50 protein-coding genes, 4 tRNA genes, 2 other RNA genes and 1 pseudogene (1 of these 57 cut by a window edge) are annotated in these 57,671 nt (G+C 58.6%); 44 read left to right on the top strand and 13 right to left on the bottom strand.

Going from position 1 to position 57,671, the window contains the following annotated elements; all coding sequences use genetic code 11:
• On the top strand, nt 1-1,066 hold the 3' portion of the coding sequence (gene rep, locus J1C59_RS18290; RefSeq protein WP_128085501.1) for a DNA helicase Rep. It extends 956 nt beyond the left edge of the window; 1,066 of the gene's 2,022 nt are visible here — the last part of the coding sequence; its start codon lies off the left edge, out of view; its stop codon occupies nt 1,064-1,066.
• A 47-nt stretch (nt 1,067-1,113) separates the two neighbouring features.
• On the opposite strand, the gene ppx is transcribed toward rep, so the two are convergent.
• Nucleotides 1,114-2,598, bottom strand: coding sequence for an exopolyphosphatase (gene ppx / locus J1C59_RS18285; RefSeq protein WP_128085500.1), 1,485 nt, complete (start codon nt 2,596-2,598; stop codon nt 1,114-1,116).
• A 6-nt stretch (nt 2,599-2,604) separates the two neighbouring features.
• Entirely contained in the window at nt 2,605-3,897 is a 1,293-nt protein-coding gene (gene rhlB, locus J1C59_RS18280; RefSeq protein WP_128085499.1) for an ATP-dependent RNA helicase RhlB, read from the bottom strand.
• Nucleotides 3,898-4,014: 117 nt separating this feature from the next.
• On the opposite strand from rhlB, the gene trxA reads away from it, so the two are divergent.
• The 19 genes and pseudogenes from trxA to J1C59_RS18190 all read left to right on the top strand — a co-directional run bounded on the left by trxA (nt 4,015) and on the right by J1C59_RS18190 (nt 18,140).
• On the top strand, nt 4,015-4,347 hold the full coding sequence (trxA, locus tag J1C59_RS18275) for a thioredoxin TrxA (RefSeq protein ID WP_003851963.1): 333 nt from the start codon (nt 4,015-4,017) through the stop codon (nt 4,345-4,347).
• Between the two features lie 352 nt (nt 4,348-4,699).
• Nucleotides 4,700-5,959 (top strand): transcription termination factor Rho, encoded by a 1,260-nt coding sequence (gene rho, locus J1C59_RS18270; protein ID WP_003851960.1) that lies wholly within the window; start codon nt 4,700-4,702, stop codon nt 5,957-5,959.
• A gap of 280 nt (nt 5,960-6,239) precedes the next feature.
• Nucleotides 6,240-7,319, top strand: coding sequence for a UDP-N-acetylglucosamine--undecaprenyl-phosphate N-acetylglucosaminephosphotransferase (gene wecA, locus J1C59_RS18265; protein ID WP_128085498.1), 1,080 nt, complete (start codon nt 6,240-6,242; stop codon nt 7,317-7,319).
• Nucleotides 7,320-7,348: 29 nt separating this feature from the next.
• Complete coding sequence (gene wzzE, locus J1C59_RS18260; RefSeq protein ID WP_128085497.1) at nt 7,349-8,398, top strand: ECA polysaccharide chain length modulation protein; 1,050 nt, start codon at nt 7,349-7,351, stop codon at nt 8,396-8,398.
• A 10-nt stretch (nt 8,399-8,408) separates the two neighbouring features.
• Complete coding sequence (gene wecB / locus J1C59_RS18255; protein ID WP_128085496.1) at nt 8,409-9,539, top strand: non-hydrolyzing UDP-N-acetylglucosamine 2-epimerase; 1,131 nt, start codon at nt 8,409-8,411, stop codon at nt 9,537-9,539.
• Nucleotides 9,536-10,795 carry a UDP-N-acetyl-D-mannosamine dehydrogenase gene (gene wecC / locus J1C59_RS18250; protein WP_128085495.1) on the top strand — a complete coding sequence of 420 codons (1,260 nt, stop codon included), beginning with the start codon at nt 9,536-9,538 and terminating at the stop codon, nt 10,793-10,795. The genes wecB and wecC overlap by 4 nt, the downstream gene beginning before the upstream one ends.
• Nucleotides 10,796-10,867: 72 nt before the next feature.
• Nucleotides 10,868-10,993, top strand: a pseudogene (locus J1C59_RS21905) (glucose-1-phosphate thymidylyltransferase); the annotation flags it as partial.
• On the top strand, nt 10,962-11,669 hold the full coding sequence (gene rffC / locus J1C59_RS18245) for a dTDP-4-amino-4,6-dideoxy-D-galactose acyltransferase (protein WP_128085493.1): 708 nt from the start codon (nt 10,962-10,964) through the stop codon (nt 11,667-11,669). The pseudogene J1C59_RS21905 and the gene rffC, both read left to right, overlap by 32 nt.
• Nucleotides 11,656-12,786 (top strand): dTDP-4-amino-4,6-dideoxygalactose transaminase, encoded by a 1,131-nt coding sequence (rffA, locus tag J1C59_RS18240; RefSeq protein WP_128085492.1) that lies wholly within the window; start codon nt 11,656-11,658, stop codon nt 12,784-12,786. Before rffC ends, rffA begins: the two co-directional genes overlap by 14 nt.
• On the top strand, nt 12,786-14,036 hold the full coding sequence (gene wzxE, locus J1C59_RS18235) for a lipid III flippase WzxE (RefSeq protein ID WP_128085491.1): 1,251 nt from the start codon (nt 12,786-12,788) through the stop codon (nt 14,034-14,036). Before rffA ends, wzxE begins: the two co-directional genes overlap by 1 nt.
• A complete protein-coding gene (gene wecF, locus J1C59_RS18230) occupies nt 14,033-15,100 on the top strand; it encodes a TDP-N-acetylfucosamine:lipid II N-acetylfucosaminyltransferase (RefSeq protein WP_128085490.1) in 1,068 nt (355 codons plus the stop codon). The genes wzxE and wecF overlap by 4 nt, the downstream gene beginning before the upstream one ends.
• Nucleotides 15,097-16,440 (top strand): ECA oligosaccharide polymerase, encoded by a 1,344-nt coding sequence (gene wzyE / locus J1C59_RS18225; RefSeq protein WP_128085489.1) that lies wholly within the window; start codon nt 15,097-15,099, stop codon nt 16,438-16,440. Before wecF ends, wzyE begins: the two co-directional genes overlap by 4 nt.
• Nucleotides 16,441-16,465: 25 nt before the next feature.
• Nucleotides 16,466-17,206: a lipopolysaccharide N-acetylmannosaminouronosyltransferase gene (gene wecG / locus J1C59_RS18220; protein WP_140917360.1), complete on the top strand. Its 741-nt coding sequence runs from the start codon at nt 16,466-16,468 to the stop codon at nt 17,204-17,206.
• 158 nt (nt 17,207-17,364) lie between these two features.
• Nucleotides 17,365-17,441, top strand: a tRNA-Arg gene (locus J1C59_RS18215).
• A gap of 98 nt (nt 17,442-17,539) precedes the next feature.
• A tRNA-His gene (locus J1C59_RS18210) sits at nt 17,540-17,615 on the top strand.
• A gap of 16 nt (nt 17,616-17,631) precedes the next feature.
• Nucleotides 17,632-17,718: transfer RNA gene (locus J1C59_RS18205), tRNA-Leu, on the top strand.
• Between the two features lie 21 nt (nt 17,719-17,739).
• Nucleotides 17,740-17,816 (top strand) — tRNA-Pro (locus J1C59_RS18200).
• A 32-nt stretch (nt 17,817-17,848) separates the two neighbouring features.
• Nucleotides 17,849-17,978, top strand: a non-coding RNA gene (locus J1C59_RS18195) — RtT sRNA.
• A 32-nt stretch (nt 17,979-18,010) separates the two neighbouring features.
• Nucleotides 18,011-18,140, top strand: a non-coding RNA gene (locus tag J1C59_RS18190) — RtT sRNA.
• A 690-nt stretch (nt 18,141-18,830) separates the two neighbouring features.
• Here J1C59_RS18190 and hemY read toward each other — a convergent pair.
• From hemY to hemC, 4 genes are read right to left on the bottom strand one after another with little or no spacing between them, the layout of a single operon-like run.
• Nucleotides 18,831-20,027, bottom strand: a complete 1,197-nt coding sequence (gene hemY / locus J1C59_RS18185; RefSeq protein ID WP_128085488.1) for a protoheme IX biogenesis protein HemY — start codon at nt 20,025-20,027, stop codon at nt 18,831-18,833.
• 2 nt (nt 20,028-20,029) lie between these two features.
• Nucleotides 20,030-21,163 (bottom strand): uroporphyrinogen-III C-methyltransferase, encoded by a 1,134-nt coding sequence (hemX, locus tag J1C59_RS18180; protein WP_140917361.1) that lies wholly within the window; start codon nt 21,161-21,163, stop codon nt 20,030-20,032.
• A gap of 25 nt (nt 21,164-21,188) precedes the next feature.
• Nucleotides 21,189-21,917 carry a uroporphyrinogen-III synthase gene (hemD, locus tag J1C59_RS18175; protein WP_128085487.1) on the bottom strand — a complete coding sequence of 243 codons (729 nt, stop codon included), beginning with the start codon at nt 21,915-21,917 and terminating at the stop codon, nt 21,189-21,191.
• Complete coding sequence (hemC, locus tag J1C59_RS18170) at nt 21,914-22,855, bottom strand: hydroxymethylbilane synthase (protein ID WP_111142005.1); 942 nt, start codon at nt 22,853-22,855, stop codon at nt 21,914-21,916. The genes hemD and hemC overlap by 4 nt, the downstream gene beginning before the upstream one ends.
• Nucleotides 22,856-23,171: 316 nt before the next feature.
• On the opposite strand from hemC, the gene J1C59_RS18165 reads away from it, so the two are divergent.
• From J1C59_RS18165 to J1C59_RS18125, 10 genes are all read left to right on the top strand, one after another.
• Nucleotides 23,172-25,730: a class I adenylate cyclase gene (locus J1C59_RS18165; protein WP_128085486.1), complete on the top strand. Its 2,559-nt coding sequence runs from the start codon at nt 23,172-23,174 to the stop codon at nt 25,728-25,730.
• A gap of 147 nt (nt 25,731-25,877) precedes the next feature.
• Entirely contained in the window at nt 25,878-26,078 is a 201-nt protein-coding gene (gene lptM / locus J1C59_RS18160) for an LPS translocon maturation chaperone LptM (RefSeq protein ID WP_128085485.1), read from the top strand.
• A 28-nt stretch (nt 26,079-26,106) separates the two neighbouring features.
• Complete coding sequence (dapF, locus tag J1C59_RS18155; RefSeq protein WP_128085484.1) at nt 26,107-26,931, top strand: diaminopimelate epimerase; 825 nt, start codon at nt 26,107-26,109, stop codon at nt 26,929-26,931.
• Nucleotides 26,928-27,632 (top strand): DUF484 domain-containing protein, encoded by a 705-nt coding sequence (locus J1C59_RS18150; protein WP_128085483.1) that lies wholly within the window; start codon nt 26,928-26,930, stop codon nt 27,630-27,632. The genes dapF and J1C59_RS18150 overlap by 4 nt, the downstream gene beginning before the upstream one ends.
• Nucleotides 27,629-28,534: a tyrosine recombinase XerC gene (xerC, locus tag J1C59_RS18145; RefSeq protein WP_140917362.1), complete on the top strand. Its 906-nt coding sequence runs from the start codon at nt 27,629-27,631 to the stop codon at nt 28,532-28,534. Before J1C59_RS18150 ends, xerC begins: the two co-directional genes overlap by 4 nt.
• The gene (gene yigB, locus J1C59_RS18140) at nt 28,531-29,247 is read left to right on the top strand and encodes a 5-amino-6-(5-phospho-D-ribitylamino)uracil phosphatase YigB (RefSeq protein ID WP_128085407.1); all 717 of its coding nucleotides are present in this window, start codon (nt 28,531-28,533) and stop codon (nt 29,245-29,247) included. Before xerC ends, yigB begins: the two co-directional genes overlap by 4 nt.
• A 152-nt stretch (nt 29,248-29,399) precedes the next feature.
• Entirely contained in the window at nt 29,400-31,562 is a 2,163-nt protein-coding gene (gene uvrD, locus J1C59_RS18135; protein ID WP_128085406.1) for a DNA helicase II, read from the top strand.
• Nucleotides 31,563-31,629: 67 nt separating this feature from the next.
• Nucleotides 31,630-31,686 carry a YsgD/CorL family protein gene (gene ysgD / locus J1C59_RS21900; protein WP_353887304.1) on the top strand — a complete coding sequence of 19 codons (57 nt, stop codon included), beginning with the start codon at nt 31,630-31,632 and terminating at the stop codon, nt 31,684-31,686.
• Between the two features lie 176 nt (nt 31,687-31,862).
• On the top strand, nt 31,863-32,816 hold the full coding sequence (gene corA, locus J1C59_RS18130; protein ID WP_128085405.1) for a magnesium/cobalt transporter CorA: 954 nt from the start codon (nt 31,863-31,865) through the stop codon (nt 32,814-32,816).
• A 97-nt stretch (nt 32,817-32,913) separates the two neighbouring features.
• Nucleotides 32,914-33,966, top strand: a complete 1,053-nt coding sequence (locus J1C59_RS18125; RefSeq protein ID WP_140917363.1) for an AbrB family transcriptional regulator — start codon at nt 32,914-32,916, stop codon at nt 33,964-33,966.
• On the opposite strand, the gene rarD is transcribed toward J1C59_RS18125, so the two are convergent.
• Complete coding sequence (gene rarD, locus J1C59_RS18120) at nt 33,937-34,836, bottom strand: EamA family transporter RarD (RefSeq protein WP_128085404.1); 900 nt, start codon at nt 34,834-34,836, stop codon at nt 33,937-33,939. The two genes, J1C59_RS18125 and rarD, sit on opposite strands and share 30 nt — an antisense overlap.
• A gap of 17 nt (nt 34,837-34,853) precedes the next feature.
• On the bottom strand, nt 34,854-35,324 hold the full coding sequence (locus J1C59_RS18115; protein ID WP_128085403.1) for a thioesterase family protein: 471 nt from the start codon (nt 35,322-35,324) through the stop codon (nt 34,854-34,856).
• Between the two features lie 193 nt (nt 35,325-35,517).
• Here J1C59_RS18115 and pldA point away from each other — a divergent pair, with 193 nt between their 5' ends.
• The 4 genes from pldA (at nt 35,518) to J1C59_RS18095 (ending at nt 39,892) form a co-directional block, all read left to right on the top strand.
• Complete coding sequence (gene pldA, locus J1C59_RS18110) at nt 35,518-36,396, top strand: phospholipase A (protein ID WP_128085402.1); 879 nt, start codon at nt 35,518-35,520, stop codon at nt 36,394-36,396.
• 24 nt (nt 36,397-36,420) lie between these two features.
• Entirely contained in the window at nt 36,421-38,247 is a 1,827-nt protein-coding gene (recQ, locus tag J1C59_RS18105) for an ATP-dependent DNA helicase RecQ (protein ID WP_128085401.1), read from the top strand.
• A 12-nt stretch (nt 38,248-38,259) separates the two neighbouring features.
• Nucleotides 38,260-38,883 carry a threonine export protein RhtC gene (gene rhtC / locus J1C59_RS18100; protein ID WP_140917364.1) on the top strand — a complete coding sequence of 208 codons (624 nt, stop codon included), beginning with the start codon at nt 38,260-38,262 and terminating at the stop codon, nt 38,881-38,883.
• A 202-nt stretch (nt 38,884-39,085) separates the two neighbouring features.
• Entirely contained in the window at nt 39,086-39,892 is an 807-nt protein-coding gene (locus tag J1C59_RS18095; RefSeq protein WP_140917369.1) for an N-acetylmuramoyl-L-alanine amidase-like domain-containing protein, read from the top strand.
• A 58-nt stretch (nt 39,893-39,950) separates the two neighbouring features.
• Here J1C59_RS18095 and rhtB read toward each other — a convergent pair whose 3' ends face one another.
• Nucleotides 39,951-40,574 (bottom strand): homoserine/homoserine lactone efflux protein, encoded by a 624-nt coding sequence (rhtB, locus tag J1C59_RS18090; RefSeq protein WP_128085400.1) that lies wholly within the window; start codon nt 40,572-40,574, stop codon nt 39,951-39,953.
• A gap of 112 nt (nt 40,575-40,686) precedes the next feature.
• Between rhtB and pldB the strand changes: the two genes are divergently transcribed.
• Both pldB and yigL read left to right on the top strand, forming a co-directional pair.
• On the top strand, nt 40,687-41,679 hold the full coding sequence (gene pldB, locus J1C59_RS18085) for a lysophospholipase L2 (RefSeq protein WP_128085399.1): 993 nt from the start codon (nt 40,687-40,689) through the stop codon (nt 41,677-41,679).
• Between the two features lie 52 nt (nt 41,680-41,731).
• The gene (yigL, locus tag J1C59_RS18080) at nt 41,732-42,532 is read left to right on the top strand and encodes a sugar/pyridoxal phosphate phosphatase YigL (protein WP_128085398.1); all 801 of its coding nucleotides are present in this window, start codon (nt 41,732-41,734) and stop codon (nt 42,530-42,532) included.
• A 49-nt stretch (nt 42,533-42,581) separates the two neighbouring features.
• On the opposite strand, the gene glpT is transcribed toward yigL, so the two are convergent.
• Complete coding sequence (gene glpT, locus J1C59_RS18075) at nt 42,582-43,922, bottom strand: glycerol-3-phosphate transporter (RefSeq protein ID WP_128085397.1); 1,341 nt, start codon at nt 43,920-43,922, stop codon at nt 42,582-42,584.
• A gap of 374 nt (nt 43,923-44,296) precedes the next feature.
• Between glpT and J1C59_RS18070 the strand changes: the two genes are divergently transcribed.
• Nucleotides 44,297-45,157 (top strand): carboxylate/amino acid/amine transporter, encoded by an 861-nt coding sequence (locus J1C59_RS18070; protein ID WP_128085396.1) that lies wholly within the window; start codon nt 44,297-44,299, stop codon nt 45,155-45,157.
• A 624-nt stretch (nt 45,158-45,781) separates the two neighbouring features.
• Here J1C59_RS18070 and J1C59_RS18065 read toward each other — a convergent pair.
• Complete coding sequence (locus tag J1C59_RS18065; protein ID WP_128085395.1) at nt 45,782-46,261, bottom strand: YehS family protein; 480 nt, start codon at nt 46,259-46,261, stop codon at nt 45,782-45,784.
• 83 nt (nt 46,262-46,344) lie between these two features.
• On the bottom strand, nt 46,345-47,271 hold the full coding sequence (metR, locus tag J1C59_RS18060; RefSeq protein WP_140917365.1) for an HTH-type transcriptional regulator MetR: 927 nt from the start codon (nt 47,269-47,271) through the stop codon (nt 46,345-46,347).
• Between the two features lie 144 nt (nt 47,272-47,415).
• Here metR and metE point away from each other — a divergent pair, with 144 nt between their 5' ends.
• On the top strand, nt 47,416-49,686 hold the full coding sequence (gene metE / locus J1C59_RS18055; protein WP_128085394.1) for a 5-methyltetrahydropteroyltriglutamate--homocysteine S-methyltransferase: 2,271 nt from the start codon (nt 47,416-47,418) through the stop codon (nt 49,684-49,686).
• Nucleotides 49,687-49,734: 48 nt separating this feature from the next.
• On the opposite strand, the gene J1C59_RS18050 is transcribed toward metE, so the two are convergent.
• Entirely contained in the window at nt 49,735-50,568 is an 834-nt protein-coding gene (locus J1C59_RS18050; RefSeq protein WP_128085393.1) for a dienelactone hydrolase family protein, read from the bottom strand.
• Nucleotides 50,569-50,871: 303 nt separating this feature from the next.
• Between J1C59_RS18050 and udp the strand changes: the two genes are divergently transcribed.
• The 6 genes from udp to ubiB all read left to right on the top strand — a co-directional run bounded on the left by udp (nt 50,872) and on the right by ubiB (nt 57,659).
• Nucleotides 50,872-51,633, top strand: a complete 762-nt coding sequence (gene udp / locus J1C59_RS18045; RefSeq protein ID WP_140917366.1) for a uridine phosphorylase — start codon at nt 50,872-50,874, stop codon at nt 51,631-51,633.
• 88 nt (nt 51,634-51,721) lie between these two features.
• On the top strand, nt 51,722-52,990 hold the full coding sequence (locus J1C59_RS18040) for a tetratricopeptide repeat protein (RefSeq protein WP_128085392.1): 1,269 nt from the start codon (nt 51,722-51,724) through the stop codon (nt 52,988-52,990).
• Between the two features lie 84 nt (nt 52,991-53,074).
• On the top strand, nt 53,075-54,574 hold the full coding sequence (rmuC, locus tag J1C59_RS18035; protein WP_128085391.1) for a DNA recombination protein RmuC: 1,500 nt from the start codon (nt 53,075-53,077) through the stop codon (nt 54,572-54,574).
• A 75-nt stretch (nt 54,575-54,649) separates the two neighbouring features.
• A complete protein-coding gene (gene ubiE, locus J1C59_RS18030) occupies nt 54,650-55,408 on the top strand; it encodes a bifunctional demethylmenaquinone methyltransferase/2-methoxy-6-polyprenyl-1,4-benzoquinol methylase UbiE (protein WP_008926452.1) in 759 nt (252 codons plus the stop codon).
• Between the two features lie 11 nt (nt 55,409-55,419).
• Complete coding sequence (gene ubiJ / locus J1C59_RS18025; RefSeq protein WP_128085390.1) at nt 55,420-56,025, top strand: ubiquinone biosynthesis protein UbiJ; 606 nt, start codon at nt 55,420-55,422, stop codon at nt 56,023-56,025.
• The gene (gene ubiB / locus J1C59_RS18020) at nt 56,022-57,659 is read left to right on the top strand and encodes a ubiquinone biosynthesis regulatory protein kinase UbiB (protein ID WP_111139747.1); all 1,638 of its coding nucleotides are present in this window, start codon (nt 56,022-56,024) and stop codon (nt 57,657-57,659) included. Before ubiJ ends, ubiB begins: the two co-directional genes overlap by 4 nt.
• Nucleotides 57,660-57,671: the final 12 nt, after the last annotated feature.

The following is a 57,671-nucleotide window of genomic DNA, read 5'->3' as shown; positions in this document are numbered from 1 at the left end:
CGAAGAGCACGAAGCCGAACGGGTGACCGGCGAGCTGATCGCGCACCATTTTATCAACCGGACGCAGTACAAAGATTACGCGATCCTTTACCGTGGTAACCACCAGTCGCGAACCTTTGAAAAGTTCCTGATGCAGAACCGCATCCCCTATCGCATCTCGGGCGGCACCTCGTTCTTCTCACGGCCGGAGATCAAAGATCTGCTCGCCTACCTGCGCGTGCTGACCAATCCCGAGGATGACAGCGCGTTCCTGCGCATCGTGAACACGCCGCGCCGTGAGATTGGCCCGGCCACGCTGCAGAAACTCGGCGAGTGGGCCAACCTGCGCAGTAAAAGCCTGTTTAACGCCAGCTTTGATGTCGGGCTGGGGCAGACTCTTACCGGACGCGGTCTGGAGCACCTGCAGCGCTTTACCCACTGGCTGAATGAGATCATCCAGCTGGCCGAACGCGAACCGGTCAATGCCGTCCGCGACCTGATCCGCGGCATCGACTACGAGAGCTGGCTGTTCGAAACCTCCGGCAGTCCGAAAGCCGCCGAGATGCGGATGAAGAACGTCAATACGCTGTTTCAGTGGATGACCGAAATGCTGGAGGGCAGCGATATCGACGAGCCGATGACGCTGGCGCAGGTCGTCACCCGCTTTACCCTGCGCGACATGATGGAGCGCGGCGAAAGCGATGAGGAGCTGGATCAGGTGCAGCTGATGACGCTGCACGCCTCAAAAGGGCTGGAGTTCCCCTATGTGTTCCTCGTCGGGATGGAAGAGGGGCTGCTGCCGCATCAGAGCAGCATCGATGAGAACAACATCGAAGAGGAGCGCCGCCTGGCTTACGTGGGCATCACCCGGGCGCAGAAAGAGCTGACCTTTACCCTGTGTCGTGAACGCCGGCAATATGGCGAGCTGGTCCGGCCTGAACCGAGTCGTTTTCTGCTGGAGCTGCCGCAGGACGATCTGCAGTGGGAGACTGAGCGCAAGGTGGTCAGTGCCGAGGAGCGGATGAAAACCGGTCAGAGCCGGGTCGCCGGGCTGAGAGCGATGCTGGATAAGGCGAAGAAGGGGTAAGGCGGGAAAACGGGGAGGCGATAGACATTCGCCTCACCGGGCCGGACTTACGACAGCGTTAACAGCCAGTGGACGTAAGACTGATAATGGCTTTCCTGCTCAAGCAGTTCACTGCGCAGCGGATGCGCCTCCAGCCAGCCCGCAGGCAGGGTCAGATGCAGGGCATCATCGTCCGCCTGAAGCCGCACCGCAGGCAGGGTGTCATCGCGACGACGGGTGGAGAAGATGATCGCCAGCCGCAGCAGACGGCACATCCGTTCCGCCAGGCGCGGCGGCAGGGCGTTCTGCTGGGTCAGCAGCGCCAGATCGATGCTGCCGCTCTGGTTCTGCAGTAAACAGGCCAGCAGCTTCTTCTGCGCCGGGGTAAAGCCGGGCAGGTCCAGGTGACGCACCAGATAGGCCGCATGCTGTGGCGCATGGCGGAAATCGACGCTCAGGCCGATTTCGTGGATCGCGCAGGCGCTGAGCAGCAGCTCGCGACAGTGTTGATCCAGCTTCCACGGCGTGGCAACCTGGCGGAAAAAGCTCTCAGCCAGCTGACGCACGCGGTCGGCCTGTTCGACATCGATGCTGAACCGGCGCTGGACGTTGTGCAGCGTGCGGGTACGGATATCGCGATCGATCGGCAGATGCAGCATGCCGTAGACCAGCCCTTCGCGCAGGGCGCCGCCCGCCAGCGTCATGCTGTCGATACTCAGCTCCTGGAAGATGGCGATCAGGATCGACAGGCCGCTGGGGAAGACCAGCGCCCGCTCCAGCGTCAGCCCTTCGATTTCCAGCTCTTCCAGTTTGCCGCACTGAATGGCGCGCTGCTTCAGCTGCTGAAGTTTATTCAGCGTGATGCGCTCATCCATGCCCTGGGCCACCATGATCTCCTGCAGCGCCTGCACCGTGCCGGAGGCACCGACACACGCCTGCCAGCCCTGCTCACGCAATTGGGTGGCAACAGGCTGGATCATTGCCCGTGCAGCGCGCTCTGCCTGATCAAAGTTCTCTTTTGCCAGATGACGATCGCTGAAGAAGCGCTCCAGCCAGGTGACGCAGCCCATCGGCAGACTGAACAGGACCGAGGCATGGGAGCCGTCGCCGGTCGCCAGCTCGGTGCTGCCGCCGCCGATATCGACCACTAAACGCTGGTCGGAACCGCCGGTGGTGTGGGCCACACCCTGATAAATCAGGCGCGCCTCTTCTTCGCCGCTGATGACGTTGATGGGACAGCCGAGGATCTGCTGAGCCGTGTCGAGGAACGTCTGCGCGTTAGCCGCCAGACGCAGCGTGGCGGTCGCCACCACGCGAATCTGATCGAGGGGAATATCCTGCAGTTGTTCAGAGAAGAGTCTGAGGCATTGCCAGCCGCGCGACATCGCCTCGGCTGACAACAGGTTATTTTTATCCAGTCCGGCCGCAAGGCGAACCTTGCGCTTAATTTTCGCAACGGTCTGAATACTGCCTGAGACCTCGCGCACCACCAACATATGAAAGCTGTTAGACCCTAAATCAATCGCTGCATAGAGTGACGACGCGCTTAGCATGATGGCCTAACCTGAACGTTTACGGTTGTTGTTGCGTGGCGCACCGCGACGATTAGCGTTGTTGCCTCCGCGACGCGGGCCATTACCGGAGCGGCTGCGCTGCAGACGTTTAGGCGGCGGTAAATCGGTTAACAGCGCTTCGCTGCTGTACTTGCTGACCGGAATGCTGTGACCGATATACTCTTCGATCGACGGCAGGTTCAGCGCGTACTCTTCACAGGCCAGGCTGATTGAGTGTCCGCTGGCACCGGCACGACCGGTACGGCCAATGCGGTGAACGTAATCTTCGCAGTCGTCGGGCAGGTCGTAGTTAAAGACGTGCGTCACAGCCGGAATGTGCAGACCACGGGCAGCCACGTCGGTGGCGACCAGAATATCCACATCACCTTTGGTGAAGTCATCCAGGATGCGCAGGCGCTTCTTCTGGGCCACGTCGCCGGTCAGCAGGCCAACACGGTGTCCATCGGCGGCCAGATGGCCCCAGATATCTTCACAGCGGTGCTTGGTGTTAGCGAAAACGATAGCGCGATCGGGCCACTCTTCTTCGAGCAGGGTCTGCAGCAGGCGCATTTTCTCTTCGTTGGACGGATAGAAAAGCTCTTCCTGAATGCGATGGCCGGTTTTCTGCTCCGGTTCCACTTCCACATATTCCGCACTGTTCATGTGCTCGAACGCCAGTTCACGGACGCGATAGGAGAGCGTGGCCGAGAAGAGCATGCTCAGACGCTGAGTGGCCGGCGGCATGCGACGGAACAGCCAGCGGATATCTTTGATAAAGCCGAGATCGAACATGCGATCGGCTTCATCCAGCACCATGACCTGAATGGCACCCAGGTTGACGTGATTCTGCTTGGCGTAGTCGATCAGACGACCGGTGGTGGCGACCAGAATATCAACGCCCTGTTCCAGCACTTTCAGCTGTTTGTCATAACCGTCTCCGCCATAGGCGAGACCCAGTTTCAGGCCGGTTGAGGCGGTGAGGGGTTCGGCATCCGCATGAATCTGCACAGCAAGTTCACGCGTCGGCGCAAGAATTAATGCCCGTGGCTGGTTTACCTGCCGGCCTTCGGCCGCAGGATGAGAAAGAAGATGATGAAACGTTGACGTCAGAAACGCCATCGTTTTGCCGGTACCGGTTTGCGCCTGGCCTGCAACATCACGCCCTGAAAGCGTAAATGGCAGAGCTAACGCCTGAATCGGCGTGCAGTATTGAAAGCCTTTACTATCAAGGGCTTCCACCACTTTCGGGTGCAGGGCGAAGTCGGAAAACTTCTGTTCAGTTAAGTGTGTTTTGCTCATAGTGTGGTAGAATATCAGCTTACTATCGCTTTACGAAAGCGTATCCGATGAAATAAAGTCAACCTACATTGGTATATATTACGCCAATTCGCCAGGCATAATCTTGTGGAGTAAAACATGAGCAGCGATAAAATCGTTCATCTGACCGATGACAGTTTCGACACCGACGTGCTGAAAGCCGACGGCGTTACACTGGTAGATTTCTGGGCTGAATGGTGTGGTCCTTGCAAAATGATCGCGCCAATCCTTGATGAAGTTGCAGAAGAGTATGATGGCAAGCTGACCATCGCTAAGCTGAATATTGACGATAACCCAGGCACGGCACCGAAGTATGGCATTCGTGGTATCCCGACGCTGCTGCTGTTCAAAAATGGCGAAGTCGCCGCGACCAAAGTGGGCGCGCTGTCTAAGGGCCAGCTGAAAGAGTTCCTGAACGCTAATCTGGCGTAATTCAGGGCTGAACGTCTGGCAGTGGTGAATTTATCTCCTGCTGCTGGACGTTCGCTTTCAGGCGTGCTAAGTTACCCATACTGCATTACGCACTTACCTTGTAGTTAGCATCTTAAAGTTTTCCCTTGTTGAACCCTGTCGCACTGTACCTTTTAACGAGAGAACGGTTCAGCAATCTTACGGTTAGCTCCAACTCTGGCATCACATTCGGACATCTTCCTGCATACCGATCGCCATTCCATACGATGATCGTCGGGAAGCGCCGAAAAGAGCCATTAACGGCATGGATTAATTGCCATACCATTCACGACAAACATTCCGAGTATTACCCCGAGTTTAAGAACCCATCACTATGAATCTTACCGAATTAAAGAATACGCCGGTTGCTGAGCTGATTACTCTCGGCGAAAATATGGGGCTGGAAAATCAGGCTCGCATGCGCAAGCAGGACATTATCTTTTCAATCCTGAAGCAGCACGCGAAAAGCGGCGAAGACATCTTCGGTGATGGCGTGCTGGAGATCCTTCAGGATGGATTTGGATTCCTCCGTTCAGGAGACAGCTCCTACCTCGCCGGCCCTGATGATATCTACGTTTCCCCCAGCCAAATCCGCCGCTTCAACCTCCGCACTGGTGACACCATCTCTGGCAAAATCCGTCCACCAAAAGAAGGTGAGCGTTATTTTGCACTGCTGAAAGTTAACGAAGTTAACTATGACAAGCCGGAGAATGCGCGTAATAAGATTCTGTTCGAAAACCTCACACCGCTGCACGCCAACAAGCGTCTGCGTATGGAGCGGGGTAATGGCTCAACGGAAGATTTAACCGCCCGCGTACTGGATCTGGCTTCGCCGATCGGTCGTGGTCAGCGTGGCCTGATCGTGGCACCGCCGAAAGCCGGTAAAACCATGCTGCTGCAGAACATCGCGCAGAGCCTGGCGTACAACTATCCGGACTGCGTGCTGATGGTGCTGCTGATCGACGAGCGTCCGGAAGAAGTGACCGAGATGCAGCGTCTGGTTAAAGGCGAAGTCATCGCCTCGACCTTCGATGAGCCTGCATCACGCCACGTTCAGGTCGCCGAAATGGTGATCGAGAAGGCCAAGCGTCTGGTTGAGCACAAGAAAGACGTTATTATCCTGCTCGACTCCATCACCCGCCTGGCGCGCGCCTACAACACCGTTGTCCCGGCTTCGGGTAAAGTCCTGACGGGGGGTGTGGATGCCAACGCCCTGCATCGTCCAAAGCGCTTCTTTGGTGCGGCACGTAACGTGGAAGAGGGCGGCAGCCTGACCATCATCGCGACGGCGCTGGTTGATACCGGTTCGAAGATGGATGAAGTGATTTACGAAGAGTTTAAAGGTACAGGTAACATGGAACTGCACCTTGCGCGTAAAATTGCTGAAAAACGCGTCTTCCCGGCGATCGATTACAACCGTTCCGGTACCCGTAAAGAAGAGCTGCTCACTTCTCAGGAAGAGCTGCAGAAGATGTGGATCCTGCGCAAGATTATTCACCCGATGGGCGAAATCGATGCGATGGAGTTCCTCATCAACAAGCTGGCGATGACCAAAACCAACGATGAATTCTTCGATATGATGAAGCGTTCTTAATCCGAAACTGCCAGGACGAACCTCTGATTCGGCTTTTTTAGTCCGGATGCGCAGAAAATCGACCCGACGCCACGTCTCAACGTGGCGTTTTTCATTTATGAGCTATAGGATTGAACACTGGCAGGAGCATTTATAATGACTGTGGTAGCGATGGCGAAGGTTTGCGCGTTCGTCCGTCTCTTTACGCAGAATTCGGAATCCGACACAGCGACAGGCGAGCTTTTTCGCGTATTGTTGTGCGGGATGTTAGCTGAGAGCGTTTAACGTGAATTTACTCACTATGAGTACTGAGCTTGGATTAATTTTTCTCTTTTCTTTGGCTTTCCTCTTTTTTGCTCGAAAAGCAGCTAAAAAAATTGGTTTAGTGGATAAGCCTAACTCACGTAAACGCCACCATGGCGCGATTCCGTTGGTCGGCGGCATTTCTGTGTTTGCAGGTATCTGCTTCACGTTCGCTATTACCAACTACTATCTGCCCCATGCGCCGCTCTATCTGGGCTGTGCCGGTGTGCTGGTGCTGGTCGGGGCGCTGGATGACCGTTTCGACATCAGCGTTAAAATTCGTGCGGTCGTGCAGGCCATTGTCGCGCTGGTGATGATGTTTGGTGCCAAACTCTACCTGCTCAGCCTGGGGTTCATCGTCGGTCCGATCGAGCTGATCGTCGGGCCCTTCGGCTATGTGCTGACGCTGTTTGCCGTCTGGGCCGCGATTAACGCCTTCAACATGGTGGACGGCATTGACGGTCTGCTGGGCGGGCTCTCTTCAGTCACCTTTGCCGCGATGGGCATCATCCTCTACTTCGACGGCCAGACCAGCCTCGCGATGTGGTGTTTTGCGATGATCGCCGCCACGCTGCCCTATATCCTGCTCAATCTCGGCTTCCTCGGTCGTCGTTTTAAAGTCTTTATGGGCGATGCCGGCAGCACCATGATCGGCTTCACCATTATCTGGATTCTGCTGGAAACCACCCAGGGTCTGAGTCATCCCATTACCCCCGTGACCGCGCTGTGGCTGATCGCCATTCCCCTGATGGACATGGTGGCGATCATGTATCGTCGCCTGCGCAAAGGCATGAGTCCGTTTTCGGCTGACCGCCAGCACATCCACCATCTGATTATGCGAGCCGGTTTCAGCTCGCGTCAGGCCTTTGTACTGATTACCGTGGCAGCGGCGATCCTGGCCGGTATCGGTGTGCTGGGTGAATATCTGGCTTTCATTCCGGAATGGGTGATGCTGCTGCTGTTCCTGGGCGCTTTTATGGTTTACGGCTACTGCCTGAAACATGCGTGGCGTGTGGCGCGACGTGTGCGGCGCATCAAGCGTCGTCTGAGCCATTACCGCGAAGCCAAAAATAAATGAACCCGATGCTGATAAAGGATAACGCTGGCATGCCTTCTGACGTTGTGGACAACGAACTGGATATACGCAGCTTTGGCTGCCGTTTATGGCGCGGTAAGCGCTGGATTGTCGGGCTGGCGCTGCTGTTTGCGCTGGGCGCCTGGCTCGCCACGCTGCTGATGAAACAGGTCTGGAGCACCACGGCGATCACCGATCGACCCACGGTCAACATGCTGGGTTCCTACTATGCGCAACAGCAGTTCCTGAGTAACCTGGATGCACGCAACAACGCCTTAACCCTGGCGGCGCCGTCACCGACCGTGATGGATGAGGTCTATCAGGAGTTCACGATGCAGCTCGCCTCCTGGGATACGCGTCGCGAGTTCTGGCAGCAGACCGACTACTACAAAAGCCGCAAAACGGGCAATGCGCACAACGATGCGGCTCTGCTCGACGATATGATCGGCAATATTCTCTTCACCCCCGCCGACGCGGCGCATAACCTGCCCGACAACGTCAGACTTAAAGCCGAAACCGCGGGCGACGCCAACAATCTGCTGCGCCAGTATATCGCTTACGCCAGTGAGCGCGCCGCGCGTCACCTGAACGATGAGCTGAAAGGGGCCTGGCAGGCACGCACGAATCAGCTGCAGGCGCAGGTAAAACGTCAGGAAGATGTGGCGAATGCCGTCTTCCAGCGCCAGCAGCATCGGCTTGAGCAGGCGCTGAAGATCGCCAGCCAGCAGGGCATCAGTCAGAAACAGACGCGTGAAGCGGGTGAGAACCTGGCGGACAGCGATCTCTTCCTGCTCGGGCAGCCGGTTCTGCAGGGGCAGCTGGATACCCTGCGCGCGACCGGTCCGGCGTTTGATATCAGCTATGATCAAAACAGGGCAATGCTGACGACGCTGCAGGCCGGGCCAAAACTGAACAGCCAGTTCCAGACGTACCGTTATCTGCGTACGCCGGAAGAGCCGGTTTCCCGTGACAGTCCGCGACGTCTGTTCATGATGATTCTGTGGGGTGCGGTTGGCGCATTAACCGGCGCGGGTGTGGCGCTGGCACGTCGTCCGCGTCCTATGTCAGACACGCATGATTGAGAGAAACAGTGTGAAAGTTCTGACCGTATTTGGTACTCGTCCGGAAGCCATTAAAATGGCCCCGCTGGTTCAGGCGCTGGCGCAGGATCCCGCGTTTGAGTCGCGACTCTGCGTCACGGCCCAGCATCGCGAAATGCTCGACCAGGTGCTGCGTCTGTTCCGTCTGCAGCCGGACTATGACCTCAATATCATGCGTCCCGAACAGGGACTGACCGAGATCACCTGCCGTATTCTGGAGGGGATGAAAACCGTTCTGCTCGACTTTAAGCCGGACATCGTGCTGGTGCATGGTGACACCACTACCACGCTGGCGGCGAGCCTGGCGGCCTTTTATCAGCAGATCCCCGTCGGCCATGTGGAAGCGGGGCTGCGCACCGGCGATCTCGCGTCGCCGTGGCCGGAAGAGGGGAACCGCAAGCTCACCGGCCATCTTGCCCGCCTGCACTTCACGCCTACCGCCCGCTCGCGCCAGAATCTGCTGCAGGAGAATCTGCCGGATGTGCGTATTGTCGTAACCGGCAACACGGTCATTGATGCCCTGCTGTGGGTGCGTGACCGGGTGCTGGATGACACCAGCCTGAATGCGGAGCTGGCGGCGCGCTATCCGTTCCTCGATCCCGCGAAGAAACTGGTGCTGGTTACGGGCCATCGTCGTGAGAGTTTTGGCGGCGGCTTTGAACGCATCTGCAGCGCGCTGGCGCAGATTGCCCGCCAGCATCCGGAGGCGCAGATCGTCTATCCGGTGCATCTCAACCCCAACGTCAGCGAGCCGGTCAACCGCATCCTCAGCGGCATAGAGAATATCATCCTGATCGAACCTCAGGAGTATCTGCCGTTTGTCTGGCTGATGAACCGTGCCTGGCTGATCCTCACGGATTCCGGCGGTATTCAGGAGGAGGCGCCTTCGCTGGGTAAACCAGTGCTGGTGATGCGTGACACCACCGAACGCCCCGAAGCGGTCGACGCGGGTACCGTCAGACTGGTGGGAACCGATATCGCCAGAATCGTGGCGAGTGTCGATGAATTACTGCGCGACGACGAGGCCTGGCAGGCGATGAGCCACGCCCACAACCCCTATGGCGATGGCAAAGCCTGTGGTCGCATTTTACAAGCCTTAAAAGATAATCGAGCCGAATTATGAGTTTTCAAACCATCTCCGTGATTGGACTGGGATACATTGGGCTGCCGACGGCAGCCGTTTTTGCCTCAAAGGGAAAAAAAGTGGTGGGGGTGGATATCAACGCCCGCGCCGTAGAAACCATCAATCGTGGCGCGATCCACATCGTGGAACCCGATCTGGATCAGGTCGTTCATGCCGCCGTCACGCGCGGCGATCTGCGTGCCACCACCCAGCCGGAAGCCGCTGACGCCTTTCTGATTGCCGTCCCGACACCGTTCAAAGATGGACATCAGCCCGATCTGCGTTTTGTGAAAGCTGCGGCAGAGTCGATTGCGCCGGTGCTGAAAAAAGGCGATCTGGTGATTCTGGAGTCAACGTCACCGGTGGGCAGTACCGAACAGATGGCCGACTGGCTGGCTGCGGCACGGCCCGACCTGCGCTTTCCACAGCAGAGTGAAGCGCCGGACGTGTATATTGCCTACTGCCCGGAGCGCGTGCTGCCGGGTCAGGTCATGGTTGAGCTGATTAACAACGACCGGGTTATCGGCGGCATGACGCCCGCCTGTTCCGCCCGCGCCAGCGAACTCTACCGGCTGTTTTTAAAAGGCGAATGTGTGGAGACCAACGCCCGTACCGCCGAGATGTGTAAACTGACTGAAAACAGTTTCCGTGACGTGAATATCGCCTTTGCAAATGAGCTGTCGCTGATTTGCGCCGACCAGGGCATTAACGTCTGGGAGCTGATTGCGCTGGCGAATCGCCATCCGCGCGTCAATATCCTGCAGCCGGGGCCGGGCGTCGGTGGCCACTGTATCGCGGTCGATCCCTGGTTCATCGTGGCGCAGAATCCTGAACTCGCTCGCCTGATCCGCACCGCGCGTGAGGTCAATGACGCCAAGCCGCAGTGGGTGCTGGACCAGGTAAAAACGGCGCTGGCAGACTGCCTGACGCAGACCGGCAAGCGCGCCAGCGATATCACCATCGCCTGTTTTGGCCTGGCTTTTAAACCCAATATCGATGACCTGCGCGAAAGCCCGGCCATTGGCGTAGCCCGGAACATCGCCGAGTGGCACAGTGGCCCAACCTGGGTGGTGGAACCCCATATCGCGCAGCTGACGGACGCGCTCGCCGACCATGCGGAACTGGTGTCGGCTGAGCAGGCGCTGGCGCAGGCGGATATTCTGGTGATGCTGGTCGATCATCGCGCCTTCCGCGCCATCGACGCCACCTGCGTGCAGCAGAACTGGATTGTCGACACCAAAGGTGTCTGGCGATGAAGTGCTTTCTGATCACCGGCGGTGCCGGTTTTATCGGTTTGGCACGGGTGCGCTTCTCCGCTTAAAGGGCGGCTACACATGGCCGCCTGGCGTTACAGCTGGCTGCGCGCCGCGGGCGAAGCGCTGACAAAAATCGGCTACGGCCAATATCTGCTGGATTTATTACATGCCCATCCACGTCAATATTCATCCCCTTAGCTGGGAGAGCGCGTTCTTCGGTGTTGAGACCGTGCGGCTGGAAGCCGAAGGTGACACCCCACTGGAGCAGGCGCTGCGTCATCCCTGTGCGCTGATGCAGATGAAAGTGGCGGCCAGCGAGACCGCGCTGATCGACACGCTGCAGCAGCATCAGTTTCAGCTGGCAGAAGGGGAGGCGGATCTGACGCTGGCGGTCGCGCAGACGGAACGGCAGGCGGGGATTCGCATTGCCCGCGAGTCGCAGATCCCGCTGTTGCGCGAGGCGGCGTCTGCGCTGTTCAGCCAGAGCCGTTTCCGTGCGCCCTGGTATGCGCCGGACGCCAGCGGTCGCTTTTACGCGCAGTGGATTGAAAATGCGGTGCGCGGTTCATTTGACGATCAGTGCCTGGTGGCGAGCGATGCCGCAGGGCAGCTTCAGGGCTTTGTTTCGCTTCGCGCGGTCGATGGCGATGCCCGTGTTGGCCTGCTGGGCGTGCTGCCTGCTGCGCAGGGCCAGGGGCTGGGTCAGCGGCTGCTGCTGGCTGCGGCTGACTGGGCGCGGGTACGGCAGCTGAACCAGCTGCGGATTGCCACCCAGCTCAGCAATCTCACGGCAATGCGCCTCTATTTACGCAGCGGTGCCCGGCTCGACAGCACCGCCTACTGGTTTTACAGGAAAGGTCATGATTCCATTTAATGCGCCTCCGGTTGTGGGCACCGAAATCGAGTATATGCAGTCGGCAATGAACAGCGGCAAGCTCTGCGGTGACGGCGGATTTACCCGTCGCTGCCAGCAGTGGATGGAGCAGCGTTTCGGCAGCAAAAAAGTGCTGCTGACGCCTTCCTGCACCGCGTCACTGGAGATGGCGGCGCTGCTGATCGATCTGCAGCCTGGCGACGAAGTGATCATGCCGAGCTACACCTTTGTCTCTACCGCCAATGCGTTTGTACTGCGCGGCGCGCGGATTGTGTTTGTTGATGTGCGCCCGGACACCATGAATATCGATGAGACGCTGATCGAAGCGGCCATCACGGAAAAAACCCGCGCTATCGTGCCGGTGCATTATGCGGGCGTGGCCTGCGAGATGGACACCATCATGGCGCTGGCGGCAAAGCATAAGCTGTTTGTGATTGAAGATGCGGCGCAGGGCGTAATGTCACGCTACAAAGGCCGTGCGCTGGGCACCATCGGCCATATCGGCTGCTTCAGCTTCCACGAAACCAAAAACTACACCGCAGGCGGTGAGGGTGGGGCGACGCTGATCAACGACGCCAGTCTGGTCGAGCGCGCCGAAATCGTGCGTGAGAAAGGCACCAACCGCAGCCAGTTCTTCCGCGGGCAGGTGGATAAATACACCTGGCGCGATATGGGATCGAGCTACCTGATGGCTGACCTGCAGGCGGCCTATCTCTGGGCGCAGCTGGAGGCCGCTGAGCGTATTAATCAGCAGCGGTTACGCATCTGGCAGCGCTATTATGACGCTCTCCAGCCACTGGCGGCTCAGGGCCGCATCAGCCTGCCGGCGATCCCGGCCAGCTGCGAACACAATGCGCATATGTTCTATATCAAACTGCGCGATCAGGACGATCGCCAGGCGCTGATCGACTGGATGAAAGAGGCCGAGATTCTGACGGTGTTCCACTATATTCCGCTGCACAGCTCGCCTGCCGGTGAGCGATTCTCGCACTTTGCCGGTGACGATCGCTTTACCACCCGCGAAAGCGAACGCCTGCTGCGTCTGCCGCTGTTCTATAACCTGTCAGATAACAACCAGAGCACCGTCATCAGCTCACTGCTGAGCTTCTTCTCCTGATGTCACTTGCCAGAGCCTCAGTGTGGACCGCATCGTCCACGCTGGTAAAAATTGTGGCCGGTCTGCTGGTCGTTAAACTGCTGGCGGTCAGCTTCGGACCCGAGGGCGTCGGCCAGGCGGGGAACTTCCGTCAGCTGATTACCGTGCTGGGCGTGCTGGCGGGCGCGGGTATCTTCAACGGCGTCACCACCTATGTCGCACAGTATCAGCAGCAGCCCGACCGGCTGCGGGCGATGGTGGGAACGGCATCGACCCTGGTGATGGGCTTTTCCGGGGTGCTGGCGCTGCTGTTTCTGCTGGCGGCGGGCCCCATCAGCACCGCGCTGTTCGGTCACGACCACTATCAGGGGGTCATCCGCGTGGTGGCCTTTCTGCAGCTCGGTATCGCCTGGGCCAACTTTACCCTGGCGCTGCTGAAGGGGTATCGCGATGCGCGTGGCAATGCGCTGGCGCTGATCTTCGGCAGTCTGATCGGTGTGGCTGGCTATCTGGTCTGCTGGTGGACCGGTGGCTATCAGGGCGCACTGATCGGGCTGGCGCTGGTTCCGGCTTTACTGCTGCTGCCGGCGCTGATCATGCTGAAACGCCGCGTGCCGCTGCCGCTGAGCTGGCTGCGTCCGCAATGGCATCCTGAGCTGGCGGGGAATCTGGCGAAATATACGCTGATGGCGCTGATTACGGCCGTCACCCTGCCGGTCGCCTGGGTGTTGATGCGTAATCTGCTGGCGCAGCAGCAGGGCTGGGCGCAGGTCGGATTATGGCAGGGCGTCACCAGCATTTCTGATGCCTATCTGCAGTTTATCACTGCCACCTTCAGCGTCTGGCTGCTGCCGACGCTGGCGCGACTCGACAACAAACGCGACATCGCGCGTGAGATTGGCCGTGCGCTGCGCTTTGTCCTGCCCGCCGTCGCGGTTGCCAGCTTTGGCGTCTGGGTGCTGCGCGATGTCGCCATCAGCCTGCTGTTCTCTGAGGCGTTTCGCGGCATGCGCGATCTCTTTGTCTGGCAGTTGTGTGGCGATGTTTTTAAAGTGGGCGCCTATGTTTTCGGATATCTGGTGATCGCCAAAGCCTCGCTGCGCTTTTATGTTCTGACAGAGATCAGCCAGTTCCTGCTGCTGACCCTGTTATCGCGCTGTCTGATCCCGCTCTATGGCGCGACGGGAGCGGCACAGGCTTATATGCTGACCTATATGATTTACTTTGCCCTGTGTTGTGGCGCTTTTATTGTTTACTGCCGGAAAAAATGACTTTAATTCACGTTTTGGGATCGGACATTCCTCACCACAACCAGACGGTGCTGCGCTTTTTCAACGATGTCCTCAGCGTTGAGCAGCCCGCGGCTTCGCCACGCCATTTTATGGTGGTGACGCAGCAGCCCGAAAGCCTGGCCCCCTTCAGCGCGTTGCAGATCGAATGCTTTGCCAGCAAGAAAGCGCTGGCGCAGGCGGTCGTGGCGCGGGCCAGATATCGCCAGCAGCGCTTTTTCTGCCACGGTCAGTTCAACCCGTGGATCTGGCTGGCGCTGCTCAGTGGGAAACTGCGTCGCTCACAGATCTACTGGCACGTCTGGGGAGCCGATCTTTATGAAGATTCGCGCAGCCTGAAGTTTCGTCTGTTCTATCAAATTCGCCGGATCGCCCAGGGCCGCGTCGCTCAGGTTTTTGCGACCCGTGGCGACCTGCATCACTATCAGCAGCGCCATCGTCGCGTGCCCGGTTCACTGCTCTATTTTCCGACCCGCATGCCCGCCGTCGCCGTCGCGTCTGCGCCTTCCGAGCCATTTACGCTGCTGCTGGGTAACTCCGGCGATCCGAGTAACCGGCATATTGAAGGGCTGAAGGCGATTCGCGCGCAGTTTGGCGAGCAGGTGTGCATCGAGGTTCCGCTGGGCTATCCGCCGGGCAACGAGGCTTATATCAGCCAGATTCAGGCCGCTGCAGAGACGCTGTTCCCGAACGGGCAGGTCAATCTGATCCGTGAAAATCTGCCATTTGAGCACTATCTGACCCTGCTGGCGCGCTGCCATGTCGGTTATTTTATGTTTGAACGTCAGCAGGGGGTGGGAACGCTCTGTCTGCTGATTCAGGCCGGTGTGCCATTTGTCCTGACCCGTAAAAATCCCTTCTGGCGTGATGTTGCTGAGCAGCAGCTGCCGGTCCTGTTCAGCGAAGATGCGTTGTCGCCTGCGGTGATTGCGGAGGCGCGGCGTCAGCTGGCGAGCTGCGATAAGCAGGCGATCGCCTTTTTTGCGCCGGGCTATCTCGCCGGCTGGCGGGCGGCGTTACAGCTCAGCGAAGGGGCGTTATCATGAGTCTTATGCAGTTTGGCGGCCTGCTGGTGGTCTATCTGCTGTCGCTGGCGTTTATCCTGACCCTGACCTGGCGGGAGTTTAAGCGTGTCCGTTTCAACTTCCATCTCTTCTTCACGCTGCTGTTCCTGCTGACTTTCTATTTCGGCTTTCCACTGACCTCGGTGCTGGTGTTCCGCTTTAATGTCGATGTCGTACCGGTTGAAAATCTGCTGGAGGCGCTGCTGTCGGCCACGGCGTTTTACGCCATCTATTACGTCAGCTATAAAATACGCCTGAAGCCCGCCAGCGCCACGCCGGCGAAACCCTGGCTGCATATGAATCGCGTCGAAACCCATCTGACCTGCGTGATTCTGGCGCTGGTGGCGCTGGGCACCGTCACAGTGTTCTTTATTCACAACGGCTTTCTGCTGTTCCGCCTGACCGCCTACAACCAGATCTTCTCCAGCGAAGTCTCGGGCGTGGCGCTTAAGCGATTTTTCTACTTCTTTATTCCGGCGATGCTGATCCCCTACTTTTTACGCCCGACGCGCCGCAACTGGCTGCTGTTCCTGGTGGTCACCGTGGCTTTTGGTTTACTGACCTATGCGCTCGTCGGGGGCACTCGCGCCAATATCATTATCGCGTTTGCCCTGTTCCTGTTTATCGGGATTACCCGCGGCTGGATCACGCTGTGGATGCTGGCAACCGCCGGGGTGATGGCGATTGCCGGGATGTTCTGGCTGGCGCTGCGCCGCTATAACCTGGACGTCATGGGCGATGAGGCGTTCTATACCTTCCTCTATCTGACGCGTGATACGTTTTCGCCGTGGGAAAACCTCGCCCTGCTGCTGGATAACTACGCCAGAATCGAGTTTCAGGGACTGGCTCCGCTGTGGCGCGATTTTTACGTGTTTATTCCGACCTGGCTCTGGCCGGATCGGCCGCTGGCGGTGCTGAACAGCGCGAACTACTTTACCTGGGAAGTGCTGAACAACCACTCTGGCCTGGCGATTTCACCTACGCTGATAGGCTCGCTGGTGGTGATGGGCGGCGTCTGGGCGATTCCTCTCGGCGCCGTCGCGGTCGGGATGATTATTAAAGCCTTTGATGCGATCTATCAGCGCGGCTGTCTTGAGACCAATCGCTACAGCGGCGCCATCCTGCAAAGCTTCTGTTTTGGTGCGGTGTTTAACATGATCGTGCTGGCACGCGAAGGTCTTGATGCGTTCGGCTCTCGCGTGGTGTTTTTCTGCATCATTTTTGCTGCGTGCCTGGGCATGGCTAAATTACTTTTCTGGTTACTGGATCGCGCAGGTTTGATTCGCGACCGCAGCAGGCGGGTCGTGCACAGCCCGCTCTGATTAACCTCTGGGATTAACGGAAGATATGACAAAGTTAACGGAAACGCCGCAGTACCGGATTCGTGGCGTTGAGCTGTATGGCTTCGAGAACATGCCGTCGGCGGTGAGTTTTCTGATGCCGCCGCAGCAGGTGCGCAGCGGCATTTTAGTGGCCATTAATGCGGAGAAGATCCTGACCGCCGAGCGGGATGAGGGATTACGCACGCTGCTGACCCAGGCAGAATATGCCTACGCGGATGGCATCAGCATTGTGCGCTCAATTCGCAAGAAGTATCCCCAGGCGCGGGTGCAGCGCATTGCGGGGGCGGATTTGTGGGAAGCGCTGATGGAGCGTGCCGGGCGGGAAGGGACGCCGGTCTTTTTGATCGGCGGTCGTCAGCAGGTGCTGGATGAAACCTGCGCTAAACTGCGTCGTCAGTGGAACGTGAATATTGTCGGGGCGCAGGATGGCTATTTTGCGCCAGCCGAACAGGATGCACTGTTTGCCCGGATTGCGGCCAGCGGCGCAAAGCTGGTAACCGTTGCGCTGGGATCGCCACGTCAGGAGCTGCTGATGCTGGCGTGCCGTGCGCACTGGCCAGATGCCCTCTATATGGGCGTAGGCGGCACCTATGATGTTTTCACCGGTCATGTGAAGCGAGCGCCTCTAATCTGGCAGCGGCTGGGGCTGGAGTGGCTCTATCGCCTTATTCGTCAGCCCTCACGGCTGCGCCGACAGCTAAAACTGCTGAAATATTTGCGCTATCACTGGCGAGGCGATCTCTGATATTGCTGATAAATGCCGCATTTTTAGTCTCTGCCTGCGCATGAATGCGCTATTTCTCGACAAAATGCACAAAGCGTAATCAAACGCGTCTTTTTATTTAAAAAGCACTAGACACGATGGGCGCTTATCTCTAGTATGCACATCCGCAACGGCGCTACGCGCCCGTAGCTCAGCTGGATAGAGCGCTGCCCTCCGGAGGCAGAGGTCTCAGGTTCGAATCCTGTCGGGCGCGCCATATCGTTTGTGCGCATGAGCTTCGGTGGTTGATTTACCGCGGTTGGCAGTAAAGATTTAAATGCTGCAGGTTTGTAATCTGTATCATGAAGAATTGTGGTGGCTATAGCTCAGTTGGTAGAGCCCTGGATTGTGATTCCAGTTGTCGTGGGTTCGAGTCCCATTAGCCACCCCAGATTTTGCTGGGATACGCGAAGGTGGCGGAATTGGTAGACGCGCTAGCTTCAGGTGTTAGTGTCTTAACGGACGTGAGGGTTCAAGTCCCTCTCTTCGCACCAGGCAAAACAGTTTAAAAAAATCGGCGAGTAGCGCAGCTTGGTAGCGCAACTGGTTTGGGACCAGTGGGTCGGAGGTTCGAATCCTCTCTCGCCGACCATTTTTAGAAACCTGTCTGAAAAGACAGGTTTTTTTTCGTCTGCAGAAAAGAGGATGAGAACCTCCGGAGGAGGTTTGCGCCGGGCGCAGCGAGACAACGTTGCGTCAGCAACGGCCCGAAGGGCGCTGCTCGAAGAGCGGCGTTATCCTCTCTCGCCGACCATTTTTAGAAACCTGTCTGAAAAGACAGGTTTTTTTTCGTCTGTTGAAAAGAGGATGAGAACCTCCGGAGGAGGTTTGCGCCGGGCGCAGCGAGACAACGTTGCGTCAGCAACGGCCCGAAGGGCGCAGCTCGAAGAGCGGCGTTATCCTCTCTCGCCGACCATTTTTAGAAACCTGTCTGAAAAGACAGGTTTTTTTTCGTCTGTTGAAAAGCGTATGTGCACCTGAATATCTGACTTATGGGCTGCGGTCAGATATACCAACGTCAGATCTGACGGTCATCTGACGTCTTTCTGCCTGCACTCCTGTCTCTGCCAGCTTTAACAGACACTATCTTCTGAACATAAACGCAGCGTCGTGAATTGCCGACAGATAACCCCTTGTTATTGCTGGATTCATGGAGAGTTCAGGCTGGCTGTCTCCATTCAGAGACAGAAAAAGTCGCTGCTGTCGCCGGACGCCGACACTTCTGCTCCGGCGTCGCCACGGCCTGGCTGGCCGGTACGTCTAAGTGACTGAATTTTAATTTCTTTAAAAATAGTCATCAACCTGGCATGGCTTGTGCAATACTTCTGCTGTAGATGCTCATTCCACCTCTTATGTCTGCTGATGCTACATAAACCTGGGAATGATGCAGAGCCAATTTTCGATACCTGTTGTCTGCCTGCCTGTATCGCGCAAGCCTTACAGGGTTAACAGACACTACGTTGAGTCAGGTATCTCCCGGTTGTCTTACCGACCTGATCTTGCACCTGCCAGTGGCAGGTGTTTTTTTTTGCCTGCGGCCGGGTGGGATGAGAAGACGGGCATAAAAAAGCCGGGCAAGCCCGGCTTTCTGTTTCTCCAGACGGCATCAGCCGTTGGGATTATTCTTCAGCGTCAGCAGCAGCCCTTCACGGCGCATTTTCGCTGCCTCTTCCGGACGATGCAGGCGGTCATAAACATCCGCCAGCCACGCATAGTCGAAGGCATCAGGACGCTGTTCCAGCGCCTGCTGCAGGGCTTCAGCCGCCTGCTGCCATTCGCCGTGGCGCATCAGCAACTGTCCCAGCGTACTGTGCAGTAGCGGCGTAGCGCCATGCTGTTTAATCTGCTGGCGAAGCGCCTTCTCCAGCGCTTCCGGATTGCCGCTTTTAATGCGAGGCATCAGCAGCACCAGGCGGTCGTCGTAATGGCGCTTGAGGCCTTCCAGCACGATCGACTGCGCGGTGTCGTGGTCGTTACATTCGATCAGATGATCCGCCATCGCCACCTGCAGCGTCGTGTCCTGACGGGTTTTGCGGCTCAGCGTGTTCCACCAGCGCTTCAGTCCATCGCTGCCCTGGTCGGCCATCGCCTGATTCATCAGGCCCAGCCAGGCCTGCTGCTGTAGGGCTTCGCGATGCAGATCGTCGCCGACCTGCGCCTTCTGCATGGCGGGCAGGATATCCAGCAGGGCACTCCAGGCACCGGTTCGGATATAGGCCTGTTCAGCCAGACGCAGCACTTCCGGATGACGCGGCGCCACTTCCAGCAGACGGTCGATGCTGTGACGCGCCGCGTGATCTTCGTTACGTGCCAGCTGAATCCGTGTACGGGCAATCTCAACCGGAATGGTATTGCTTTCAGACAGCTCCGCAGCGCGCTCCAGATGCTGATTGGCACGGACTTCGTCGCCACGCTGCTGAGCGGCTTCTGCGGCCAGCAGGTAGTTCGCGACCGGCACATCGGCGTGGTCGGCATCTTTGGAGAGCAGTTTTTCTGCCTGACGATGATCGCCCTCTGCCAGCTTCATCAGCGCCGACTGCGTATGACGCTGTGCACGACGGCGCTTACGTCCGGTAAACCAGCCACGGGTACGGGCCCCGGTGCGCAGCACACGGCGCAGTAACCACTCGACGGCCAGAATCACCAGCAGGCTGATGATAAGGATGATGGCCAGGCCGGTCACGCTGGTTTCGATGTTCCAGTTATCGGTCTGAATCAGTACATAGCCCTGATGACCGGCAATCATCGGTCCCAGCACCACGCCCGCAATCAGCAGGATAAAGAGGATAAATACCTTAAGCATCCTTAGCCTCCCTGCTGAGTAGCAGCGGCAGAAGGTTGCGCTAACAGGTTCCGCACGCGGGTCTGCATCAGCTGCTCCAGCAGCGGCTGACTTTCCAGGCTATCCGGCAGATCCATATTGATGTTCTGCTGGCTCAGCTCATCCAGCTGGGCAAGAAACGCTTTGGTGGCAGCATCGTTGGTGTCGTACCAGGCGCGAACCCAGGCCGAAACGGTATCGATAGACTGCTTGTAGATCTCATCCTGATGACGCGGTACAGCCTGCGCCGCAATCAGCAGACGTGATCGGATGTTCTCGCGCAGGTAAACGTCCTGATTGGGGGCCAGCAGTGGCTGGGCGGTATTGTCGCGGCGGCGGATGGTAATGAAATCATCCATAAAGTTATGCCAGCTTTTCACCAGGTTCTGCCGCCATTCGCGCACGGACCCCGACAGCTCGCCACCGTCGCTGTCCATCGGCGCATCGTCGCTGTCGTTATCCGCCAGACGCAGATTATCAACGTTGTTCGACAGCTGATTGAGCTTGAGGATCACGCCATCATAGTCGACCTGGGTGACGGCAGAGAGGTTACTGATATCCTGGGTCAGGGCACGACGCACGTTCATGACGCTGGGATCGTTCATGTCGGCCAGGCTGGCATCGGCGCTTTTCAGCAGTGCCGCCGCAGTGGTGACATCCTGATCGCTCCAGAGTTTACGGCCGGCCAGCTTCACCAGATAGTCCGCCTGCGCCAGCAGCCAGCTGCGCACATCGTTGCCGGAAATAACGGCCATTTTTTCACGCAGCGTTTCCAGCTCTTTTGCAGAGGCGGTCTGCTGGGCCTGCGCCGTCTGCAGGGCGCTTTCTGCGCCACTCAGTTGCTGTGTCAGCTGCTGTTTATCGCTGCTGGCCTGCTGCTGCAACGCGCTTAACTGATCGCTCAGCTTCTGATTGGTTTGTGCCTGCAAATCGGCCTGATGTTTCCCGTTAAGGTATAAACCCGCACCTATTGCCAGCGCGATGACAATCGCCACTGCTCCCAGCACCATGCCACCATTTTTCGCCTGACGCGGTGGTGTGCTGTTGCTGGAAGGAGAGCGGTCGACCGCTGGGGTGGTTTCTTCAACCATGGCGGAGGAGTCTTTTTGTTCCGTCATATGTGGCACATCCCATTATTAAAGTTCAGCGTAACGCGCGCAGCAGCGCATCGTTATCGGCACCATCGGCTACCTGAATATCCTGCCAACCCAATCCTGCGGCCAGAGTAGCCAAACGTTCACTGACGACGATCAGTCGGCAGTTGAGCAGCCATTCCTCGCGATCAACTGCGGGGAACAGCGAAAAAAGCTGTTGTAACATTTCACCGCTGGTCACCACCAGCACAGAGACGCCGCGATCGCGCCAGCGACGCCCCTCAACCGGGCCATCGTAGTGCTTCTGACGGCGCTGATAGCAGGCAGCAAACGTCACCTCGGCACCGCGCCGGGTTAACGTCTCTGCCAGCAGTTCGCGTCCGGGATCGCCACGCAGGATCAGCGCACGTTTACCGGCCACCTGCTGAAGCGTATTCAGCCGGATCAGCTCTTCGCTGGTTTCCTGCGCATGAGGCCAGGTCACCTGCTGACCGCTGACGGTATGAAACGCCAGTGCGGTGCTGCGACCAATTGCATAATAGTCCAGCTCAGGGGGCCACGCTTTGATCCGGTGCTGTGCGTAGTGAATAACCTGCTGTGAAAGGATAAAAACGAGGTCATCGGCGCGCAGGCCGGCGAGCGTCTGAGGCAGAGAGGGGAGGTCAGCGCCCGGCGCAAATTCGATCAGCGGCAGGCTCCACGCCTGTTTACCAATGGCATGCAGGCGTGATACCAGCTCTGCCGCTGCGGGTTCCGGGCGCGTCACCAGGATGGTCATGCCGGCGGCTGCCCCTGATAGACCTCTTGCAGGATTTCACGCGCGCCGCCGTTCAGCAGTTCATCGGCGAGTGAAATGCCCATCTGTTCCGCCTGCGCGCGCGGGCCGCGGCGTTCGCCGCTGACCATGACCCGGCCATCCGGTGCGCCGACCATGCCGCGCAGCCAGAGATCGTCACCTTCCAGCACGGCAAAACTGCCAATCGGCACCTGACAGCCGCCCTCCAGGCGGGTATTCATGGCACGCTCCGCTCTGACACAGACTTCGGTGTCGGCGTGGTTCAGCGCCTGTAACAGGCCGATCAAGGTCGTGTCGTCGAGACGGCATTCGATGCCGACCGCCCCCTGGCCCACGGCGGGCAGTGAGACGTCGGCAGGCAGCGCCTGACGAATGCGATCTTCCAGTCCCAGCCGCTTCAGCCCGGCAACGGCCAGAATAATGGCGTCATATTCACCGGCATCGAGTTTACCGAGGCGGGTGCCGACGTTGCCACGCAGTGAGCGGATAACCAGATCCGGACGACGCGCGCTGATCTGGCACTGACGACGCAGGCTCGACGTTCCGACGATGGCGCCCTGAGGCAGCGCATCGATAGAGTCATAATGATGAGAAACGAACGCATCGCGCGGATCGTCGCGCTCACAGATGGTCACCAGGCCCAGCCCGTCGGGAAAACTGACCGGCACATCCTTCATGGAATGTACCGCCATATCGGCACGGCCTTCCAGCATCGCCAGCTCAAGCTCTTTGACAAACAGCCCTTTGCCACCGACTTTCGCCAGCGGCGTGTCGAGGATAATGTCACCTTTGGTGACCATAGGCACCAGCTCAACGCGCAGGCCCGGATGGGCGCTCATGAGGCGTTGCTGAACATAATGTGCCTGCCACAGTGCGAGCGGACTTTGTCTTGTAGCAATTCTGAAAATTTTGTCTAACATGCTGTTAACCATTTTTATCGTTCACTGAATATCCTATCATCTCTGGGCGAATACTGTCAGTTTCAACGGATTGAAAAGGGTCGGCGCGCGGCTGACGGCCCGGTTTCTCAAGCCGTCGCGTGCGATCCGGTGCTGAAAATGCAGGAAGCGGGTCAGAACGTGCTAAACTGTTAAGTAGCGCAACTTTCTTTACGGTCAATCTGCCGGGTGTTAGATTGATCACGTTTCCAGCAATTATCTGCCCACTTTTTTACGCCAGCAGAGGCAGAGCGCGGAAACAGGGTGCTTAAACACTGGGACAATCAGGCGAAACGTCTTGTACCTCTATATTGAGACACTGAAACAGAGACTGGATGCAATCAACCAGCTGCGCGTTGATCGTGCGCTGGCTGCCATGGGGCCCGCTTTTCAGCGTGTCTACAGTCTGCTGCCAACCTTATTACATTATCAACATCCACAGATGCCGGGTTACCTTGAAGGTAACGTTCCACATGGCATCAGCTTTTTCACGCCTGATGAAAATCAACGCCAGCTGCTGGCCGACCTGACCGGCGATAATGACCTGCGCCACGCCGATGCGCCGAAAGGCGAACGGCCAATCACGGCCATCTACTCGATGGGCAGCACCTCCTCTGTTGGCCAGAACAGCGTCTCGGATCTTGATATCTGGGTCTGCCATCAATCCTGGCTGGATAATGAGGAGCGTCTGAACCTGCAGCGCAAATGCACGCTGCTGCAGAAGTGGTGCGTCTCTATGGGCGTGGAAGTCAGTTTCTTCCTGATTGATGAGAACCGTTTCCGTCACAACGAAAGTGGCAGCCTGGGCGGAGAAGATTGCGGTTCTACCCAACACATTTTACTGCTGGATGAGTTTTACCGTACGGCGGTTCGTATGGCCGGTAAACGCATCCTGTGGAACATGGTGCCGGGCGAAGAAGAGCATCACTACGACGACTACGTGATGTCGCTCTATGCCAAAGGCGTACTGACCCCGAACGAGTGGCTCGATCTGGGCGGCCTCGGCACGCTCTCGGCCGAAGAGTATTTCGGTGCCAGCCTGTGGCAGCTCTATAAGAGCATCGACTCCCCCTATAAAGCCGTCCTGAAAACGCTGCTGCTGGAAGCCTACAGCTGGGAATATCCTAATACGCAGCTGCTGGCGATGGATATCAAACAGCGGTTGCACGACGGCGAAATTATCTGCTTCGGGCTCGATCCCTACTGCATGATGCTGGAGCGGGTCACCGATTATCTGACCAGCATCGACGATCAGCCGCGTCTTGATCTGGTGCGCCGCTGCTTCTATCTGAAAGTGTGCGAAAAACTCAGCACCGACGATCATCAGCACCGCACCGGCTGGCGCCGCGAAATCTTATCGCAGCTGGTGAAAGCCTGGGGCTGGAACGACGAAAAGATTGCCATTCTGGACAACCGTGCAGAGTGGAAAATCGAGCGGGTGCGCGAAGCGCATAACGAACTGCTGGATGCGATGATGCAGAGCTATCGCAACCTGATCCGCTTTGCCCGTCGCAACAATTTAAGCGTCAGCGCCAGCCCGCAGGATATCGGCGTGCTGACCCGTAAACTCTATGCGGCTTTCGAGGCGCTGCCGGGAAAGGTCACGCTGGTTAACCCGCAGATCTCGCCCGATCTCTCCGAGCCTAATCTGACCTTTATTCATGTGCCGCCTGGCCGCGCCAACCGTCCTGGCTGGTATCTCTATAACCAGGCGCCGGACATGGATTCGATCATCAGCCATCAGCCCCTGGAATATAACCGCTACCTGAACAAGCTGGTGGCGTGGGCGTGGTTCAACGGTCTGCTGACCCGCAAAACCCGGCTGCATATTAAAGGCAACGAAATCTGCGATCTGGCGCGGCTGCAGGAGCTGGTGAACGATGTCTCCAGCCATTTCCCGCTGCGTCTGCCTGCGCCGACGCCAAAAGCGCTCTACAGCCCGTGCGAAATCCGCCATCTTGCGATTATCGTCAACCTTGAGCACGATCCGACGGCGGCCTTCCGCAATCAGGTAGTGCACTTCGACTTCCGCAAGCTGGACGTCTTCAGCTTTGGTCAGCAGCAGCAGTGCCTGATCGGAAGTATCGATCTGCTCTATCGTAACTCCTGGAATGAGGTGCGTACGCTGCACTTCAGCGGCGAACAGGCGATGATCGAAGGGCTGAAAACCATTCTGGGCAAGATGCATCAGGATGCGTCGCCGCCCGATACGGTGGAAGTGTTCTGCTACAGCCAGCATCTGCGCGGGCTGATCCGTACGCGCGTGCAGCAGCTGGTGTCAGAATGTATCGAGCTGCGTCTTTCCAGCACACGTCAGGAGCCGGGCCGCTTCAAAGCCCTGCGTATGGCGGGCCAGACGTGGGGACTCTTCTTCGAACGCATGAGCGTTTCGGTGCAGAAGCTGGAAAACGCGGTGGAGTTTTATGGCGCGATCTCCAACAACAAGCTGCACGGTCTGTCGATCAAAGTCGAAACCAATCAGACGCCGCTGCCGCCGGTGGTCAACGGCTACGCCAGCGAAGGGATCATTCAGTTCTTCTTTGAGAACACCACCGACGAGCGTGGCTTCAACATCTATATCCTCGATGAGACCAACCGGGTGGAGGTCTATCATCACTGCGAAGGCAGCAAAGAGGAGCTGGTGCGCGACGTCAGCCGGTTCTACTCTTCGTCACACGACCGTTTTACCTATGGGTCGAGCTTTATCAACTTCAACCTGCCGCAGTTCTACCAGATCGTGAATACCGGGGAGCGATTCCAGGTCATTCCGTTCCGCAGTCAGACGCTGACGCAGCTCTGCACGTCGCAGCCTGACAACGACAACAGCGACTATCAACCGCGCTATCAGGTGCATTGATGCTGACGGGCTGCCTGCGCTCCGCAGGTGGCCGCTCTCTTTCTGGCCTGTCACCCGGTTCACGCTATTTGCGGGGATTTCCTGTTGCTTTTCCACCTTCAACTGCGATGATAAGCATCCAGGTAAAGGACATGAAGAGCATAAAGAATGAAGAAAGTAACAAGCCTGTTGGCCATGACACTGGCAGTAATCAGCCTTGCAGGTTGTGGCCTGAAAGGACCGCTCTACTTCCCGCCGAAGGATCAGCCGAAGAAACAGCAGGCGCCGACCGAACGCCAGAAAGCGGACGCCACTAAAGCCGATGTGGGCGGACTGGTAACCGGCAATGCAGGCGTAAAAGCGAACTAATCTGATGGCTTATCCGGCGGAGCAAAAAATGCAGTTCTCCAAAATGCACGGTCTCGGCAACGATTTTATGGTTGTGGATGCCGTGACACAAAATATCTTTTTTTCGCCGGAATTGATCCGCCGGCTGGCTGACCGCCATCTGGGGATCGGTTTTGATCAGCTGCTGATTGTTGAACCGCCTTACGATCCCGACCTCGATTTCCACTATCGCATTTTCAACGCCGACGGCAGTGAAGTGGCACAGTGCGGCAACGGTGCGCGCTGCTTTGCCCGCTTTGTGCAGCTGAAAGGGCTGACCAACAAAAGCGACATCCGCGTCAGTACCCAGAATGGCCGCATGGTCCTGACCGTCACGCCTGATGATCAGGTGCGCGTGAACATGGGCGAGCCCAACTTCGAGCCGCAGCAGGTGCCGTTTCGCGCCAATAAAGCGGAAAATCTCTATCTGCTGCGCGTGGCAGAACAGACCGTGATGCTGGGTGCGGTGTCGATGGGTAATCCGCACTGCGTCATTCAGGTCGACAGTGTCAAAACCGCACAGGTCGAGCTGCTCGGCCCGATTCTGGAGAGCCATGAACGCTTCCCGGAACGCGTCAACGTCGGGTTTATGGAGATCCTTAATCCCGAACATATCCGCCTGCGCGTCTATGAACGCGGCGCGGGTGAAACACAGGCGTGCGGCAGCGGCGCCTGTGCTGCCGTTGCGTGCGGCATCCAGCAGGGCATTCTGGCCCCGAAGGTCCGGGTTGATCTGCCCGGCGGAACGCTGCATATCACCTGGAAAGGGCCTGGTCAGCCGCTCTATATGACCGGGCCTGCCACACACGTCTATGATGGGTTTATTCATCTATGAAAAATATCGAAGAGCAGGCTGACAGTTCGGTTCTGCTGGACGATCAGGCCGTCAGTGATTACCTGCGGCAGAATCCCGAATTCTTTATCCGCAATGCCCGCGAAGTTGAACAGATGACCGTGCCACATCCGGTGCGCGGCAGCGTGTCGCTGGTCGAATGGCATATGGCCCGGCAACGCAACCATATTCAGCGTCTGGAAGAAGAGATCACGCTGCTGATGGAACAGGCCAGCGCCAACCACGAACTCTTTGATCGTCTGCTGTCGCTGGAGAGCCATCTGGCCGCGGCGGACTCCCTGCAGGATATGCTCAACCGTCTCCATCGCTGGGCACGTGAGCTGGGCCTGGCGGGCGCGAATGTGCGGCTGTTCAGCGATAAATGGCTGCTGGGCGCACCGTCCGATTTCTTCCAGCTGAGCCTGTCGCGTCAGGCGTTTGAGCCGCTGCGCATTCAGCGCTTCGGCAATCAGCATCACTATCTCGGCAGCATCAACGGGCCGGAACTGCTGCTGCTGCTGCCGCAGGCCAAAGCGATTGGCTCGGTGGCGATGTCGCTGATGGGCGAAGAGGGCGATCTCGGCGTGCTGGTGTTCAGCAGCCGTGACAGCCAGCACTATCAATCGGGCATGGGCACGCTGCTGTTGCAGCATCTGTCACAGATGATGCCGGGCCTGCTCGCCCGCTGGGTAGAGCGCGCATGAGTCAGGGGCTGCAGGAGGCCATCGACGGATTTCTGCGCTACCTGAAGGTGGAGCGCCAGCTCAGCCCCCTGACGCAGAGCAGCTATGCGCGCCAGCTTGCCGCGCTGGCGGCCATTGCCGGTGAGATGAAGCTCAGCAGCTGGGCCGCGCTGGACCCGGCGCAGGTGCGCAGCATGGCGGCACGCAGCCGTCGCGCCGGACTTTCCGCCAGCAGCCTCGCGCTGCGACTCTCGGCTCTGCGCAGCTTTCTCGACTGGCAGGTAAGCCAGGGGCTGCTTGCCGCTAACCCGGCCAAAGGGGTGATGACCCCGCGTAAGGCGCGCCATCTGCCGAAGAATATCGATGTTGATGAGGTGAATCAGCTGCTGGAGATCGACCTCAGCGATCCGCTGGCCGTGCGCGACCGGGCGATGCTTGAGGTGATGTATGGCGGCGGGCTGCGTCTCTCTGAGCTGGTGAATATGGATTGCCGTCACGTCGATCTCGATTCCGGCGAAGTCTGGGTGGTGGGAAAGGGCAGCAAAGAGCGTCGGGTGCCGATTGGCGGCACGGCGGTCACCTGGATCCAGCACTGGCTGCCGCTGCGCGACACCTTTGGCGGCCAGGATGATGCGCTGTTTCTTTCGACGCGCGGCAACCGCATCTCGCCCCGCAATGTGCAGAAGCGTTTTGCGGAGTGGGGCATCCGGCAGGGTGTCGCCAGCCATATTCATCCGCATAAGCTGCGTCACTCTTTTGCCACGCATCTGCTGGAGTCCAGCGGCGATCTGCGCGCCGTACAGGAGCTGCTGGGACATGCGAACCTGTCGACGACCCAGATCTATACCCATCTCGACTTCCAGCATCTGGCATCGGTGTATGACGCGGCGCATCCCCGCGCCAAACGAGGAAAGAACGAATGAAGTTTTATCGTCCGCTGTCGGCCATTAAGGCCCTGACTTTCGACCTTGATGACACGCTCTACGATAACCATCCGGTGATCCGCCGCACCGCCCTGGAGTCGCACGCCGCGCTGCAGGCGTATCATCCGGCGCTGCGTAGCGTCACGCCGCAGGATTATCAGCGTCTGCGCGACGACCTGCTGCTGCGTGAGCCGGAGATCTATCACGATGTGTCGGAGTGGCGACGCCGCTCGGTTGAGCTGGCAATGCTGAATGCGGGTCTCTCTGCCGCCGAGGCCACCGCAGGGGCGGCAGAGGTGATGGACGTGTTCCACCACTGGCGCAGCCAGGTCGAGATGCCGGAGGAGACGCACCAGACGCTGAAAGCGCTGGCGGAAAAAGTGCCGCTGGTGGCGATCACCAACGGCAACGCCAGCCCGGAAAAAATGGGCATCGCGGCGTACTTCCGGTTTACCCTGCGCGCCGGACCGGACGGACGTGCCAAGCCGTGGCAGGATATGTATCAGCTTGCCGCACAGCGGCTGGCTATCGCGCCGCAGCACATTCTGCATGTGGGTGATGACCTCACTACCGACGTGGCGGGTGCCCTGCGCGGCGGGTTGCAGGCGTGCTGGATTAATCTGCGGCAGGGTAATCTGATGCACATCCCGGATGCGCGCCTGTTACCGCATGTCGAAATTTCACGGTTGGCATCACTCACCTCACTGCTATAATGGCTGTAAATTTATCCAGTCGTCATCCTTTTTTCTGCGCTGTTGCCGCCTCTGAGCTGGCGTCTGTGTCGCCGCTTTTCTGCGTCGGCACCCCGGCGGCAGGCGAACGCAACAGCGCGACGACGGCGTTTCTTCTCTGGTAAACGGTGCTTATGGACGTTTCTGAACTGCTCGATGGTTTAAATGACAATCAGCGCGCTGCCGTTGCGGCCCCGCGCAGTAACCTGCTGGTGCTGGCAGGCGCGGGCAGTGGCAAAACGCGGGTGCTGGTGCATCGCATTGCGTGGCTGATGTCGGTCGAGAATTGCTCGCCCTACTCAATTATGGCGGTGACCTTTACCAACAAAGCGGCGGCGGAAATGCGTCATCGTATCGAACAGCTGATCGGCACCAGCCAGGGCGGCATGTGGATCGGGACGTTTCACGGCCTGGCGCACCGCCTGCTGCGCGCCCACCACCTTGATGCCGGTCTGCCACAGGATTTTCAGATCCTCGACAGCGAAGATCAGCTGCGCCTGCTGAAGCGCCTGATCAAATCGATGAACCTCGATGAGAAGCAGTGGCCTGCGCGTCAGGGCATGTGGTACATCAACGGCAAAAAAGATGAAGGCCTGCGGCCAAAGCATATCGAAAGCTACGGCAACCCGATTGAGCAGACCTGGCTGCGTATCTATCAGGCTTATCAGGAAGCCTGCGATCGCGCCGGGTTAGTCGATTTTGCCGAGCTGCTGCTGCGCGCTCATGAGCTGTGGCTCAACAAGCCGCACATCCTGAATCACTACCGCGAGCGCTTCACCAACGTGCTGGTGGATGAGTTTCAGGATACCAACAACATTCAGTACGCCTGGATCCGGATGCTGGCGGGCGACAGCGGCCGGGTGATCATCGTGGGCGACGATGATCAGTCGATCTACGGCTGGCGCGGCGCGCAGGTCGAGAATATCCAGCGCTTCCTGCAGGATTTTCCGGCTGCAGAAACGATCCGACTGGAGCAGAACTACCGCTCGACCAACAACATCCTCAAAGCCGCTAACGCCCTGATCGCCAATAACAATGGCCGCCTGGGTAAGGAGCTGTGGACCGAAGGCAGCGACGGCGAACCGATCTCTATCTACTGCGCCTTTAATGAGCTGGATGAAGCGCGCTTTGTGGTGAATCGCATCAAGGTCTGGATGGAGAACGGCGGCGCGCTCAACGACTGCGCGATTCTCTATCGCAGCAACGCCCAGTCGCGCGTGCTGGAAGAGGCGCTGCTGCAGAGCAGCCTGCCGTACCGCATTTATGGCGGTATGCGCTTCTTCGAACGTCAGGAGATCAAAGATGCGCTCTCCTATCTGCGCCTGATGGCGAACCGTAACGATGACGCGGCCTTTGAACGCGTGGTGAACACCCCGACGCGCGGCGTGGGCGATCGTACGCTGGATGTGGTGCGTCAGACGGCCCGTGAACGCCAGATGACGCTGTGGCAGGCAACCCGCGAACTGCTGCAGAGCCGTGCGCTGGCGGGTCGCGCCGCCTCCGCCCTGCAACGCTTCTGTGAGCTGGTCGATTCACTGGCCACCGAAACCGCCGATTTACCGCTGCATGTTCAGACTGACCGGGTTATCAAAGACTCCGGCCTGTGGCTGATGTATGAGCAGGAGAAAGGTGAGAAGGGTCAGGCGCGTATCGAAAACCTTGAGGAGCTGGTGACCGCAACGCGTCAGTTCAGCTATCAGGATGAAGATGAGGATCTGATGCCGCTGCAGGCCTTCTTATCCCATGCGGCGCTGGAGGCAGGCGAAGGTCAGGCCGACAAATGGCAGGATGCGGTTCAGCTGATGACGCTGCACTCGGCGAAAGGGCTGGAGTTCAGCCAGGTATTTATCGTCGGCATGGAAGAGGGCATGTTCCCGAGCCAGATGTCGCTGGACGAAGGCGGGCGGCTGGAAGAGGAGCGTCGTCTGGCCTACGTCGGCGTGACCCGGGCCATGCTCAAACTGACGCTGACCTACGCCGAAACCCGTCGACTCTATGGTAAGGAAGTGTATCACCGGCCCTCCCGTTTTATTGGCGAGCTGCCGGAAACCTGCATCGAAGAGGTGCGTCTGCGCGCCAGCGTCAGCCGTCCGGTGAACCATCAGCGGATGGGTGCGCCGGTGACCAAAAATGACAGCGGATTCGCGCTGGGCCAGCGTGTTCACCACGCTAAATTCGGTGAAGGCACCATCATCAATCTGGAAGGCAGCGGCGAGCACAGCCGTCTGCAGGTGGCGTTTCAGGGGCAGGGAATCAAGTGGCTGGTGGCGGCCTACGCGAAGCTGGAAACGCTTTAGCGTGCGGTTGACGGCTTTTTCGTCTCAGCGTAACATGCGCCCACTATTATCATGAGAGGACAATGCCTTGGACACGCCCAGTCGATGCTGGCTCAATGACCTGTTTAGCAGGCATAACATCTAAGGCTACCTCTTTACGCGGGTAGCCTTAGCGGTTATCAGCGACCTCCCTTTTTGATTCCGTCGCACGAGTCAGCACTGATTTACCTTTGAAACTCTGTTTCCGTGTTCAGGTTGCCGGTTCCTGTGAGGAACGGCGGACAGCCTTGTCCCATTTAGTCTGCAATGGGGAGTATTGCTATGCTGAGCGCATTTAAACTGGATCGCAGCCGCCTGACGCGACTGGAGCTGGAAGACGAAAACGACAAACTGACCACCTCCGTCTGGGTCGATCTGATCGAACCGGAAGAGGGCGAACGTGACCGGGTGCAGTCCGAGCTGGGCCAGAGCCTGGCGACACGGCCGGAGCTGGAAGATATCGAGGCCTCGGCGCGTTTCTTCGAAGATGAAGATGGGCTGCATATCCACTCCTTCTTCTTTTATGAAGATGCTGACGATCACGCCGGTAACTCCACCGTGGCCTTCACCATCCGTGAAGGCCGGCTCTATACGCTGCGCGAACGTGAACTGCCTGCGTTTCGTCTCTACCGCATGCGCGCCCGCAACCAGACCCTGATCGACGGCAACGCCTTTGAGCTGCTGCTCGACCTGTTTGAGACCAAAATCGAGCAGCTGGCGGATGAGATCGAGAACATCTACAGCGCGCTGGAAAAACTCAGCCGGGTGATCATGGAAGGCCAGCAGGGCGAAGAGTACGATCAGGCGCTGTCGCGGCTGGCAGAGCTGGAAGATATCGGCTGGAAGGTGCGTCTCTGTCTGATGGATACCCAGCGCGCTCTGAACTTCCTGGTGCGTAAGGCGCGGCTGCCGGGCAACCAGCTGGAGCAGGCGCGGGAAATCCTGCGCGACATCGAATCGCTGCTGCCGCATAACGAATCGCTGTTCCAGAAGGTGAACTTCCTGATGCAGGCGGCGATGGGCTTTATCAACATCGAACAGAACCGCATCATCAAGATCTTCTCGGTGGTTTCCGTGGTCTTCCTGCCGCCCACCCTGGTGGCCTCCAGCTACGGGATGAACTTCGAGTTTATGCCGGAACTGAAGTGGAGCTTTGGCTATCCCGGTGCCATTGGCCTGATGATTCTGGCCGGACTCGCGCCCTATCTCTACTTCAAGCGCAGAAACTGGCTGTAAAACCGTGACGGGCCATCTGAGATGGCCCATTTTACTGGCTCCCGTCCCCTTTTCTGCGTAATCTCACCCTTCTGTTTTTACAAATAATTAACTTCTTATGGATGCTCTGTCGTTGCCTGTGCAGTGGACGCTGCTGCTGCTGATCTCGGTACTGCTCGGTGCGGTGCTGCACGTTTTCCATGTGCCAGCCGCGCTGCTGCTGGGGCCGATGGTGGTCGGTGTCGTGATGGGGCTGTCGGGTGCCACGCTGCGGATTGATAAACGGCTGTTTCTGCTGGCTCAGGCCGTGCTGGGCTGCATGATCGCCCAGAGCCTGTCGCCGTCGATCCTGACCCCGCTGATTCAGGAGTGGCCGATTATCGTGATGGTGCTGCTGCTGACGCTGGCGGCCAGCGGCCTCTCCGGCTTTCTGCTGGTGCGCTTCAGTCATCTGCCCGGCCCGACCGGCGCCTGGGGATCGTCGCCGGGCGGCGCGTCGGCGATGGTGGCGATGGCGGGAGACTTTGGCGCAGACGTGCGGCTGGTGGCGTTTATGCAGTATCTGCGGGTGCTGTTTGTCGCATCGGCGGCGGCGCTGGTGGCGCGCATCGGGCTGGGCGATCAGGCGCACAGCGTGTCGTTAGTCTGGTTTCCCACCCTGAATCACGGTTTTGCGCTGACCCTGGTGGTGATGCTGACGGGCGCGTGGCTGGGCACCCGTCTGCGCATCCCTTCTGGCGCGCTGCTGATGCCCGCGCTGGCTGGCGCGCTGCTGAACGGCAGCGATCTTGTGGCGCTGCAGGTGCCGGAATGGCTGCTGGCGATGGCTTATGCGCTGATCGGCTGGAGCGTGGGGCTGCGCTTTACCCGGCCGATATTCCTGCTGGCGCTGCGCACGCTGCCGCAGATGCTGGCCTCGATCTTCGGGCTGATGCTGTTGTGTGGCGGGCTGGCGTGGATGCTGACGCAGATGCTGGATATCGATCTGATGACGGCCTATCTCGCCACCAGTCCGGGCGGACTGGACACGGTGGCGATTATAGCGGCGGGCACCCAGGTCAACATGGCGTTTGTGATGGCGTTACAGACGCTGCGTCTCTTTACCATCCTGCTGACCGGACCGGCGTTAGCCCGCTTTATTTCACGCTATGCGCGCACGGGTACGGAGTGAAAACGCCACCGCGTCGCAGATAAACACCAGCAGCGCCAGCCAGATGAAGCCGAAGGTCACCATCTTGTCCGGCGTGATCGTTTCACCGTAAAACGCGACGGCCAGGATAAACATCAGCGTCGGGCCGAGATACTGAAAGAAGCCCACCGTTGAGAGCCGCAGCCGGGTACAGGCTGCGGCAAACAGCATCAGCGGAATGGTGGTGACAATGCCGGCCGCTATCAGCATCAGGTTGAGACTGAGCGGATTCGCGGAGAGATGACTGGTGCTGCTGTCGGCAAACCCAAACAGATAGAGCGCCGCCAGCGGAAACAGCCACAGGGTTTCAATCAGCATACCGCTCTGCGCATCGACCTGAATCTTCTTCCGCATCAGCCCATACACGGCAAAACTCAGCGCCAGACCGAGCGCAATGATCGGCAGCGAGCCAAACTGCCACAGCTGCACCAGCACGCCGACCGCAGCCAGCAGGACCGCCAGCCATTGCAGGCGACGGAAACGCTCACGCAGAAACAGCATACCGAACACCACATTGATCAATGGGTTAATAAAGTAGCCGAGGCTGGCTTCCAGCATATGCTGATTGTTGACCGCCCAGATAAACAGCAGCCAGTTGCCACCAATCGTCAGCGCCGTTACCGCCAGCAGCAGCACTTTCCTGGGTTGCCGTAATACGGATCGCACCATGGGCCAGCTGCGGCTTGCGGTGATCAGCAACAGCATAAAGAGTGCAGACCAGATCACGCGATGTGTCATGATCTCCGTCGCCGGAACCTGTTTTACCAGCTTGAAATAGGCGGGCGCGATGCCCCAGATAAAGTAAGCGCCCAGGGCAAAACCGATGCCCTGACGGGTCTGTTGCGTATCCATGTGAAATCCAGAAGTGATTAGCCGATCAGATAGGTGGCGGTCGCGGTGGCAATATAGTCACCCTGTTGATTGTGCAGCTCTACGCGCGCGACGGCGACCTTGTTTCCGGCGCGCAGCAGGCTGCTGGTGGCGGTAAAGCGCTCGCCACGTCCGGGCCGCAGATAGTCGACGCGCATATCGATGGTGCCCATGCGCGAGAGCCGGTGGCGCAGATCGGCCTCGCTGATGCTCTCCTGACGGGTTAAGGCATTGCTGACGCAGACCATGCCCGCCGCCACGTCCAGTACGGCTGCGATCACGCCGCCGTGCAGGATCTGCTGCACCTGGTTACCCACCAGCATGCTTTTGTTATTGAAGCTGATCTCGGCGTAGTCGGCGTCAAGGCGCATCAGCTCCAGGCCCAGTGCCTGATTAAACGGCATGTGATAAACGAAAATTTCGCCGACCAGCTGGCGAGCGTCCTGCGGTGTCAGCACGGGTGATGACATGATGATGTGTCCTGAAAAAATCGGGCCAGAGGGGCGCGGAACGTTAATGAGTTGTGTATTCTATGCCGCCTGCGGGGGTGTTTCCAGTTTAAGAAATCAGCACTCATGCTCACTGCCATTTGCGTGTAGAATGGCCTCCTTTTTACGACACCCTTTCAGTTATTTTGATACGCAGCGCTCACCGGAGAATTTTATGCGTAAGCATCGCGCCTTGCTGGCGGCAATGTTGATCTTCCCTGCGCTGGCGCAGGCGGATGAAGCCCAGATTAAAGAGGTTCATGACGCACCAGAGGTTCAGGGAAGCATTATTGCTAACCTGCTGGAGAAGCACGATAACCCGTTTGTTCTCTACCCGTATGAGAACAACTATCTGCTCTATACCTACACCAGCGACATGAACAAAGAGGCGATCTCCTCCTATAACTGGGGAGAAAATGCCCGCAAGGATGAGGTGAAATTCCAGCTCAGCCTGGCATTTCCGCTCTGGCGCGGTATTCTGGGCGACAACTCGGTGCTGGCCGCGTCCTATACCCAGCGCTCCTGGTGGCAGCTGTCGAATCGCGGTGAGTCATCGCCTTTCCGTGAGACCAACTATGAGCCGCAGATTTTCCTGGGCTGGGCCACGGACTATTCGCTGGGAGGCTGGACGCTGCGTGATGTGGAAGTGGGTCTGAATCATGAATCCAACGGACGCAGCGACCCGACCTCACGAAGCTGGAACCGCGTTTATGCGCGCCTGATGGCCGAGAACGGGAACTTCCTGGCGGAGATCAAGCCCTGGTATCGTATTCCGGACGGCGCCAACAACGATGATAATCCCGATATCACCAAATATATGGGCTATTACCGCACCCGTCTGGGCTATAAACTGGGCGACAACATCTTCAGCGTAGAGGGCAACTATAACTGGAACAGCGGTTATGGCGGCGCCACCCTGGGCTGGAGCTACCCCATCAGCGAGCACGTTCGCTTCTATACTCAGGTATTCAGCGGCTACGGTGAATCACTGATCGATTACAACCATCGCCAGACGCGTCTGGGTGTGGGTGTAACGCTCAACGACTTGTTCTAATCCCTAACGTAAGACAGGAATCGCGTGGCAACCTCGGCAGTTCTCAATCAGGAAGCGCTGGCGCAGCAGGTATTACAGGATACCTTCGGCTACCAGCAGTTTCGTCCCGGTCAGCAGACGATCATTAATGAGGCGCTGAACGGGCGCGATTGTCTGGTGGTTATGCCCACCGGCGGCGGTAAATCGCTCTGTTATCAGATCCCGGCGCTGGTGCGCGAGGGGCTGACGCTGGTGGTCTCCCCGCTGATATCTCTGATGAAAGATCAGGTCGACCAGCTGCTGGCGAATGGCGTGGCGGCCGCCTGTCTCAACTCGACCATGACGCGTGAGCAGCAGCAGGCCGTGATGGCGGATTGCCGCACGGGTCGGGTGAAGCTGCTCTATATCGCTCCTGAGCGCCTGATGATGGATAACTTCCTGGAGAATCTGGCGCACTGGCAACCCGCGATGCTGGCGGTGGATGAAGCGCACTGTATCTCTCAGTGGGGCCACGATTTCCGGCCGGAATATGGCGCACTCGGCAGCATGCGTCAGCGCTTCCCGGCGTTACCGGTGATGGCGCTGACCGCCACGGCGGATGAAACCACCCGCAACGACATCGTTAACCTGCTGCATATGCAGGACCCGCTGATCCAGATCAGCAGCTTTGACCGTCCCAACATCCGCTACACGCTGGTGGAGAAGTTCAAGCCCACCGATCAGCTGCTGCGCTATGTGCAGGATCAGCGCGGCAAATGCGGCATTATCTACTGCAACAGCCGGGCGAAGGTGGAGGATACCGCCGCGCGTCTGCAGAGCCGGGGATTCAGCGTCGGCGCATACCACGCCGGGATCGACAGCGAACAGCGCAGCCGGGTGCAGGAAGCGTTTCAGCGCGACGATCTGCAGATCGTGGTGGCGACGGTCGCCTTCGGGATGGGCATTAACAAGCCCAACGTCCGGTTTGTGGTGCACTTCGACATTCCACGCAACATCGAGTCCTATTATCAGGAAACCGGGCGCGCCGGACGGGATGGCCTGCCCGCGGAAGCGATGATGCTCTACGATCCGGCGGATATGGCCTGGCTGCGTAAATGCCTGGAAGAGAAAGTGCCCGGCCCGCTGCAGGATATCGAGCGCCACAAGCTCAATGCTATGGGCGCGTTCGCCGAGGCGCAGACCTGCCGTCGTCTGGTGCTGCTGAACTATTTCGGCGAGGGTCGTCAGCAGCCGTGCGATAACTGCGATATCTGTCTCGATCCGCCCAAGCGCTATGACGGTCTGGTCGAGGCGCAGAAAGCGCTCTCCGGCATCTATCGCGTCGGGCAGCGCTTCGGGATGGGCTACATCGTGGAGGTGCTGCGCGGATCGAACAACCAGCGTATCCGCGAACAGGGCCACGACAAGCTGCCGGTCTACGGGCTGGGCAAAGATCAGAGCCACGAACACTGGGTCAGCGTGTTGCGTCAGCTCATCCATCTGGGACTGGTGACGCAGAACATCGCCATGCATTCCGCGCTGCAGCTCACCGAGGCGGCGCGTCCGGTGCTGCGGGGCGAAGTGCCGCTGATGCTGGCGGTGCCGCGTCTGATTACCGCAAAAACCAAAAGCAGCGGCCCGGCGAAGTTTCACGGTGGCAACTACGATCGCAAACTGTTCGCCAAGCTGCGTAAGCTGCGAAAAGCGATTGCGGATGAAGAGAACATTCCGCCTTATGTAGTGTTTAACGACGCCACGCTGATAGAGATGGCAGAACAGATGCCGGTCAGCGCCTCAGAGATGCTGAGCGTCAACGGCGTCGGGCACCGCAAACTGGAGCGCTTTGGCAAACCTTTCCTGGTGATGATCAAAGAGCATCTCGATGAAGAGTAGAGGACACTGATTATGCTGATGTTATTTGCAACGGTCGCGCTGGTGCATCTGGTGGCGCTGATGAGCCCCGGCCCCGATTTCTTTTTCGTTTCGCAAACCGCCGCCAGCCGCTCCCGTAAAGAGGCGATGATGGGGGTGCTGGGCATCACGCTGGGGATTGTGGTCTGGGCGGGCGTGGCGCTGATGGGCCTTCATCTGATCCTGGAAAAAATGGCCTGGCTGCATCAGATTATTATGGTCGGTGGCGGACTCTATCTGCTGTGGATGGGCTGGCAACTGATGTGCTCGGCCCGCCAGCGTCACAAACAGCCGCAGCAGGATGAGCCGGTGGTGGAACTGCCAAAACGCGGCATGAGTTTTCTCAAGGGGCTGCTGACCAACCTGTCGAACCCGAAAGCCATCATCTACTTCGGCAGCGTCTTCTCGCTGTTTGTCGGCGATGATGTGGGTGCGGCGGAGCGCTGGGGCCTGTTCCTGCTGATTATCGGCGAAACCTTTGCCTGGTTTGCGCTGGTGGCGGCTATCTTTGCGCTGCCGTGGATCCGCGCGAAGTATCAGCGTCTGGCGAAGTGGGTCGATGGCATGGCCGGTGTGCTGTTTGCCGGTTTCGGTATCCACCTTATTATCTCGCGTTAAGCCCGGATGCAGTCCGATCTGCCGGAACGCGCAGGGCGCGACCGGCAGACGTCCCACCCTCAGCCTTCTCTTTCTGATTTGCCTTCCGCGATTCTGTTCTTTTTCTGCCGCTGCCGCAGATAAATCGTCACCCTTTGTTAAATACTGAAACGCTGGCCTCCGGTAGGGTCGGCGTGGAAGGCCTGTTGTTGTGAAGAGGATAATCAGAATCAAACGTCTGTTACTGCTGCTCATCGCGGCCGCGCTAAGCGCCTGTGCTGCACCGGCATCCGTGGCTCCCCCGGCGCCGGAACCGGTCAGAAAAGACAGGGTGTCGGCGATCCTGGCGCAGGCACCGCCGCTGTCAGCGCCGCAGGGCGAGAGAATCGCGCAGATCTCCGCCGCCTTTCTCAGGACGCCTTATCAGGCGCACACGCTTAAGGGGTCGCCGGAGATCCCCGAAACGCTGGTGGTGAATTTTCACGGCGTGGATTGTTTCACGCTGCTGGATTACGTTCAGGCACTGAGCGCCAGCCGTGACCGCGCCAGCTTTGAGGCGAACCTGATCCGCACCCGCTACGCGGGGGGCGAGGTGCGTTACCTGAACCGCCGCCACTTCTTCTCTGACTGGTTCGCGGAAACCCCGCGCAACGCCGCAGATGTGACGGGCAGCCTTAGCCCGCAGGCGGTGACGGTCGTGAAGCTGCTGAATCGTGCGAGACGCGGAAAACCACAGGTGCCCGGTCTCGGCGTGATCTCCCGTCGCATTACCTATCTGCCCGCGAAAGCCATCACGCCCCAGGTGTTGGCGCAGATCCGCACTGGCGATTATGTCGGCGTCTACGCCACCGCACCGGCGCTGGATGTCACGCATGCTGGCATCGCGGTGCGGCATGATGGCCGGTTATGGTTCAGAAACGCCTCTTCACTGGCCACCACCCGCAAAGTGGTCGATATGCCTTTTCGCGACTATATGCGGTCTAAGCCGGGGATTATTGTCCTGCGTGCGCTGCCGGTCAGTGCGCCTTGATGGCGGGGCAGGAAGGGGAAAAGCGAGGCGCCGACCAGCGCCGGTCGGCGCGCGGCACTCAGGCGATCTTTCTGGCACTGGCGAGCAGTGCGCCCACCGCCATAAACAGTCCGCCAAAAATACGGTTCATTAACTTCATCTGGCGGGGGCCTTTAATCCAGCCGGCAATCCGCGTCGCCAGCGTGGCGTAGCCAATCATCACGATGATATCCACCACCACGGTCGTCACGCCCAGCACCAGATACTGCATAAAGAGCGGCTGATGCGGCTGGATAAACTGCGGAAAAAGCGCGGCGAGAAACACGATGCTTTTCGGGTTGGTCAGGTTAACCAGCACGGCGCGTTTGAACAGACGACGACGCGGCATCGCTCTGGCGACGGCATCCAGATCGATCCCGCCTGCGGAGCGCCACTGCTGGATACCCAGCCAGACCAGATAGGCCGCACCGGCCCACTTCAAAATTTCAAACGCCAGCAGCGACTGAGAAAACAGCGCGCCCAGCCCGATACCCACCAGCATGATATGCAGCGCCAGTCCGACCTGCAGGCCAGAGATCGACGCCACCGTGCCGCGGTAGCCGTGGCTGATCCCGGTACTCATGGTGTTAATGGCACCGGAACCCGGCGACAGGCTGAGGATTGTGGTGGTAAGCAGATAGGTCAGCCACCATTCGATGGTCATGGGTCAGGCTCTCATTAGTAGCGGAATTGTGACACAATACGCCAGAATTAAGCGCGGCGCTACGGCCTGCACCAGGCATTCAGGACCCGGTATCCGGTCAACAGGAGGGCGAATGGATCAACATAAAGCCAGCTGGCTGAGACGGGAAAAAGCCTTTGCGGCCTTCGCCACCGGGCCGCTGCTCGACTTCTGGCACCGCCGTGAAGAGTGTGAATTCATCGGCGTCGGCAATCTGACGCTGCGCTATGTGCGTTTCACATCATCGCAACATCAGCGTGTGATCCTGATTGTGCCGGGACGCATCGAGAGCTACATAAAATATCCTGAGCTGGCCTACGATCTGTTCCACTGCGGGTTTGACGTGATCATCCTGGATCATCGCGGTCAGGGACGATCCGATCGCCTGCTGGAAGATACCCATCGCGGCCATGTGGCGGAATTTACCCACTACGTCGACGATCTGGAAACGCTCTATCTGAAAGAGATCGTCAGCGGTCACTATCAGCAGCGTTACGCGCTGGCGCACTCTATGGGTGGGGCGATCCTGACACTGTTTCTGGCGCGTCAGCCACAGGCCTTTCATGCGGTGGCGCTGGTGGCGCCGATGTTTGGCATCGCGTTACCGTTGCCCTCCTTTCTGGCCCACCGGATCCTGGACTGGGCGGAGAAGCGACCGGCCGTGCGCGATGGCTATGCGCTGGGCACCGGACGCTGGCGCGCCCACCCGTTTGGCATCAATCGGTTGACGCACAGCGCCGAGCGTTACCGGCGCAATCTGCGTTTTTATGCGGACGACCCGGCGCTTCGCATGGGCGGACCGACCTACCATTGGGTGCGTGAAGGCATCCATGCGGGTCGCAACATCCTCAGCCAGGTTGATAAGATCACCACGCCGCTGCTGCTGCTGCAGGCCAGCGATGACCGGGTGGTCGACAATCGTTCGCAGGATCTGTTCTGTGCCGCCATGGCCGCGGCGGGCCATCCGTGTGAAGGCAACACGCCACGGGTGATCGACGGTGCGCGTCACGAGATCCTGTTTGAAAAAGATGAGATGCGTGCCGAAGCACTCAATGCAGTGGTCGACTTTTTTTCATCGCATCACTGACGTTATTTATCCGACCGGTTAACACCGGCTGAATCAGCTATCCGAGGTTTTCATGTATCACATCGTTGCATCCGATCTGGATGGCACGCTGCTCTCTCCCGAACATCGCCTGACCCCTTTTGCGCGTGAAACGCTGCAGCAGCTGGTCGCGAAACAGATTCACTTTATTTTCGCCACCGGTCGTCACCATATTGATGTGGGCCAGATGCGCGACAGCCTGGCGATTCCGGCCTATATGATCACCTCAAACGGCGCGCGCGTGCACAATGCCCAGGGTGAGCTGGTGTTCAGCCACAATCTGGATGAGGATATCGCCAGCGATCTGTTTGGCCTGCAATATCACCACCGCGACATCCTGACGCACGTCTACCGCGACGATGAGTGGTTTGTCAGCCGTTCCAGCCCGGCTGAGCAGGACTATTTCCGCGAGTCGGTGTTTAATTATCAGGTCTATGAGCCGGGTCTGCTGCCCACCGATAACATCAGCAAGGTCTTTTTCACCTGTGAAAATCCTGAGCATCTGATCCCGATGGAGCAGGCTATTGAGGCGCGCTGGGGCGACCGGGTGAATGTCAGTTTCTCGCTGCCGACCTGTCTGGAAGTGATGGCGGGCGGCGTATCGAAGGGCCATGCGCTGGAAGCGGTCGCGAAACAGCTGGGCCACTCGCTGGAAAATTGTATCGCCTTTGGCGATGGCATGAATGACGTGGAGATGCTGAGCATGGCCGGAAAGGGCTATATCATGCAGAACGCGCATCAGCGGCTGAAAGATACGTTGCCGGAGCTGGATGTGATTGGTTCCAATGCCGATGACGCGGTGCCGCAGACGCTGCGCACGCTCTATCTGGCTTAAGCCATCCGCATAAAAAAGGGCCGGTTATCCGGCCCTTTTTTTATTGCCTTCAGGCAGGGCTCTTTTTGTGCCGGTGTTCGCTGACCATGGTCAGCAGCAGCAGGACCACCGCCAGCACGCAGCCGGCAATCATCACCATAAAGCCGCCGTCCCAGCCGAAGTAGTCGACGGTATAGCCCACGATGGCGCTGGCGGCGACAGAGCCGCCCAGGTAGCCGAACAGGCCGGTAAAGCCTGCCGCCGTTCCCGCGGCTTTTTTCGGTGCCAGCTCCAGCGCGTGCAGACCAATCAGCATTACCGGGCCGTAGATCAGGAAGCCGATCACGATCATGCAGGTCATATCGACCCCGGGGTTGCCCGCCGGATTGAGCCAGTAGATCACGGTCGCAATAGTCACCAGCGTCATAAAGAAGACCCCGGTCGCGCCACGGTTGCCGCGGAAGACTTTATCCGACATCCAGCCGCAGAGCAGCGTCCCAGGAATCCCCGCATATTCATACAGGAAGTAGGCCCACGAGGACTTATCCAGCGTGAAGTGTTTCACCTCGCGCAGATAGGTCGGCGACCAGTCCAGGATGCCGTATCGCAGCAGATAGACAAACACGTTGGCCAGCGCGATGTACCACAGCAGCTTATTCGGCAGCACATATTTCATGAAGATCTGTTTGGCCGTCAGCTCCTCTTCGTGGCTGGCGTCATAGTCGGGTGGATAGTCGTTTTTGTACGCCTCAATCGGGGGCAGACCGCAGGATTGCGGGGTATCGCGCATCAGCGCAAAGGCCAGAATCGCAATCGCAATGGCACCGAAGGCTGGCATATAGAGTGCCGCTTTCCAGTCGTTGAACCACGCCATCCCGAGCAGGAACAGCAGCGGCGGAATACCGCCGCCCACGTTATGCGCACAGTTCCAGACCGAGACGATTCTGCCGCGCTCCTTCTGCGACCACCAGTGCACCATGGTGCGTCCGCAGGGCGGCCAGCCCATGCCCTGGAACCAGCCACAGATAAACAGCAGCACGAACATCACCATGATGCTGGAGGTGGCCCAGGGAACGAACCCCATGATCAGCATCACGGCGGCGGCCAGAATCAGACCGGCCGGTAAAAAGACGCGCGGATTCGAGCGGTCAGAGACGGATCCCATGATGAACTTAGAAAAGCCGTAGGCAATGGAAATGCCCGACAAGGCAAAGCCCAGGTCACCACGTGAAAAACCCTGCTCAACCAGATAGGGCATGGCGAGAGCAAAGTTTTTCCTGACCAGATAGTAGGCCGCATAACCAAAAAAGATCCCGATGAAAATTTGCCAGCGCAGACGACGGTAGAGAGGATCGACGCGATCCTCTGCCACCTGCGGCTGACGTGGTGCAGGTTTAAAAATACTCAGCATCAGTGAAGCCCTCCAGGGCACATTATGGTTTTAATTCCCAGCAGGTTGGGGCAGGACGTGGACAGAACGAAATGGACAAAAGATGTTCCATTTCGCGCAAAGAATAGTGTTAGTTGCGCAACGTTACTGTGATGGATGACACATTTGTTACAGTTTTATTACAGATGAGAGCGAAAGTGATCACGAGATGGATCATTTCGCGCATTTTGTCTGGCTGAAAACCGATTCCGGCGACAGTTATGTCAGGACGTGTAAATAGCCGCAGAAAGGGCTGTTCCGGTCGCCTGGTTTATAACCGGATGTCAACCAGATTTTGCAGCCTCGCGGCGACACATTGTTTACACTGACGGCCTGTTAATTTCGGGATTGTTACCGTGTTCTTACTGATCATTACCACTATTCTGTGGGCCTTTTCGTTCAGCCTGATTGGTGAATACCTCGCCGGTCAGGTGGACAGCTGGTTCTCTGTGCTGATGCGACTGGCGCTCGCTGCGCTGGTGTTTTTACCCTTTCTGCGCTGGCGCGGCTATCGGCCGTCAACGCTGCTGCTATACATGCTGGTGGGGATGCTGCAGCTGGGCGTGATGTACCTGCTGAGTTTCGAAGCCTATCTCTACCTCAGCGTGTCGGAGTTCCTGCTGTTTACGGTGATGACGCCGCTCTATGTGACGCTGATTTATGACCTGATCAGTCGTCGTCCCCTGCGTATCGGCTATATCTTCAGTGCGCTGCTGGCGGTGGCCGGGGCGGCGATTATCCGCTATGACAAAGTCAGCGATCATTTCTGGTTTGGTCTGCTGCTCGTGCAGCTCGCCAACATCTGCTTCGCGGCGGGAATGGTGGGGTATAAGCGTCTGCAGGAGACCCGGCCTATGCCGCAGCACACCGCCTTCTCCTGGTTTTATCTGGGCGCGGTCGCGATCGCGGTGATCGCCTGGTCAGCCTGGGGGAATCCGCAGAAATTGCCGACCACCTCGCTGCAGTGGGGCATCCTGGTCTGGCTGGGGGTGGCGGCGTCCGGTCTTGGCTATTTTATGTGGAACTACGGGGCAACGCAGGTCGATGCCGGCACGCTGGGCATCATGAACAACATGCACGTTCCCGCCGGGTTGCTGGTCAATCTGGCTATCTGGCAGGAGAAACCGCACTGGCCGAGCTTTATCGCGGGCGCGCTGGTGATCGTCGCCTCGCTGTGGGTGCATAAGCGCTGGGTAGTCGGGCGGCGCGATCGATAAACCGGTGAATGTATCTGCACCGATGCTGAACCGGCGGGCTGATGCCGGTTCAGCCTTCCGGACTGACGTAGTCGCCTCGTAAAGGATCGCCATCTTTTTTCGTCGTCCGGGCTATCCTGGCCCGGACACTTCGCCGTTCAGGCGCGTTACCCCTGAAGCGTTAACGACTTCTTCGTGCTTATTGGTACAGGCAGAAGAGTGGGCGATAGCCATGAAGTAAATGGGGTTAATTGCCTGTAGAACTAGTCAGTCTGGCTGCAAGGGATTGGTGTCTTGCTTAATCCCCCTCAGAAACTGAATACTATCCGCCAGCCCAGGCTCACACTACAGGTTAGTCATCGATCGAGAGCGTACCAACAGGAACCAGAACCGTTATACGCCAGGCTCCTGATGACTATTGCCTCAGACAATCAGAGCGCATACCGGGTGTGCTGATCAACAAAGCGCTAAGCAGAAAAACGTTTGCCACCATGTTCAAACCTGAATGTTTGAACACGGTCACGTGCTGGCCCGCGAGGGAGAAAACCTCGCGAATAAGGTAAACAAACCGACGGTGAAGGCATTGGAATGGATGGATCTCCAGCTCAGGGCATAGCCCGCTCTTTCCGACCGTATGGCACGGGATCAGGCAGGCTTTTCGCTCTTAGGGCGCTGAATCATTGCCAGCCCTTTCAGGAAGTTACGCAGGATCTGATCGCCGCATTCGCGGTAGTTTTTATGGTCAGGCTTGCGGAAAATCGCGCCGACTTCGGCCTGCGAAACCGTAAAGTTCGCACGCTTCAGCACCTCAGGAATGTCGGTGGTTTTCAGATCGAAAGCGATGCGCAGCTTCTTCATGAAGATGTTGTTGGTCATTTTGCGCTCGATGGATGGCGCAGGCGCATCTTCACTTTTGCCGCGACGATAGAAGATCAGACCATTCAGGAAATACCCCATCAGCACGTCGGGGCAGGGGCGAAACGCGGCATCGTCATCTTTTTTCAGCCATGCCTGAATATCTGTCTGCGGCACGTCGCACTCTGCCAGCGCAAAAATCTCCACCATTTTCGCATCGCTCAGGTTAAGCATGTAGCGCACGCTGCGCAGAATATCGTTGTTAGTCATGGTGAAATCTTCTCATGGTCGGTCAACAGGCTGCGCATTATAGGGGATTTTGCCCGCGCCCGCGCAGGTTTGTGCCGATCGGCTTAACGCTGCAGCACGGCACCCGGTCGCGCGGCATCGCGCACAAAGGGCAGATGCTCACAGGCGTGCTGGCGGGCAAAGCGGATAAAGGCTTCCAGCACCGGCTGGCGCTGTTCGCCGTCGCGCACTGCGGCATAGAGGCGGCTCCAGAGACCCTCGCCCAGCGTACGGGTCACGACCAGCCCCTGCTTCTCAAAGCTCTCGACTACCCAGTGCGGCAGCGCGGCAATGCCCATGCGCGCGGAGACCATCTGAATCATCAGCAACGTGTTATCCACATTTTTCAGCGCCGGGCTGACGCCAGCGGGCTGCAGAAAGTGACGCCAGATATCAAGACGCTGACGCTGGACCGGATAGATCATCAGGACTTCATCGGCCAAATCTTCCGGCGAGATCTGCTCCAGCTGCGCCAGCGGATGATCCGTCGCCAGCACCAGTCGCACCTCAAAATCAAACATCGGCGAGTAGAACAGACCCGAACGCGCCAGAATATCGGAGGTCAGCACCACATCCAGCTCACCCTGTTGCAGCGCGGGCTGAGGATCAAACGTCACGCCCGATTTGAAATCCATCACCACCTGCGGCCAGCTCTGACGGAATTTATCCAGCGCCGGGGTCAGCCACTGAATGCAGCTATGGCATTCGATAGCGACCCGCAGCGTGGTCTGATGCGGCTCGTCGCAGGCCTGGAGTGCCTGCTGGATTTGCGGCAGCACCTGCTCCGCCAGTTGCAGCAGGATATCGCCCTGCGGGGTAAAACGCAGTGGCTGACTTTTACGCACAAACAGGCGGAATCCCAGACGCTGCTCCAGATCGCTGAACTGGTGAGACAACGCCGATTGCGTCTGATGGAGCTGGGCCGCTGCCGCAGCCAGCGATCCCGTATTGCGCAGAGCCTGAAGCGTCCGCAGGTGCTTGAGTTCGATCATGAGTGTCCTTCACATCGAAAATGAACATATTGCGCTTGTGCAACATACAGTACCCGCAGAGTATAGCAGTGTAAACATCTGGACGGCTAAACATCTTTGACTGCCCGGTTAAAGCACCGTGAACCTTTATCTGGAGACTGGCACATGACTATCCTCAATCATACCCTCGGTTTTCCCCGTATTGGCCTGCATCGTGAACTGAAAAAAGCCCTGGAGCGTTACTGGGCGGGCGACAGCACCCAGGCGGCGCTTCTGGCGACGGGACGCGAGCTGCGCGCTCGTCACTGGCAGCAACAGAAAGAAGCTGGCGTCGATCTGCTGCCGGTGGGGGATTTCGCCTGGTATGATCATGTGCTGACCACCAGCCTGATGCTGGGCAATGTGCCTGAACGCCATCAGAACCCGGCGGGCACGATTGACCTCGACACGCTGTTCCGCCTGGGCCGGGGGCGCGCCCCCGCCGGCGAACCTGCGGCAGCGGCCGAAATGACCAAATGGTTTAACACTAACTATCACTATCTGGTGCCGGAATTCAGCCGGGATCAGACCTTTAAGCTGAGCTGGACCCAGTTGCTGGATGAGGTGGATGAGGCGCTGGCGCTGGGGCATAACATCAAGCCGGTGCTGCTGGGCCCGGTGACCTATCTGTGGCTGGGCAAGGTCAAAGGCGCGCCGTTTGAACGCCTCTCGCTGCTGAGGGCGATCCTGCCCGTCTATCAGCAGGTGCTGGCGGAACTGGCAAAGCGTGGCATTGAGTGGGTCCAGATGGATGAACCCGCCCTGGCCCTTGAGCTGCCGCAGGCATGGCGCGACGCCTTTCAACCGGCATATGACGCCCTGCAGGGTCACTGCAGACTGCTGCTGACCACCTATTTTGACCGCATCGGGCAGAACCTTGAGGTGATCCGCAGGCTGCCGGTGCAGGGGCTGCATGTCGATCTGGTTCATGGGGATGACGATATTGAGCACCTGCATCAGCAATTGCCCGCCAGCTGGCTGTTGTCGCTTGGCGTCATCAACGGACGCAACGTCTGGCGCACCGATCTGAGCCGCTGGTTTGATCGCCTGCAACCGCTGGCCGCCCGGCGTCCGTTGCTCTGGATCGGCTCCTCCTGCTCTCTGCTGCACAGCCCGATCGACCTCAGCACTGAAACGCATCTGGATGAGGAGGTCAGAAGCTGGCTGGCCTTTGCGCTGCAGAAGTGTGGTGAGCTGTCGCTGCTGAGTCAGGCCCTGAACCGCAACGATGCGGCATCGCTGGACGCCTGGAGCGCGCCGATTCGCGCCCGCGCCCACTCCCGTCGCGTGCATAATGCGGTGGTGGCGCAGCGTCTGCAGGCCATTACACCCGAACAGAGTGCCCGCCAGAGCGCCTGGCCGGTACGGAGTCGCCTGCAGCATCAGCGACTGAGCCTGCCCGCCTGGCCCACCACGACCATCGGCTCTTTTCCGCAGACCACGGAGATTCGCCGCCTGCGCCTCGACTTTAAGCAGGGGCGGCTCGACAGCCGCCATTATCGCACCGGTATCGCGGAGCATATCAGGCAGGCGATTCGCGAACAGGAGCGGCTGGGGCTGGATGTGCTGGTGCACGGTGAAGCGGAACGTAACGATATGGTGGAGTACTTTGGCGAGCATCTGGAGGGCTTTGCCTTTACCCGCAATGGCTGGGTGCAGAGCTACGGTTCGCGCTGCGTGAAGCCGCCCGTCATCATCGGCGATGTCTATCGTCCGGCGCCGATTACCGTCGACTGGGCCCGTTATGCGCAGTCGCTGACGGACAGACCGGTCAAAGGCATGCTGACCGGCCCGGTAACGATCCTCTGCTGGTCATTTCCGCGTGAAGATGTGCCACGGGAAACCCTCGCGAAACAGATCGCGCTGGCGCTGCGGGATGAGGTGGCGGATCTGCAGGAGGCGGGTATCGGCATTATCCAGATTGATGAGCCGGCCCTGCGGGAGGGGCTGCCGCTGCATCACTCGGCCTGGGCCGGTTATCTGAACTGGGCGGTGGAGGCTTTCCGGCTGACGGCGGGCGTGGCGCGGGACGAGACCCAGATTCACACCCATATGTGTTACTGCGAATTCAGCGACATCATGGCGGCAATCGCGGCGCTGGATGCGGATGTGATCACCATTGAAACCGCGCGCTCTGACATGGATCTGCTGGCGTCGTTTGAACACTTCGACTATCCCAATGAGATCGGCCCCGGCGTCTATGATATTCACTCGCCCAACGTCCCCAGCGTCGAAGGCATCGAAGCGTTGCTGCTGAAGGCGGCGAAGCGCATCCCGGAGGCGCGGCTGTGGGTAAACCCGGACTGTGGACTGAAAACGCGTGGCTGGACGGAAACGCGCCAGGCGCTGGCGAATATGGTGAGAGCGGCGAAGAAACTGCGTGGAGAGACGGCGTAGCCGAGGGTCTGACGGGGAAAAAAGGGCGCAGAAGCGCCCGTTTTTTATTTATCGTGAGGCGACGCCATACTGCCTGAACCAGGCCAGCATCCGCTGCCAGCCATCCTGGGCCGATTCCGCATGGTAGCTCGGCCGGTAGTCGGCGTTGAACGCGTGTCCCGCTTCGGGATAGACGATGATCTCGGCGGTGGCATTGGCGGCATGCAGCGCCTGACGCATCTGCTCGACGCTCTCCAGCGGGATCCCCTCATCCTGACCGCCATACAGGCCCAGCACCGGCGCATTGAGATCGACAGCAATATCAATCGGATGCTTCTGCTGCTTCAGGGTGCGCTCCCCGGTCAGTCGGCCATACCAGGCGACTGCGGCCCGCAGCTGGGGATTGTGCGCGGCATAGAGCCAGCTGATGCGGCCACCCCAGCAGAATCCGGTAATGCCCATGCGGCGGATGTCGCCGCCGTTGCGGGCTGCCCAGTTGGCGGCGTGGTCGAGATCGGAGAGCACCTGGCTGTCCGGCACTTTGCTGACCAGTTCGCTGAACAGCGTCGGGATATCGTGATACTCCGACGGATCGCCCTCGCGGAAATAGAGTTCAGGCGCGACAGCCAGATAGCCCTCCAGCGCCAGGCGGCGGCAGATGTCCCGGATATGTTCATGCACACCAAAGATCTCCTGCACCACCAGCACCACAGGCAGCGGGCCGTCTGCGCCCTGCGGTCTGGCGAAGTAGGCTGGCATGTTTTCGCCCTGGCTGGGCACTGAGGTTTCACCCGCCTGAATGGCCGGACTGTCGGTCATGATGGTGGTGGCGGCGGTGGGCTGCACGGCAGGGGCAAAGCCGTCCGTCGCCGGTTTTTGTGCCATATTATCACTGGGTTTCATTAGTCTCTCCGTGCAAGCATTTGCGCAATCAGGTAACTATAGCCTGGCGTTAAACTGCGCGCGCCAGGTGCCGGGCTACAGGATCAGCCGCGAATAAAATCCTCCCACTCTTTAGCATTGCGCTAACGCCGACACAGCCTTACTGCGCACAGTCGCGACCGGGAAGATGTATTTGTGTGACGATAGTCTCAATCTGTGGTCTGAAAAATGTAACTTTCATTTTCTTAAGTGAAAGCTGTCACATATTTATCCGGCGTGCTGACGTAAAGTGGCGCGATACTTTCCCTTAACAGGAGTCTGAAAATGACACAGTCTGACGTTTTCCATCTGGGCCTGACCAAAGCCGACCTGCAGGGCGCTACCCTGGCGATTGTGCCAGGCGATCCGGAGCGCGTGAAGAAGATTGCCGGACTGATGGAAGATGCCACGCATCTCGCCTCACACCGTGAATTTACCTCCTGGCTGGCAAAGCTGGATGGTAAGCCTGTCGTCGTCTGCTCAACCGGCATCGGTGGCCCATCCACCTCGATTGCGGTCGAAGAGCTGGCGCAGCTTGGCGTGCGCACCTTCCTGCGCGTTGGCACCACCGGTGCGATCCAGCCCTATATCAACGTCGGCGATGTGCTGGTGACCACGGCGTCGGTTCGCCTGGATGGCGCCAGCCTGCACTTCGCACCGATGGAGTTCCCGGCAGTGGCCGATTTCAGCTGCACCACCGCCCTGGTCGCGGCCGCAGAAGCCTGTGGCGCGAAGACCCACATCGGTATCACCGCCTCGTCTGATACCTTCTATCCGGGCCAGGAGCGCTACGACACCGTTTCAGGCCGCGTGGTCAGTCGCTTCAGGGGATCGATGAAGGAGTGGCAGGAGATGGGCGTACTCAACTATGAGATGGAATCCGCTACACTGTTAACCATGTGCGCCAGCCAGGGTCTGCGAGCCGGCATGGTGGCGGGCGTGATTGTGAACCGTACGCAGAAAGAGATCCCGGATGCGGTCACGATGAAGCAGACAGAAAGTGACGCAGTGAAGATTGTGGTCGAAGCGGCGCGTCGCTTGCTGTAACGGTCGCGTCAGGCAGCAGGTTTTCCGGACTCAGAACCTGCTGCTGGTCATTAACGGCGCGTAACATCAGTTAAACCTGAGGATGTTTATGCGCCATACCTCTCCTGTCCGCCGTCCTGCCCTTGGTCTCAATCCCGCCGCTCTCAATGCGCGGCTGGAACGCAGTGCCGAACGTTTCCGCGCCGCCATGCAACAGGGCGACTATGCGCTGGCCGCCCGCTGCTGTGAAGAGGTGCTGCGGTCAATGCCAAATCAGATGCAGGTGCTGAGCGACTATGCTCTCTGCCTGCTGCGTCTGGGCCAGCACGCGAAAGCGTACAAAATCTATCAGAAGATCCTTCAGTCGCCGCCTGCGGTGCAGGCCACCGCCTCCGACACCTGGCTGGATGGCTTAACCGAGGTGTGCGGCTGGCTCAACAGACGCGAAGAGATGGCGCAGTATGGGCTGGCCTCGCTGATGCGCTCGGATGCGCGTTTCAGTCAGGGACAGCGTGTGGCCTTTCCGGCCGCGCAGCCCGAACCCGCCGATCTCAGTCGGCCAGAGCAGAACGTTATCGCCTTCTCTCTGTATGGCGATCAGCCTCGCTACTGTGAAACCCTGATTAAAAACGTGGAGGTGGCACCGGCGCTCTATCCCGGCTGGTCCTGCCGTATCTATCTGGATGACAGCGTGCCGCAGCATGTCTGGCAGCGTCTGGATCAGCCGCATGTCAGGCTGATCGATATGTCGCACGAGAAAACGCTCTATCCGACCCTGTGGCGTTTTCTGGTGCTCGACGATCCACAGGTAAAGCGCTTTATCGTGCGCGATGCCGACTCGCTGCTCTCGGAGCGCGAAGCGGCTGCGGTTAACGCCTGGCTCGCCTCGCCTTACTGGTTCCACCATATGCGTGACTACTTCTCTCATACCGAACTGCTGCTGGCGGGCATGTGGGGCGGCTGTCACGGCGTCTTCCGGCATGTGGCGCAGGCGATGCGCGATTTCATCGCGCAGTATCAGGGGAGCCAGCGCTTTACCGACCAGTATTTCCTGAAGGTGGCGTTATGGCCGACGGTGCGGGAAAGTCTCCTGAGCCACGATGAACTCTTCCATTTCCACCAGGCCCGGCCCTGGCCTGACCATGCGCCCGTGCGCTGGCAGACGCCCCATTTTCATGTGGGCAGCAATGCCGGGTTTGCCAGTATGCGCGGAAAATCGGCGGCGGCGGATGGCAGCCGCCAGCGCGTGGCGATCACCGCTGGCGAGACGACCTGGGACTATCTGGCGCCGGTCAGCAAGGGCGAGTGGCAGCTGCCCATGCCCTTTTTTCTGATCGAGGAGTGGCAGGCGGGCAGGCTGCGGGTCGCGGCCCTCTAAGGCGCTGAATCCCGGCAAAATTATCTGGACATTCATACAGTGCGACTCTACCTTTTCCCTCAGCAGCCTGAGTCGGGGGAAATCATGGATCAGCACATCATCATCAGCGCCTGTCTGGCGCTTGCCGGGGCAGGGATCGGCTGGATGCTGGCACAGTTACGTGCCGGTCATCTGGTCGCCCGTTTTCAGACCGAGCGCCGTCTGCTGGAAGAGGCGCAACAGCGTCAGCAGCAGCAGGTCGATCAGCTTCAGCAGCAGGCGCAGCAGCGGGAGCAGGAGCTGCGTCAGCTTCACGGCGCGCTGAGCGGTGCCACCGAACGGCTGCAGCAGCTTGATTACTGGCGTAACGAAAGCGAACAGCTTAATCGCGAACTGCGCAATCAGCTGGAGGTGAACAGCGCCCAGGAAGCGGAGCTGCGCGAAGTGACCATCCGTCTGGAAGAGACCCGCTACGCCGCAGAAGAGAAACAGCGTCTGCTGACCAACAGCGAACAGCGTCTCAGCGCCCAGTTTGAAAACCTCGCCAACCGTATTTTCGAAAACAGCGGCCGTCGCGTTGATGAACAGAACCGTCAGAGCCTGAACGGGCTGATCGGCCCGCTGCGTGAGCAGCTGGATGGTTTCCGCCGGCAGGTGCATGAGAGCTTTGGTGCAGAAGCACGCGAACGGCATACCCTGACCCATGAAATCCGCCAGCTGCAGCAGCTGAATGCGCAGATGGCGCAGGAGGCGCTCAACCTGACGAAAGCGCTGAAGGGCGACAATAAAATTCAGGGGAACTGGGGGGAAGTGGTGCTGAGCCGGGTGCTGGAAGCCTCCGGGCTGCGGGAAGGCTACGAATATGAAACGCAGGTCAGCATCCAGTCTGAGCAGCAGGGCAGGATGCAGCCGGATGTGATTGTGCGTCTGCCGCAGGGCAAAGATGTGGTGGTGGACGCCAAGATGACGCTGGTGGCCTATGAACGCTATTTCAACGCAGAGGATGAGATCGCCCGTGAGCAGGCGATCCAGGAGCATGTGAGTGCCATGCGTGCGCACATCCGCCTGCTGAGCCGGAAAGATTATCAGCAGTTGCCTGGCTTGCGGTCGCTGGATTATGTGCTGATGTTTATTCCGGTGGAGCCCGCCTTTCTGCTGGCGATCGATCGGCAGCCTGAACTGATTAGCGAGGCGCTGCAGCAGAACATTATGCTGGTCAGCCCCACCACGCTGCTGGTGGCGCTGCGCACCATCAATAATCTGTGGCGCTATGAGCACCAGAGCCGCAATGCCCAGCGGATAGCCGATCGGGCAGCGCGGCTCTACGACAAGATGCGGCTCTTCGTGGATGATATGAGCGGGATTGGCCATAGCCTGGATAAAGCCCAGAACAGCTATCGCGAGGCGATGAAAAAGCTGGCAGAAGGGCGCGGTAACCTGATCGCGCAGAGCGAGGGGTTCCGGGCGCTGGGCGTGGAGATCAAACGCCCCATCAACCCGCAATTAGCCGAACGCGCCATGCCAGAAAACCGGCTGGAAGAGGAGGCCGATGAGGAGAGGGAAGGGGAGGAGAGTGAGTCGCGTGTGAGACGCCTCCACGAATAGTATGGGCGCAACGTGCCTGACTTCCGTGACTCTGATACACTTCGGGAAGTATTGTTTGTGGAGCAGGTAAAACCGATGGCAGATGAATCACAGCAGGAAACCACCCATTTTGGCTTTCAGACGGTCGCCAAAAGCGAAAAAGCGGACAAAGTCGCGGACGTTTTTCATTCCGTAGCCGCAAAATATGACCTGATGAACGATTTGATGTCGTTTGGCGTCCATCGCATCTGGAAGCGTTTTACCATTGACAGTAGCGGCGTACGTCGCGGTCAGCGCGTGCTGGACCTGGCGGGCGGAACCGGCGATCTGACGGCAAAATTCTCGCGTCTGGTCGGCGAAACGGGTCAGGTTGTTCTGGCCGATATCAACAGCTCCATGCTGAAGATGGGCCGCGAAAAGCTGCGCAATCAGGGCGTGGTTGGCAACGTAAGTTACGTGCAGGCCAACGCAGAAGCGCTGCCTTTCCCCGATAACTATTTCGACTGCATCACCATCTCCTTTGGCCTGCGCAACGTCACGGAAAAAGAGAAGGCGCTGGCCTCAATGTTCCGTGTCCTTAAGCCAGGCGGACGTCTGCTGGTGCTGGAGTTCTCTAAGCCCGTGCTGGATCCGCTGAGCAAGGCGTATGACGCCTACTCGTTCCACATTCTGCCGCGTATCGGGCAGCTGGTGGCGCAGGATGCAGAGAGCTACCGCTATCTGGCCGAATCGATCCGCATGCATCCCGATCAGGAGACCCTGAAAGCGATGATGAACGATGTCGGCTTTGAAAATACCACTTACTCCAATATGACCGGCGGCATCGTGGCGCTGCATCGTGGATTTAAGTTCTGAGTGAGATGGTAATGAACCTGACGCCCTTGATTACCGCAGGTCTGGAAACGGCGCTGAACCGTATTCTTTATCGCGATCGCGGCCTGAAATCAGCGCGGCAACGCCTGAACGGCCGCGTGCTGACGCTGCGCCTGGAAGAGTTCTCTCATCCGCTGGTGCTGGTGTTCAGTGAACAGCAACTCGATGTGCTGGCAGACTGGCAGGATCGCAGCGACTGCACGGTGATCACGTCGCTGAAAACCCTGCCGAAGCTGCGCGATCGCCAGCAGCTGACGCCGCTGATCCGCAGCGGTGAGCTGCAGGTCGACGGCGATCTGCAGGTCGTGCAGCAGTTCTCTGCGCTGCTGGATCTGGCTGAGCTGGATCCGGCGGAATATCTGGCGCCCTGGGTCGGCGATATCGCTGCGCAGGGTATCAGTCAGCGCGCACAACAGGCTTTACGCTTTTTCAAAGGTGAAGTGCAGCGTCGCCAGGACTATCTTGGACAGGCCATCACGGAAGAGTGGCGTGTTGCGCCTGGCTCACTGGAGTTAGCCTGGTTCTCTGAGGAGGTCGACGCGATGGAACGTTCGCTTGAGGCGCTTGATGCGCGTCTGGCGCAGCTGGAGGCAAAATGAGTTTTGGAGAGATCCGCCGCTTATATCTGATCATGAAGGTTTTTCTGACCTATGGCCTTGATGAACTGATCCCTCAGACCCGCCTCACTTTCCTGTTCCGCCTGTGGCGGCGCTCTGTTTTCTGGATCCCGAACCTGCATCAGCATGAACCGGTCGGTGCCCGCATGCGCATGGCGATGGAGCAGCTGGGGCCGGTCTGGATCAAGTTTGGCCAGATGCTGTCGACCCGCCGGGATCTCTTCCCGCCGCTGATCGCCGATCAGCTCGCCATTCTGCAGGACCGCGTCGCACCCTTTGATGGCGTCAAAGCGAAAGCGCAGATTGAAGCCTCTATGGGCGCGCCGATTGAGACCTGGTTCGACGATTTTGACATCAAACCGCTGGCGTCAGCCTCTATCGCGCAGGTCCACACCGCCACACTGAAATCGAACGGCAAGGCCGTGGTGATCAAAGTGATCCGCCCCGACATTCTGCCGGTGATTAAAGCGGACATGAAGCTGATCTACCGTCTGGCTCGCTGGGTACCGCGTCTGCTGCCGGATGGCCGCCGTCTGCGTCCGGTCGAGGTAGTGCGCGACTACGAAAAAACCCTGCTGGATGAGCTGAACCTGCTGCGTGAAGCCGCCAACGCGATTCAGCTGCGCCGGAATTTCGAAGACAGCCGCATGCTCTATGTGCCGGAAGTCTATTCCGACTACTGCAGCGAAACCATGATGGTGATGGAGCGCATCTATGGGATCCCGATTTCCGATGTGGCGACGCTGGAGCGGCATGGTGTGAACATGAAGCTGCTGGCGGAACGTGGCGTGCAGGTCTTCTTCACCCAGGTCTTCCGCGACAGTTTCTTCCATGCCGACATGCATCCGGGCAACATCTTTGTCAGCTATGAACATCCTGAAGATCCGCAATATATCGGTATCGACTGCGGGATTGTCGGGTCGCTGAACAAGGAAGATAAGCGCTATCTGGCGGAAAACTTCATCGCCTTCTTCAACCGCGACTATCGCAAGGTGGCGGAGCTGCATGTGGATTCCGGCTGGGTGCCGCCCGATACCAACGTGGAAGATTTCGAATTTGCGATTCGCACCGTCTGCGAACCGATTTTTGAAAAGCCGCTGGCTGAAATCTCCTTCGGGCATGTGCTGCTGAACCTGTTTAACACGGCCCGCCGCTTCAATATGGAAGTGCAGCCGCAGCTGGTGCTGCTGCAGAAAACGCTGCTCTACGTGGAAGGGATTGGTCGTCAGCTCTATCCGCAGCTTGACCTCTGGAAGACGGCGAAGCCGTTCCTGGAAGAGTGGATTAAGGATCAGGTGGGTCTCTCCGCGCTGGTGCGGGCGGTTAAAGAGAAAGCGCCATTCTGGGCTGAAAAGTTGCCCGAGCTGCCCGAACTTTTTTACGACAGCATGCGTCAGCACAAACTTCTGCGTCACAGCGTCGATAAATTAGTGGGCGACCTGAACGTGCAGCGCGTCCGTCATCATCAGGCGCGTTACCTGTTTGGCGTCGGGGCCACCCTGCTGTTAAGCGGAACGGCGGTTCTGCTCGCCAGGCCGGACTGGGACTTCTTTCCGGCGGTGCTGATGGCGGCGGGAATCGTCTCCTGGGTTATCGGCTGGCGTAAGACAAACTGATTGTCACGTCCG

The sequence above is a fragment of the Pantoea deleyi genome (assembly GCF_022647325.1).
GTDB classification, from domain to species: Bacteria; Pseudomonadota; Gammaproteobacteria; order Enterobacterales; family Enterobacteriaceae; genus Pantoea; species Pantoea deleyi.
This window is presented reverse-complemented; position numbering and strand designations above follow the sequence as displayed.

Coding starts and splice junctions, on each gene's coding strand:
- glpT (WP_128085397.1), bottom strand. CDS start 43,922: ATGCTGAGTATTTTTAAACCTGCACCACGTCAGCCGCAGGTGGCAGAG.
- wzxE (WP_128085491.1), top strand. CDS start 12,786: ATGTCACTTGCCAGAGCCTCAGTGTGGACCGCATCGTCCACGCTGGTA.
- J1C59_RS18115 (WP_128085403.1), bottom strand. CDS start 35,324: ATGTCATCACCCGTGCTGACACCGCAGGACGCTCGCCAGCTGGTCGGC.
- udp (WP_140917366.1), top strand. CDS start 50,872: ATGACACAGTCTGACGTTTTCCATCTGGGCCTGACCAAAGCCGACCTG.
- rho (WP_003851960.1), top strand. CDS start 4,700: ATGAATCTTACCGAATTAAAGAATACGCCGGTTGCTGAGCTGATTACT.
- rhtC (WP_140917364.1), top strand. CDS start 38,260: ATGCTGATGTTATTTGCAACGGTCGCGCTGGTGCATCTGGTGGCGCTG.
- pldB (WP_128085399.1), top strand. CDS start 40,687: ATGGATCAACATAAAGCCAGCTGGCTGAGACGGGAAAAAGCCTTTGCG.
- wecF (WP_128085490.1), top strand. CDS start 14,033: ATGACTTTAATTCACGTTTTGGGATCGGACATTCCTCACCACAACCAG.
- wecG (WP_140917360.1), top strand. CDS start 16,466: ATGACAAAGTTAACGGAAACGCCGCAGTACCGGATTCGTGGCGTTGAG.
- corA (WP_128085405.1), top strand. CDS start 31,863: ATGCTGAGCGCATTTAAACTGGATCGCAGCCGCCTGACGCGACTGGAG.
- yigB (WP_128085407.1), top strand. CDS start 28,531: ATGAAGTTTTATCGTCCGCTGTCGGCCATTAAGGCCCTGACTTTCGAC.
- metE (WP_128085394.1), top strand. CDS start 47,416: ATGACTATCCTCAATCATACCCTCGGTTTTCCCCGTATTGGCCTGCAT.
- rhlB (WP_128085499.1), bottom strand. CDS start 3,897: ATGAGCAAAACACACTTAACTGAACAGAAGTTTTCCGACTTCGCCCTG.
- hemD (WP_128085487.1), bottom strand. CDS start 21,917: ATGACCATCCTGGTGACGCGCCCGGAACCCGCAGCGGCAGAGCTGGTA.
- rffC (WP_128085493.1), top strand. CDS start 10,962: ATGCCCATCCACGTCAATATTCATCCCCTTAGCTGGGAGAGCGCGTTC.
- wzzE (WP_128085497.1), top strand. CDS start 7,349: ATGCCTTCTGACGTTGTGGACAACGAACTGGATATACGCAGCTTTGGC.
- xerC (WP_140917362.1), top strand. CDS start 27,629: ATGAGTCAGGGGCTGCAGGAGGCCATCGACGGATTTCTGCGCTACCTG.
- wecA (WP_128085498.1), top strand. CDS start 6,240: ATGAGTACTGAGCTTGGATTAATTTTTCTCTTTTCTTTGGCTTTCCTC.
- rffA (WP_128085492.1), top strand. CDS start 11,656: ATGATTCCATTTAATGCGCCTCCGGTTGTGGGCACCGAAATCGAGTAT.
- wecC (WP_128085495.1), top strand. CDS start 9,536: ATGAGTTTTCAAACCATCTCCGTGATTGGACTGGGATACATTGGGCTG.
- ppx (WP_128085500.1), bottom strand. CDS start 2,598: ATGCTAAGCGCGTCGTCACTCTATGCAGCGATTGATTTAGGGTCTAAC.
- yigL (WP_128085398.1), top strand. CDS start 41,732: ATGTATCACATCGTTGCATCCGATCTGGATGGCACGCTGCTCTCTCCC.
- rarD (WP_128085404.1), bottom strand. CDS start 34,836: ATGGATACGCAACAGACCCGTCAGGGCATCGGTTTTGCCCTGGGCGCT.
- wzyE (WP_128085489.1), top strand. CDS start 15,097: ATGAGTCTTATGCAGTTTGGCGGCCTGCTGGTGGTCTATCTGCTGTCG.
- J1C59_RS18065 (WP_128085395.1), bottom strand. CDS start 46,261: ATGACTAACAACGATATTCTGCGCAGCGTGCGCTACATGCTTAACCTG.
- J1C59_RS18150 (WP_128085483.1), top strand. CDS start 26,928: ATGAAAAATATCGAAGAGCAGGCTGACAGTTCGGTTCTGCTGGACGAT.
- hemC (WP_111142005.1), bottom strand. CDS start 22,855: ATGTTAGACAAAATTTTCAGAATTGCTACAAGACAAAGTCCGCTCGCA.
- J1C59_RS18125 (WP_140917363.1), top strand. CDS start 32,914: ATGGATGCTCTGTCGTTGCCTGTGCAGTGGACGCTGCTGCTGCTGATC.
- ubiE (WP_008926452.1), top strand. CDS start 54,650: ATGGCAGATGAATCACAGCAGGAAACCACCCATTTTGGCTTTCAGACG.
- trxA (WP_003851963.1), top strand. CDS start 4,015: ATGAGCAGCGATAAAATCGTTCATCTGACCGATGACAGTTTCGACACC.
- J1C59_RS18040 (WP_128085392.1), top strand. CDS start 51,722: ATGCGCCATACCTCTCCTGTCCGCCGTCCTGCCCTTGGTCTCAATCCC.
- rmuC (WP_128085391.1), top strand. CDS start 53,075: ATGGATCAGCACATCATCATCAGCGCCTGTCTGGCGCTTGCCGGGGCA.
- pldA (WP_128085402.1), top strand. CDS start 35,518: ATGCGTAAGCATCGCGCCTTGCTGGCGGCAATGTTGATCTTCCCTGCG.
- hemX (WP_140917361.1), bottom strand. CDS start 21,163: ATGACGGAACAAAAAGACTCCTCCGCCATGGTTGAAGAAACCACCCCA.
- ubiJ (WP_128085390.1), top strand. CDS start 55,420: ATGAACCTGACGCCCTTGATTACCGCAGGTCTGGAAACGGCGCTGAAC.
- lptM (WP_128085485.1), top strand. CDS start 25,878: ATGAAGAAAGTAACAAGCCTGTTGGCCATGACACTGGCAGTAATCAGC.
- rhtB (WP_128085400.1), bottom strand. CDS start 40,574: ATGACCATCGAATGGTGGCTGACCTATCTGCTTACCACCACAATCCTC.
- dapF (WP_128085484.1), top strand. CDS start 26,107: ATGCAGTTCTCCAAAATGCACGGTCTCGGCAACGATTTTATGGTTGTG.
- hemY (WP_128085488.1), bottom strand. CDS start 20,027: ATGCTTAAGGTATTTATCCTCTTTATCCTGCTGATTGCGGGCGTGGTG.
- uvrD (WP_128085406.1), top strand. CDS start 29,400: ATGGACGTTTCTGAACTGCTCGATGGTTTAAATGACAATCAGCGCGCT.
- ubiB (WP_111139747.1), top strand. CDS start 56,022: ATGAGTTTTGGAGAGATCCGCCGCTTATATCTGATCATGAAGGTTTTT.
- J1C59_RS18050 (WP_128085393.1), bottom strand. CDS start 50,568: ATGAAACCCAGTGATAATATGGCACAAAAACCGGCGACGGACGGCTTT.
- metR (WP_140917365.1), bottom strand. CDS start 47,271: ATGATCGAACTCAAGCACCTGCGGACGCTTCAGGCTCTGCGCAATACG.